A 57,671-nucleotide genomic window follows, 5' to 3' on the forward strand; every position below is an offset into this window, starting at 1 on the left:
AAGTCTTCGATCTCGGCAGCGCTGGAAGCGGGGCCCACCAGCATGCCGTAGCCGCCGGAGCCCTGGGTTTCCTTGACCACCAGTTCCGGCAGGTGGGCCAGCACGTGGGACAGTTCATCGGGCTTTCGGCACTGGAAGGTCGGCACGTTTTGCAGGATCGGCTCTTCATCCAGGTAGAACCGGATCATTTCCGGCACATAGGGGTAGATCGACTTGTCATCCGCCACGCCGGTGCCGATGGCATTCGCCAGCACCACATTGCCCGCGCAATAGGCCGCAACCAGGCCGGGCACGCCGAGCATCGAGTCGGGGTTGAAGGCTTGCGGGTCGAGGAAGGCGTCGTCGATACGACGGTAGATCACATCAACGGCCTTCGGGCCATCGGTGGTGCGCATGAATACCTTGAGGTCGTGCACGAATAGGTCGGCGCCCTCCACCAGTTCCACGCCCATTTCCCGGGCCAGGAACGCATGTTCAAAAAACGCGCTGTTAAAGCGGCCTGGCGTCAGCACCACCACGTTGGGGTTGTCCAGGCGGCTGGCGCTTTTCAGGGTCTTGAGCAGCAGGTTGGGGTAGTGGTCCACCGGGGCGATGCGTTGCTTGGCGAACACCTCGGGGAACAGGCGCATCATCATCTTGCGGTCTTCGAGCATGTAGCTCACGCCGCTGGGAGTGCGCAGGTTGTCTTCAAGCACGTAGTAGGTGCCGTCGCCATCGCGCACCAGGTCGACCCCGGAGATGTGCGAGTAGATATCGCGGTGCAGGTCGAGGCCAACCATGGCCTTCTGGTAACCCTCGTTGCCGAGGACTTGCTCGGCGGGGATGATCCCGGCCTTGATGATGCGCTGATCGTGATAGATGTCGGCGAGGAACATGTTCAGCGCATTCACTCGCTGGATGCAGCCGCGTTCGATGACGCTCCACTCACTGGCGGGGATGCTGCGGGGGATGATGTCGAAGGGGATCAGGCGTTCGGTGTCTTGCTCGTCGCCATACAGGGTGAAGGTGATCCCGGCACGGTGAAACAGCAGGTCGGCTTCACGGCGGCGCTGGGCCAGCAGTTCTGGCGGCGTATTGGCCAGCCAGCGGGAGAATTCCTGATAGTGCGCACGGCAAACGCCTTGTGCGTCATTCATTTCATCAAAGAAAGATCGAGCCATTCCAGTACCTTGTCAGTGCCCCGGGAAACTGCTGGGCGGTGGCACTGCCGCTTTAAAAAACGCATTTTTTTATGAGCCCGTGGCTGATGGTGCCAGCAGACCTGGTCCTTACTTTCTTTTGGGGTGGGCTCTGGGTCGGGGGGTAACGATTGCTCCTGGATTTGGGCAGATGAATGCATAAAGCAATGCCTGTGCCGAAACCCCTGTAGGAGCGAGCTTGCTCGCGAAAAACCCGAGAACACCACGTTCATTCAGGATGCCAGCGTTATCGTTGACGCCCTTCGCGAGCAAGCTCGCTCCTACAGGGGGCGGGGCGTGCTCCAAATTGGCGCATGAACAAACTTGAACTTCGCGCCGGCCTGATTCTTCTAAAGGGTCTCAGTCCAGCACGGAGCACGGATGTGCCCAGAATCATTTCACCCGACACCCCGGAATCGAGCCTGACGGACCACAGCGAACACAACGCGAAGATTTTCGGTTCGCCCAAGGACCGTCTCGATTTCTACCGGCGCGAGATCCAGTACGAAACCAGCATCCTGGCCAACCGTACCGACGCCTACCTTACGGCGCAGTCGTTCCTGGTGATCGCCTTCGTTTCCGGCATGGGCAACCTCAACCCGGAATGGGGCAAGCTGTTCACCCTGGTGGTGCCGGTGTTCCTCGCGCTGCTGGGCATCCTCAGCTCCCTGAACGCCTGGCCGGGTATTCGGGCGGCCTACGACATCATTGATCACTGGCACTACAAGCAGAGCGAACTGCTGCGCAGCGAGCCGGTGATGGGCATGGCCTATGATGAGTCGCCGCTGTTTTCCGAGATGGAGTCGTCCCACAAGGGCTATCGCAAGTCGCTGTTGTTCTCGATGCGGGCGCCGTGGCTGTTCATGGTGTTCTGGGTGATCCTGGGGGCCTATGCGTTCTATATCCAGGTGGACAATCCCGGCTCATAAGCAATTGGAACTTCACCGACCCGCACAGGACCTTACCTTTACGCAGTCTGCGTTTTCCAACAGAGGTGAGCCATGAGCACAGACAACGACCCGCAAACCAGCAACCGTAACGATCCCGCCATCGACGGTGGCGAACCGGCGCCAGGCACCGCGGCCGACGCGCCGAAAGACCCGAAGCCTGCCAGCGACCCAAAGGCCAAGGAAAACGACTACAGTCCTGACTTCAAGCCCGAGCGCGAGCCCAAGCCTGAAACCGATGCCGATATCGATACCCAAGGCGGTTAGAGGAGACGGTCATGTCAGTTGAAATAGACGAAGACGATGAACTCAATGACCCGGGCAACGAAGACCCGGGTTCATTGATGGATGATGCCGAAGTACCGCTTAACGACCTGGATGATGCCGCCGACGTCGGCAACACCGAAAATCAGGAGTAGACGTCATTGTTGTGCCTGGGCACGTCGTTCATACCACGCCAGCATCGGCTGGGTGCTGAGACCATGAACGACGATGCTCAGGGCAATGACTGACAGCGTCAGGTTCACCGCCACCGCACTGCTGGTGCCCACCAGTCCATGGTTGATGGCATAGAACAGGTAGTAGATGCTGCCGATCCCGCGAATTCCGAACCAGCCTACCAACCCGCGCTGATGGCGATTCAGCAAGGTGCCCCAGGGTATCGACAGCACGCTGAGGGGTCGGATCACGCAAAACAGCAACGCGCCCACCGCCAGCGCCCGCCAGTCCCAATGGCTGACCAGTACTACGCCCAGCAGGGTCACCAGGAACACTTCCATCGAACGCTCCACCAGGCCGCCAAAGGCGAGCATGTCGCCCATCATTACCCCGGCGGCGATCTGCGTGTCTTGGAGTTGCCCGACGTCACCGTGCAACGCATGCTCCGGCTCCACTTCCATGTGGCCAACCACCGGTTGCGCCAAATGTTCAGCCGGAGTTTGTGAGTTGCCGGTGGACTTGAACTCGGCCTGGCGCAGCCCGAGGCCGGCGGCAAACACCGACAGAAAACCATAGCCGCCGATGGCTTCAGCCACCACGTAGGCCAGGGCGATCAGGGCCAGCGTCAGGTAGTCATTGGGAGACAGGGTGCTGTCGGCATTGGTGATCCGCATCTTCAGGGTGATGCGACCGATGCCCCGTCCCATCCAGTACCCCACAAGCAGCCCGGCAGGTACGGCCCAGAGCAGGTTTTTCAGGACCCAGCCGCCCAGCCAGTCACCGTCGAAGCCGCCGTGCTGCATGAAGATCAGCGCAAAGATCACGAACGGGAAGGCCGTGCCGTCGTTCAGTCCTGCCTCGCCTGAAAGGCCGAAACGCAGCGAGTCATAGTCCTGAGCGTTATTCACCTGAACCAAGCCCGCGAGCACCGGGTCGGTCGGTGCCAGAATCGCCCCCACCAACAGCGAAACGCCCCACGACAAATCCAGCAGCCAATGCAGCACCAGGCACGTGCCGAGGATGGTCAAGAGCATCACCGGCCCGGCCATGCCAAACGCAATGCGCCAGGTTCGGTGCTTGAGTGGCAGGCGCAGTTTCAGCCCGCTGACAAACAGCGAAAACAGCACCGCGACTTCCGTCAGGTGTTCCATCCAACGGGCTGAGGCCTTGATGTCCAGGTGCAGCAGGTCCATGCCCAACGGGCCAATGCAGATACCCAGCAGCAGGCAGACAGCCGAGGTGGTGACGGGCATCCAGCGCAGGTAGGAGGAGGTGAGGGCGAGGATGAGCAACACTGCGCCGAGTACGGCCATCCATAAAATAAAAGTCATTGCGGGTGCACCAGGCCGTGGTCTATCCCGGTTTGAGGACCACGGCCAGGCACAGGTTCAATGTGATTCCAGCCACGGCGAGCCGGTGGTTTTCAGGCGGATCATGTCGATCAATTGCCGCAACCCCGGCTGCGACTGGCGCCGGCTGGGGTAGTACATGCACAGCGGCGCGCCGATGCAGACCCAATCGGGCAACACCTGTACCAGGCGGCCGTCTGCCAGTTCCGACAGCACGCGATTCTCCAGGCAGTAGGCGATGCCCACGCCTTGCAGCGCTGCGTCGACGATGGTCTGGGTGTCAGCCGCACTGAAGTGGCCAGGCACGTCGAGGCGCTGCTGGCGAGTGCCGTTGCCCAGCTCCCACTTGTAGGTGGTCTTGTCGCCCAGGTACATGCGCACGCAGGAGTGCGCGAGCAAGTCCTTGGGTACCGAAGGCGTTCCGGCCTGCTTGAGATACGCGGGGGAAGCGACCATGATCCAGCGCAGCTCGCCAGTCAGCGGCACGGCCACCATGTCCTGGGGCACCGTGGCGCCATAGCGGATACCCGCGTCGTAGCCTTCTGCAACGATGTCGAGCATGCGGTCATCAATCATCACGTCCAGGCGCAATTGTGGGTAAGCGCGGGTGAACTCACCCAGGATTGGCGAGACAAGCAACACCGCCGCATCCCGTGGCACGTTCAGGCGTAGCCGGCCAATCGGCGCCTCGCGGTACAGTTCAAGGGTATCGAGGCCGTCCTGAATCGTCGCGAAGCCGGCACTGAGTTTTTCCGCGAGCACCACGCCCGCATCGGTGGGCTCCACCGCACGGCTGGTGCGGTAGAGCAACTTGACCCCCAGGCGGGTTTCCAGGTTGCGCATGGTGTGGCTCAAGGCCGAAGTGGTGACGCCCAGTTCATGAGCGGCATGCCGGAAACTGCGGCGGCGGATGATCGCCATGAACACATTCAGGTCGGCCAATTCGGAACGGTTGAACGCAGCCATATCAAGCACCTTTTGTGGGGTTTGGGTTGCACGCGCCGTTGAGCCCGATTCAACCTCGGATGATCTAGAGTAATCGTTTTTTTACTGATTGTTTCTGGCGGAGGATTTTTTCATGAGTATCGAAACCATCAAGATCCCGGGCATCGACAAGGCCGTCTCGCGGATTGCCCTGGGCACCTGGTCCATGGGCGGCTCGATGTGGGGCGGTGCCGATAATGAGGTCTCGATCAAGACCATTCGCCATGCGCTGGACAGCGGCATCAACTTTATCGACAGCGCGCCGGTCTACGGCCTCGGGCTGTCTGAAGAACTGATCGGCCGCGCCCTGCACGGTGTGCGCCATAACGCCGTGATCGCCACCAAGGCCGGGCTGCAATGGGACGACGGCACCGTGCGCCGCAACGCCACGGCCCAACGCATCCGCAAGGAAATCGAAGACTCGCTGCTGCGCCTGGAAACCGACTACATCGACCTCTACCAGATTCACTGGCCTGACCCGCTGGTGGCCCAGGAAGAGACGGCTAGTGAGCTGGAAAAACTGCGCCGCGAAGGCAAGATCCTCGCGGTGGGCGTGAGCAATTATTCACCCGCGCAAATGGACGATTTCCGTCAGTACACTCACCTGGATACGGTGCAGCCACCCTATAACCTGTTCGAGCGGGCGATCGACAGCGACATCCTGCCGTACGCCAAGCAAAACGCCTTGGTGGTATTGGCCTACGGTTCGCTGTGCCGGGGCCTGCTGACCGGCAGCATGCACGCCGCCACGCGCTTTAACGGTGACGATGTGCGCAAGCTCGACCCGAAATTCAAGGCGCCGCGCTTTGAGCAATACCTGGCAGCGGTGGCGGCACTGGACGTGTACGCCCGCGAATGCCACGGCAAGTCAGTGCTGGCCCTGGCGTTACGCTGGGTGCTGGACCAGGGCCCGACGATTGCGCTGTGGGGCGCCCGGCGCCCGGAGCAACTGAAAGGCATCGAGGACGCATTCGGCTGGCAACTGAGCGCCGACGACTTGCAACATATCGACCGTATTCTCGCCAGCACGATAAAAGATCCGGTAGGGCCGGAATTCATGGCCCCTGGCAAGCGTTAGCCTTTGCGACAGGGATGTCTGCGGTTGCAAAACAACAGATGACATCCCTTTGGCGTTGAGGTTTTTGGCATGAAGCGCGGTACCGTATTCAAGACTGTCGGTGGTGTGTTGTGTGTGGTGGCATTGGCGGGCGCCTGGAAATGGCGGGGCAATCCTGATGTGCTGTGGCAGATCGTCAGCCGCCAATGCGTGCCTGATCAGAACCAGCACCACAACCCCAGCCCGTGCCTCAAGGTCGACCCGGATAAAGGCTTTGCACTGCTCAAGGACCTCAACGGCCCGTATCAGGACTTGCTGATTCCCACCGATAAAGTCACCGGCATCGAAGACATCGCGCTGACCCGAAACCTGCTGCCGCATTACTTTGCCCAGGCCTGGAAAAACCACGATGTTCTCTCCGCCGGCCTGCAAACGCCGATTGCCGACCGCTTTGTGTCGCTGGCGATCAACTCGCGTTATGGCCGCTCGCAAAACCAGCTGCACATCCATATCGCTTGCCTGCGGCCCGACGTGTTCAACGCCCTCAACGAACGTGCCGCGACCCTCAACGAGCAATGGCAAACCCTGCCGGTAAAACTATTGGGACATACCTACAGTGCCCGCACCTTGTCGGCGGCGGACTTCGACCTGCGCGACCCGCTGGCGATCTTGAATGAGTACGCGCAGGCCCAGGACGACGCCATGGCCAGCTACAGCTTGCTGCTGACACCGGGTGCGAATGGCAACTTCGTGCTGTTGACGACGCGGTTGACGCTCAAGGAATGGAACCTGGCGTCTGCCGAAGAGCTGCAAGACCACCAGTGCAACCTGATGGGCAAACCACCACAACGACCTGTTTTAGCTGTTAACGACATCCGGTGAAATTTGCCGTTGAACGAGTGTTCAGTTTCAATTATGTTGGCTGCACCCCCTGCCTGGTAACAGGCGGGCTTGCGCTTTTTCTGATTGAACGAGAGGCACTGGCATGCGGTTTTCACCCTTTGTTGAGCGAATTGCAGGGCAGGGCGCAGCCGCCTGGGACATTCACCACGCCGCCTTCCAGGCCAGCAGCAAAGGCGAAGACATCATTATCCTGAGTGTGGGCGATCCCGATTTCACCACACCCTCGTTCATCACCGACGCCGCCGTCGAGGCGCTGCGCAAGGGCGACACCCACTACACCGAAATCCCCGGCCGCCCGGCACTGCGCGATGCCATCGCCGCCCGCTACAGCCAATCCCTTGATCGCCCGCTGAACGCCGAAAACGTCATCACCGTGGCCGGTGCGCAGAACGCCTTGTTCGTCACTTCGCTGTGCCTGTTACAGGCCGGTGATGAAGTGATCGTCCTCGACCCGATGTACGTCACCTACGAAGCCACGCTCAAGGCCAGCGGCGCGACGCTGGTGCGCGTGCCGTGTTCGGCCGACTCGGGTTTTCGCCTTGATCCGGTGTTACTCGCTGCCGCGATCACGCCCCGAACCCGGGCGATTTTCTTTTCCAACCCCAACAACCCCACCGGCGTGGTGCTTAATCCCCAGGAGCTGCAAGCGATTGCTGACCTGGCGATCGAGCATGAACTGTGGGTCGTGGTGGACGAGGTCTACGAAAGCCTGGTGTTCGATGGCGAATACCACAGCCTGGCGGCGCTGCCGGGCATGGCCGAGCGCTGCATCGTGATTGGCAGTCTGTCGAAATCCCACGCCATGACCGGCTGGCGCATCGGCTGGATCATGGCCGAACCTGCCATGGTCGCCCACGCAGAAACCCTGGTATTGAGCATGCTCTACGGCTTGCCGGGGTTTGTGATGGAAGCCGCGACGGCTGCTGTGCTGGCCCACGATGAAGTCACTCACGGCATGCGTGAAACTTACCGTCGGCGCCGTGACCTGGTGGTGGCGGGTCTCAGCGGTTGCCCGGGCATCCACGTACGCGCTCCGCAAGCCGGCATGTTCGTGTTGGTGGACGTGCGGGACACCGGCCTCAGCTCCCTGGATTTCGCCTGGCGCCTGTTTCGCGAAGCGGGGGTTTCCGTGTTGGATGCCGCAGCTTTCGGTGAGCCGGCCCAGGGCTTTGTGCGGCTGTCGTTCACCTTGGGTGAAACGCGGCTGGCCGAAGCTTGTGAACGTATCAGCCGCTTCGTCGCCAAGCTCGCCGGTGAACCACGCATAGCGCCTGCGGTGAAAATCATCAGCGTGCAGCCGGTTGCGGCGAAGAAGATGATCGAGGTGCTCGACCTGCACAAACGCTTTGGCAATATCGAAGTGCTCAAGGGCATCTCCCTGACGGCCCACGAAGGCGAAGTGATCTCGCTGATCGGCGCCAGCGGCTCGGGCAAAAGTACCTTGCTGCGCTGCATCAACATGCTCGAAGTGCCGGACCAGGGCAGCATTCACGTCGACGGTGAAAGCATCAAGCTCAACTACGGTCGCCCCGGCGCACCACTGGTGGCAGACGCCAAACAGCTGGTGCGGATTCGTTCGACACTCGGCATGGTGTTCCAGAACTTCAACCTGTGGCCCCATCGCACGGTCCTGGAAAACCTCATCGAAGCGCCGATCCAGGTGCTGCGCGAAAGCCGCGCCGAAGCCATCGAGCGCGCCGAAGCCTTGCTCGACCGGGTTGGCCTGGCCGCCAAGCGCAACGAATACCCGGCGTTCCTCTCCGGCGGCCAGCAACAGCGGGTGGCCATCGCCCGCGCCCTGGCCATGCGCCCCAAAGTCATGCTGTTCGACGAACCCACTTCGGCCCTCGACCCGGAACTGGTGGGCGAAGTGCTGCGGGTGATCCGCTCCCTCGCGGAAGAGGGCCGCACCATGATCCTGGTAACCCATGAAATGGCGTTCGCCCGGGATGTGTCATCCAAAGTCGCGTTCTTGCATCAAGGCCTGATCGAGGAAACCGGCTCGCCAGACTCAGTGTTTATCGACCCACGCAGTGAACGTTGCCGGCAGTTCGTCAACGCGCATCAAACTCGCTAACTCCAAAAAAGACGGGGCAAGATCATGAAATCCAAACGATTGGCAAAGTGGTTGAGCAGTGCAGTGTTGATGCTGGCGGCAGGTACGGCGTTGGCGGCGGAGAAACCTATCGTGTTCGCAGTGGCGGCGGAACCCTACCCACCGTTCACGGTGAAGGGCGGCAACGGTGAGTGGACGGGCTTTGAAGTCGACCTGATCCACAAGCTCTGCGGCTTGATGAAGGCTGAGTGTCAGATCAAGGAAGTGGCGTGGGACGGGATTATTCCGTCGTTGCTGGCGAAGAAAATCGACGTGATCTTCTCCTCGATGTCGGTCACCGACGAGCGCGAAAAACAGATCGCTTTCAGCCGCGCCTACTACGACTCGCTGCTGGGCATTGCCGGCCCCAAGGGCACCACCGTCGAGGTCACGCCGGCGGGGTTGAAGGGCAAGATCATCGGCGTGCAGATCTCCACGGTCAGCGCCAACTACCTGAAGAAGTACTACGAGAACATTGCTGACCTGAAGTACTACGACACCCAGGAATCGGCCAACGCCGACCTGATAGCCGGGCGCACCGACCTGATGATGGCCGACGGTGTCGCCATCGCCATGATGGTGAAGACCCCTGAAGCCCAGGGCCTGGCGGAAATCGCCGAAGTGCCTTACGACCCGATCATCGGCCGTGGCGTGGGGGCCGGCCTGCGCAAGGAAGACACCGAACTCAAGGCCCGCCTGGACAAGGCCATTGGAGAGTTGCTGGTGAGCAAGGACTACGCTGACCTGTCCCAGAGCGTGTTTGGGGTATCGGTCAGCCCGTGCAAACGCGCCGACACACCGGCCTATGTGAGCAAAGTCTGCGACAGCCCCTACACAAACTAACCCGGTAGAAAGGGAGTGCCTGTGGCGAGGGAGCTTGCTCCCGCTGGGGTGCGAAGCACCCCCAAAAAATGGGCCTGCTGCGCAGTCCAGCGGGAGCAAGCTCCCTCGCCACAGCAAGCTCCCTAGCCACAGGTTCACTGCGTGTCATCGAAATAGGGAGCCGCGATGTTCGATCTACTCAACTTCAGCGAGCAAGGCTGGGGCAATGCATTGCTCAAGGGGTTATGGATGACCCTGCAGATCTCCGCCGGTTCGTTTGCGGTGGGGCTGCTGATCGGCCTGGTGGTGGCCTGCGCCAAGCTCAGTGCGCCGCGCCCGATTGCGCTGCTGATGCGCGGCTACACCACGGTATTTCGCGCAGTGCCCGAGTTGTTGCTGATCCTGCTGCTGTATTACGCAGGCTCCATGGGCCTCAACGCGCTGATGCTGTGGCTGGGGTTTGCGCAGTTCAACATCAGCGGCCCGCTGGTAGCCGTCCTGGTACTGGGGCTGGTGCAAGGCGCGTACGCCTCGGAGATTTTCCGCGCGGCGATCCTCGCGATTCCCCACGGCCAGATCGAAGCGGCGCGGGCCTTTGGCTTGAGCGGCTTTGGCCTGTTCCGTCGCGTAACCCTGCCGATCATGGCGCCGTATGCCCTGGCCGGCATGTCCAACCTGTGGATCAACCTGATCAAGGACAGCGCGTTGATCAGCGTGGTGGGCACCAACGAACTGCTGTACACCGCCAAACAGGCGGCGGGCTCGACCCGGCATTACCTGTTGTTCTACCTTACGGCCGCCGCCTTGTATTACCTGGTGACATTGGCCTCCAACTACCTGTCCGGGCGCCTGGAACGACGTATTCGTCGCTGGATGCCGGTTGTCGAGTGAGCCGCACATGCCTGAGTGGATAAGTTATTACGCAGGACTGATCGCCAAAGGCTTGCAGACGACCCTGTCGTTGCTGGTGATTTCGGCAGTGCTCGGCTTCGCGTTGGCGGTGCTGGTAGCCCTGGCGCGGCTGTCCCGGCGCAAGTGGCTGGCCCGCTGTGCGCTGGGGTACACCAGTGTGCTGCGGGGCACACCATTGCTGATCCAGATCTACATCTTCTACTACGGACTGGGCAGTCTGTTTGCCCAGTTCCCGATGATTCGCGGGAGTTTCCTCTGGCCGTTCCTGCGGGACGGTTACTGGTACATCGTGTTTGCCCTGGTGTTGTCGGTGGGCGCGTATGTCGGCGAAGTGATTCGTGGCGGCCTGCTGGCGGTACCCAAGGGCGAGATGGAAGCCGCCTCGGCGTTTGGCATGACGCCGCGCCAGGCACTGTTGCGAGTGCGCTTGCCACGGGCCATGCGCCTGCTGTTGCCGACCCTGGCGGGGGAGACGGTGATGTTGCTCAAGTCCACCGCACTGGCTTCAACCATCGCCGTGGTCGACCTGCTCGGCGCCGCCAACGTGGTACGCGCCCAGACCTTGCAGATCTACCAGCCGCTGTTGCTGGTGGCCGGGGTCTACCTGTGCCTGACCTTTTTGATTGAAGCCCTGTACGCGATTGCCGAGCGACGCGGTACACCGTTGCGCAGGTCTGCCGGATGAAAACCGATCGCTCGTTGCAAGGGATTGCCCTGTGCTCGCTGGCCTATGCGTTCCTGGCGTTGCAGGACGCCGCGATCAAATGGCTGGTGGCCGACTATTCAGTGTTCACCATCCTGTTCTGGCGCAGCCTGGTGGTGGTCGCCGCGTGTGTAATTGCCGGGCGCCTGGGCTTGCTCAAGCGCGCCTGGAACTCGGTCAGCCGCAAGCTGCTGATCATCCGCGGCCTGCTGTCGCTGCTGGCGTGGCTGCTGTACTACACCGCCGCCAAGGACCTGACCCTGGCGGAAATGACCACCCTGTATTTCTCTGCGCCGATCATGGTCACGTTGCTGGCGGCGCTGATCCTCAAGGAACGCGCCAGTCGCGGCCAGTGGATTTCGCTGATCATCGGCTTTGTCGGCGTGGTGATCGCCTGTCGCCCCAGCAGCATGGTCAACCCGCTGCCAATCGCCCTGACATTGGCCGCCGCGCTGTGCTGGGCATTTACCTATATCCAGTTGCGCCAGGTGGACGACAACACCTCGGTGCTGGAGCAGATGCTGATCACCAATGTGGTGTTTGTGATCTGCATGGCGGTGACGCTGCCCTGGACCCACACACCGTCGCCGACCCCGGCGTGGCTGGGCATGCTCGGCGCCGGGCTGGTGGGCGGGATTGGCCAGTTCCTGCTGTTTGCGAGTTTCCGCCGGGCCACGGCGACGCTGCTGGCACCGTTTGAATACACCGGGTTGATCTGGGCCTTCCTGTTATCGAGCCTGATCTGGGGCACCTTGATGGACGTGTCGCTGATCTTCGGCGCCGCGCTGATCGCCGTCAGCGGCACCCTGGCCATGCTCAGCGCCCGGCACCCCGTGTCACAAGACGTGGTCGGCGCCGAATGCTCCGTGACGCAGCCCCTGTATCCAGCAACGGCAGATGTGCAGCCCGTTGCCGGGGCTGAAGGTGCCGGGGTTGAGGCACCACTCAAGCCAGAGTCCGTCGAGCATCGCCGATAAACCGATGGCGGCCAGGCGCGTGTCGTGGATCACGAAGCCTTCGCTCTGGGCCAGGTCATCGAGCAATTGACGGATCAGTTCGAGGTAGGCGCGATAGCTTTTTTCATGGGAGTCATTCACGTGCTGGGAGTGGCGGATCAGGCTCCAGAACACCACCCACACGCCCAACAGTTTCGGGTCCATGACCCGTGAGGAAAACGAGCCGGCGAGAAATGCATCCAGCCGCGCTGCTGGGCCCTCGGCCTGGTCGACTTCCTGCCAGAGGGCGGTGGTCAGTTCGCTGGCCAGCTTGTGGTAGGTCTCGGCGATCAATGCATCGATGCTGCCGAAATGGTGATTGAGCAATCCCACCGAAACTCCGGCTTCAGCGGCGATGCGCCGCACGGAAATACCGGCATGCCCGTCCCGGGCGAGGCTGGTGAGGGTGGCGGCAATCAGCAGGTCGCGACGGTCTTCGGTCACAGGCACATCCCAGATGGTTGAACGTGTGTTCAATATATACCTGCAGAACCAACAAGAGGAGGGCAGCGGCATGGCAAAAGACCTTTCGTGGCAAGTCCCCGGCGATTCCGGGAACACCCTGCACATCGGCGCCTGGCGCTTCGAGGGTGACGGCAGCGGGCCTCGGGTGCACCTGCAAGCAGGTGTGCATGCCGATGAAATCGCCGGGATGCTGGTGTTGCATCAACTGCTGCCGCGTTTGCAGGCGTGTCAGGACCGGGGGCAGCTCAAGGGCTCGGTGACGGTGGTGCCTCAGGCTAATCCGTTTGGCATTGGGCAGTTTCGCCAGGGGCGGTTGTTGGGGCGGTTTCATGAGGCCACCGGGCAGAACTTTAATCGGGCGTTTGATCATTCATTGGCTATGGAGCGGCCGGCGAGCAACTTGGCGCAATGGCAGAAAAGTCTGGTGCAGTTGGCGGCTGATGCGGAGTTGGTGCTGGATCTGCACACGGATGATGAGGCGCTGCCTTATTTGTATATCCACCGCAGCTTTTGGCCTGAGGGCCAGGTGTTGGCGGCGGCGTTGCAGGTGGATGTGGTGATTGTCTGGGATGAGGGCGGTGATGGGTCGTTTGAAGAGACGATCATTGATCACGGGAAGCCGCGGTTGGCGGCGACGATTGAGTTGCGTGGGCAGGCGGATGTGAGTGATGCCTTGGCCGGGCGGGATGGTGATGGGATCTGGGCTTGGCTTTGTGCCAGTGGGGTGATTGATGAGGCGCCGGTGATTGCCGACTGGCAGGGGCAGGTGGTGGACATGGGGTGTATGGAGACCATTCTGGCGCCGTGTGCCGGGGTGTTGGTGTTTGAAAAAGGTTTGGGTGAACAGGTTGAAGAGGGTGAGCGGTTTGCGCGGATTATCCGGCGGCCTGGGGATTCGGCTTCTGAAGTGGTGCTGCATGCGGCGCAAACCGGGCGGATGGTGACGGGGCATCGGGAGCGGTTGGTGTCACAGGGTTCGGTGGTGGCCAAGTTTACTGGGTCGCGGTTGTCTGAGGGTTACAGCGGGGGGGTGTTGGATCCTTAGCGGGGGGTGTACATATCCGTTATTTGGGTGATGGCTTCTATTGGTTCCGCTCTTACAGCGGCTCACTTTTGAAGAGCGCAAAAGTAAGCAAAACGCTCTTGCCCCACCACTCGGCACCTCGCTTGGGCTCGGTGTGCCCGCACTCCGGCTTTGGACCGTGGGCCGCCGTCATGGGCCATCCTTGGCCCAGGACGGCTAACCCGGCGTCCTGCCGGGTTACCCACGCTCCAAAGCCTGCGTTCGGCCAGCGTGGTTTAACGGGGCGCCTAAGATCAAGATCAAAAGCAGATCAAGGGCACAGCGGCCTACAGGCCGGCTTGAGTGTGGTGAAGCAACAGCAAAATCTAAAGCGGGCACGGTCAAAAATGTGGGAGCGGGCTTGCTCGCGAAGGTCGTTAACGATGACGTGGGCATTCTGGATGAACGCGGCGTTCTCAGGTTTTTCGCGAGCAAGCTCGCTCCTACAGAGAAGGAAGCCGGCCGTGAGGCCGCTGTGCTTTTGCTTTTGATTTTGATCTGACTGCCCCAATAAGCCCGAGGCCGAACGCAGGCAGTGCGGAGCGGGTAAACCGGCAGGACGCCGGTTTAGCCGCGCCGGGCCATGGATGGCCCGTCGCGGCGGCCCGCTTCGCGGTGCCGGAGTGAGGGAACACCGAGCCTAGGCGAGGTGCCGACAGGCGGGGCAGAGCCCTTTGCTTACTTTGGGGCTTTTCCAAAGTGAGCCGCTGTAAGAGCGGAACCATACGTGGCCGTTACCTAAATAACGGATATGCCCCCAAAAAGCCGCGTACTGGACAGGGGCCGCGCGATCTCACTGCCACACCCTGGTGCATGTTCTTGATTGCACGCAGCTTTTTGTGGCGAGGAAGCTCCCTCCCGTAGGACCGCACAGCAGCCCAAGCAACCTAATCAATAGCAAGCTAGCTAATTGGCGCATTAATTGCCTTGGAATATGGCAATTAGACATCACTCCCGGAGTGCGCCATGAGCAGCCTGTCGAGCAGCACGATGCAATTATCTTCCACTGAAAAAAGCTGGTTGCCCTGGTGGGGCAAGACCGGCAAGTTCGCCATGGGCTGGTCCTGCCATCTCAACCGCGCAGTGTACCCGGTAATGGAGCAAACCTTCGAAGCCATCGCCGAAACCCGCGTCAAACTCCTGCAAACCTGGACCCGCGAACAGTGGGAACACCTGGGCGAACTCGCCAGCGTGCTGACCCGCGACACCGTGCTCACCGACAACAGCCTGCTGCTGGACAAACTGCAACAGGCCGGGGATTTCTCCGAGCTGTTTATCGTCGACCCCAAGGGCGAGCTACTGGCAACCACCTGGAGCCAGGCCGGTCACCGCGCACTCAATCAACAAGCCCTGGCCGCCGGGCTCAAGGCGCCATTTCTCCACGGTCCCTACGCCGACCCGCTGACCCTGCAGATCGGCCCTTCGTCCTCGCGCTTCCATGACGAAGTGACCCTGATGTTCTACCAACCATTAACCCGCGAGGGCAGGGTGCTCGGCTGCCTGTGCGGGCGCGTGCCCAACGACATCCTCGGGGATTTGATCCAGCGTGAGGCCGGGCATATTTTCCCGGAGTCCGGCGATAACTACCTGTTCATGGTGCAATCACGCTTCGACCCGGCACTCCAACCCGGTATCGCGTTGTCGCGCTCTCGCTTCGAGGACGGTGCCTTCACCCACGGCGAAAACCTCAAGAGCGGCGTGCACACTCCCTGGAAAACCGTGCAGATCCAACGCCACACTGAGCTGGAATTACGTTTTATCGACCCGGCCACCCAACAACTGCACCCCGGCGTGCGGGAAACCATCCGCAAGGGTTCGAACCTGTTTGTCACCTATCCCGGCTACTCCGATTACCGTCACATCCCGGTAGTGGGCAAGGGCGTGACCTTTGAACTGCCGGGCTCGCCGGACCGCTGGGGCATGATGTGCGAGGCCGACCTGGAAGAGGTTTACCGACGCCGCTCCCTGAGCCACGGCTTGATGAAGCCGTACCTGGCAACCATGGCCGGCTTGTTTGCCTGCAACTATCTGGTGCGTCACTACAGTGGTTTGCCCGTAGCCTGGACGGATGCATGGGAGGTACTGAGCATGGTCGTGGCGGCCATGCTGTTCAGCCGCCTGGGGCCCAAGCGCCTGGCTGCACGCCTGAATGAAATGACCGAAGTCATCCGCACCATTGCCGAAGGCGAAGGCAACCTGCGCCAACGCCTGGACAGCGGCCGCATGGTCAACGACGAGACTGGCGACATGAGCCGCTGGATCAACAGTTTCATCGACCGCCTGGATTCGGTGGTCGGCCAGGTGGTCAAGGCCAGTCACAGCGTCGGCAACACCAATCAGTTGATGCTCGGCCGCAGCGAGGCGGCCGGGCTGATGTCCCATGAAGTGGCCGACGCCACCCACCGCATGATGATCATCGTCGAAGAGCAGTTGGGGGAAATCCAGCAGGCTTCGGTGAGTGCCGAGCAAATGAAACAGGCCATGGACGAGGTGGTCAGCCGGGCCCGCGAGCAGTTCCTGGCGGTGCAGGTCGGCACCCAGTCGATTCGTGATGTGGTACAGCGCTCCTCGGAAAGCGTGCAGTTGCTCGACAGCCGCATGGCACAGATCAGCAACATCACCGGGCTGATCAGCGACATCACCAACCAGACCAACCTGCTGGCTTTGAATGCCGCGATTGAAGCCGCACGCGCCGGCGAACATGGCCGCGGCTTTGCGGTGGTGGCCGATGAGGTTCGCACGCTGGCGTCACGCACCTCCAAGGCAGCGGAAGACATTCGCCAGATGGTCGAAGGCCTGCAAGGCGAAACCCGCAAGGCCGTGGGCTTCATGGAAAACGGCGTGACCAACGTCGACAGCGGCCTACGCCTGGCCGAGGATGCTTCCTCGGAAAACGTGCACCTGCACCAGGCGGTGGAGAGCATGTTCAGCATCATCCAGCAGCTCAACGCCCGCAGCCTCGACTACGGCAAGACCATCAAGCAGGTCAGTCATTCTTCGGAGCAAATGCGCCTGACGGTGGGGGTGTTGCAGACCAGCGCGGAAACCGTACGGGTCAATGCCAACAAGTTGCAGAAGCTGGTGGGGCTGTTCGAAGTCAGTGGGGCTGCGGCCTGACCAGGCTGCGTTTTTCCAGTAACAGGCGCTCCAGTTCCTTCATCGGCAATGGCCGGCTGAACAGATACCCCTGGATCTGATCGCAGCCGGCTTCCCGCAGAAACTCCAGCTGCGCCTGGGTTTCCACGCCTTCGGCGACCACTCGCAGTTTCAGGCTGTGGGCCAGTTCGATGATGGTGCGGGTGATCGCCGCGTCCTGGGGGTTGCTGGTGACTTCGCGGATAAACGCAATATCGATTTTCAACGTATCAATCGGAAACCGCCGCAGGTAAGCCAGGCTGGAATAGCCCGTGCCGAAGTCGTCGATGGAGATTTTCACGCCCATGGCCCGCAAGCGCTGCAAGCTGGCGATGGTGTGTTGGGTGTTTTCCATCAGCGAGCCTTCGGTCAACTCAACCTCCAGCCAATGCGGCTCCACCCCAGCCCTGGTGAGGGAATGGGAGATATCGGCAATCAAGTCACCCTCGATCAATTGGTGACCCGACACATTGACCGATACTTCGACGGCGCCCACCGCAGTGGATTGCCAGGCGGCCATCTGGCTGCACACGTTATCGATCACCCAACGACCGAGCGTCACGATCAACCCCAGGCTCTCCAGGATCGGGATAAACACCGCCGGAGACACCGCACCGTACTCGGGCCGGTCCCAACGCAACAGGGCTTCAAGCCCACACACCTGACCGCTGTCCAGCTCGACCTTGGGCTGGTAATGCAGCACGAACTCTTCGCGTTCGACGGCCAGGTGCAGGTCTTTTTCCAGCTCCAGGCGCGCCATGTCATGCACATTCAACCGGGCAGTTTCATGCTGGTGATGTTGCAGTTGCTGCTCCAGCATCAGGCTATGGTTTTTCAACCGATCGCCATGGGCCTTGAGCCGCAGCAGGTTGCGCACCCGTAGCCACAACTCGACCCGTTCCACCGGTTTACTGATGAATTCCTCTGCACCGGTTTCCAGGCCACTGAGCCGCGCGCTGGATTCACTCAAGGCCGAAAGCATGATGATCGGAATGTTCGCCGTGGCCTGGTTGCCCTTGAGCTGGTTGGCCACTTCATAGCCGTCCATGCCCGGCATCATGATGTCCAGCAGGATCAAGTCCGGCGGCCGTTGCGCCACCATCTTCAAGGCTTCTTCACCACTGGCGGCACTCACGGTCTGGTAACCCTCGTGACGCAGCAGGGTTTCCAGCAGCTTGCGCACCTGGATTTCATCATCAACGATCAAGAGCGTTGCGGGTTGGCGGGCCATGGAGAGGACTCAAGTCGGAGGAGTAATGTTCTTTTGCAGCAGCGTGTCGATCACCTGGTACAGCTCTTTGTAGCGCAGGGGCTTGATGATGTAGGCGTCGCAGCCGGCCCGCAGGGTTTTGTCGCGGTCTTCCTTCATGGCCATGGCTGTCAGGGCGATCACCGGGATGTGGGCGGTGTGTGGGTCCTGCTTGAGCAATGAAGTGGCCGCCAGGCCGTCCATGCCGGGTAGCTGGATGTCCATCAGGATCAGCGCTGGTTGTTTTTCCCGGGCCAGGGTCAAGCCAGACTCGGCATCGGCCGCCCACAACACACTGTGGCCGGCGTTTACCAGCAGCAAGCGGGCGAGGCGCATGTTGGCCTCGTTGTCTTCGACGATCAGGATTTCGGCCATACAGCCTCCGCATTCGCGGCGCGATGCAGCGGCAGCCACACCACAAAACACGCACCTGTGCCTTCGCGGCTGGCCACGGCGACGCTGCCGCCGTGCAGGTCGGTCAGTTGCTTGACCATTGCCAGGCCCAGGCCCGTGCCTTCGAATTTGCGCGCCAGGCTGCTGTCGATCTGGCTGAAGGCCTTGAACAGCTTGCTCATGTCGTCCCGGGCGATACCGATGCCGGTGTCGCTGACGCTCAATTCCAGGAACTGTTGGTGCTCGCTGGGTTGCAGGGCAAAACCATAGGTGGGCCAGTCGCCGGGAACCTGCCCGACGTGTGCACGGCTCACCTCGCGCACCGACAGGGTCACAGAGCCGCCGTGCTCGCTGAACTTCACCGCATTGGCCAGCAGGTTGTAGATGATCTGCTTGGTCTTGCGCAGGTCGAGTTCCAGAGTGCCGAAGTCGTCCTGGCATTCGAGCTTCAACTGGATGCGTTGCAGCGCGGCCTTTTCCCGCACGATCAGCAGGCTGTTGGCCAACAACCCCGCCAACTCCACGGCTTCCAGCTCCAGGTCCATCATCCCGGCCTCGACCTTGGACAGGTCGAGGATGTCGTTGATCAGCGACAGCAAGTGCTGGCCGCTGGTAAAGATGTCGCCGATGTATTCGCGCTGGATATCACTCATGTCGCCCACCAGGCCATCCTTTAGCGCCTCGGAAAAACCGATCACCGCGTTGAGCGGCGTGCGCAACTCGTGGGACATGGTGGCGAGGAATTCGGACTTCATGTGGCTGGCGTGTTCCAGCTCCAGGTTCTTCTCTTCCAGGGCACGCTCAAAGCCTTTGCGTTCCGCCTCTTCCTGCTTGCGTGCAGTGTTGTCGGTGCCGATCAGCAGGTAGCCGATGATCGCGTCGTTGCGGTTGCGCAGGGCGGTGACCGAGACCATCGCTGACAGGCGACTGTTGTCCTTGCGGATATAGGTCAGCTCGTAGATGTCCTCGATGCCCCGGGAGGCCTTGAACACCAGGGCTTCAAAGCCGGGCGTGATTGGCGTGTCGAGCTCCAGGCTCAAGGCGGCGGCGCGGGTGATCAGCTCGGCGGGGTCGGAAATGTCGGCCGGTGTGACACGGTTCAGCACATCGGCGGCGGCATAGCCGAGCATGCGTTCAGCGCCAACGTTGAAGATCTGGATCACGCCTTTTTCGTCGGTGGCAATGCTGGAGAAGTAGGCGCTGTTGAAGATCGCGTCCTGCAGGGCGCCGGTCTTGAGCAGGGTTTTCTGGCGTTTGAATTCGACGATTTTCTCGGCCCGGGATTGCGGCTCGATGGGGCTGTCGACTGAAGATTTTTCCATCGTGAAGTGTTCCGTGAACTTGAGGCCCGCCGCTGCCCGAAGACAGCGCCGCAGAACATGCTCACAGAAGATCGCGCAGGCGCGATGAGGAGGAGATGAGGTCTTTTTACGATAGCAGGTATTGAGCGGCTAAAAAGTAACTCATGCGAATTGCTTTAAGGCAAAGACCACCCATATGCGTGATTTTTTTGCGTCTGACCATCCGTGCCTCCAGCGCCTGGAAACAGCTTGTAACCCCGCCAGTTGAACATTTTCCCACGTTATCCCCACGCATGGCTGACGAGGTTCGTTGCGCTGTCTGGCAGACGCAACACTCGGCGCTATAGCTATTCACTCTAAGGCGATGCTGAAAATGATCTCTGACATCAACAACCTTCCCACATCCCGAGATGCAGGTGTTCCACGTCAGCATTTCGATTTTTCTAAAGGCGGACCTACCAGGCTGGGGCCGGGCAGTTTGCCCCAGTCTCTCCAACCCGCCTTCAGGGCGCCCGCGCTCAAGAACACGTTCATGGATGGCATGGTAAGAGACCTCAACAGCGGGACGATGCGACCGGAACTCAAGGAGTTGGTCGATGCTGTGCTCTATCCGAAAAATTCCACGGTCCATAAAGTTCAAATCAGGACATTTGCATTAGACGGAATTCAAGCCCGCGACATTATATTTATACAGCGCATACCACCTACAGAAAACGGCCCGAATATCGCTCTGTATACACCGGACACCGCGGGGCGTTCTTTTCAGGACTTTAAGAATACGAATGAAATGAATACTTGGCTAAAAGGTGTTGCCGCCGACCCCGTACGTCTGGATAAATTTGTCGCTCACTTCTCCACAGCAGACGCCGAGACCAAAGTTAAACACATCAAGTCCGTCATGAAGGATTTCAAGGACAACAACATCAATGCAATCGTTGGGCCTTATCGGTATGAGGCGGATAACATTTTCGAAAGATTGGAAAGGTCACCCCACATTCCGCCGGCCCCCGTTAATGGACTCACCGACCTTAAATGGGAGCGTGAAGGCCCGGAAGGGCAACTCGCTTACTCAGGAAAACGGCCTGATGGCAAAACAGTAATTTATGAATACGACGCCTACGGCAACTTCTTGGGGGCCGACCGCAGCGCAAACTACTACTTTGTTAAAGATGGCCTGAACTCACAGCCGGCGCTGCACGCGCTGACGTTCGAACAGTTTAAAAAACAAGTGAGCCACGTATCCCTGGACAACAGTGGGGCCAACGACGTTAGAGGATTTTACGATGAGTTCCTTCATCATCTGGAAAACCCTGCTTATGGTATGAGTGATGCTTTACACGTGTTTGGCGTCCCGCAAAACGCGGCAGACACCGTGGAGCGTTATCTGGACAACCCCATGACAGCGTTACTCATTGACCTGAACAAAAACAATCACCTTGGCAAGATATTCGGCATCGACAAGGCAACCATGGATGCAGACTTAAAACAGGTCGGAGACTTTGCCCAGGGTTTTGTTCCTTATTACGGCCAGGCCAGGATGCTGGCCTCCCTTACGGCCAAGGCGCTGAAGAATCAGCCGTTGTCGAACGAAGAAAAACGCGACCTCGCCGATGCCATGGCGTTGAAGCCAGGCAGTCAGGCGAGAGAACACCTGTTCTCGCGTTCACCCGGTCGCCTGTCCAACTTTGACCAGCCAACCGCAGAGCCCAAGCCGGCTGCCCCGACAGAACCGGAACACACCAAGGCGCTGCCAACGGGCGGCTCTCACCACCCTGGCATGGTCAAAATCGAGTTCCAGGGGAATAACAAGTATTACGTTGCTGAACAACCCGATGCTGGGGACAGTGAGCATTATCTATTGCGTGTAGAAGATCCCAATGACCCTTCCAAGTTAGTGAGCAGCGGCATTATCGGCAAGCCCGATGAAGTGGGCGTGTGGAGAAGACGAGGGGTCAGAGGAGGTGGGGCGGGGAACTCTACCAGCAAACCGTTTGACCCCGGAACTTATGATTACCCCTCCAGAAAAGAGGCTTCACGCTCGGCTGATATTTCCAAAATAGATAAACAACTGAAACAGGATGCTGATAATTTTCATAAGAAAGCCAAATCCAAGACAATGCCCGTCCAGCCCGCAATGCACGTAAATACACCCATTGCCGACGTTATAAAAACAGGATTAAAGGAATCTCCCGGCATGATTTTTGGAGAAGATCATTCGCAGTCCGCTGGCTTGCGGGTCATCATGGATAACGTGCTGGAATTCAAGAACAGCAACGTGAAAACTTTTTACTCAGAAGGTTTTGAACACTCACTTCAACCTGATTTGGACAAGTTCTATGACACCGGCGAGATCTCGCTGGCGCTACACAGAAACTTAAAGTTGATTGATGGTGCCCACCAAGGGCACGGTATCTATACAAACAGGAATCTTCTGCTCACCCTGCGCAAGCATGGCATCCGCATTAAAGCAATTGACGTGCCCTCGACAGACTCCAAATTTACGCGCATCAAAAATATGAACTACTACGCGACCAAAGTGATTGAGCGCGATCAGGCTCTTAATCCTGAAGGAAAATGGATAGCGCGAGTGGGCACCGAACATGTTTTTTCATATGACGCTCAACCGCGTATTCGAGGTATCGCTGAGCTGACAGGTGCAACCGGGGTTTCCGTCGACGAAGCGCCTGCGAACAGAGACACCGCCGTTATTCAGTCTCGAAACAAGACGGAAATATATATTGATTTGAAAAGACCGTAGATAAACGGACTCCTCACGCGCCACCACGTTTCTTGTGACGGCCACCGGCAAGGCCTGGGCTCCTTTTTGCGGCTCCAGGCTTTGCCGAAGAGAACGGTTTTGTGCATCACAAATCGATGATGAAACGTTTCACCTTTCGATAAATAGCGCACGCAAGCGCTTGCGCTTGGAAATTTACCTGATTACAGTCCCCATCAATCCGATCCGCCGATAGCGGCCATCGGCAAACGCTCGAACACAAAAATAATAAAACCAGGAGCTCAGTCATGAGCCTTGAACCCTTGCTTGAAATGCAGGGCATCAGCAAGACCTTCAACGGTCTGCGGGTGCTCAAGAACGTCAGCCTGAAGGTCTACCCCGGTGAAATCCACGCCTTGATGGGTGAGAACGGCGCCGGCAAATCGACCTTGATGAAGATCCTCTCCGGTGCCTACCAGGCCGATGACGGCGGCACCATCCGCATCGATGGTCAGCCCGTCGCCAGCTACAACCCAGCCTCCGCCAAAGCCCTCGGCATTGCCGTGATCTACCAGGAACTCAGCCTGTGCCCGAACCTCACGGTGGCCGAGAACATCTACCTGGGCCGTGAACTGCGCCGTGGCTGGACCATCGACCGCAAGGGCATGGAAGCCGGGGTTGCCGAGGTGCTGGCAAGGCTCGGCGCGGAGTTCCTGCCCACCACCCGCGTCGCCAGCCTGTCCATTGCAGAGCGCCAACTGGTGGAAATCGCCCGGGCGCTGCATGCCCACGCGAAAATCCTGGTGATGGACGAGCCCACCACGCCGCTGTCTTCCCGGGAAACCGACCGTCTGTTTGCGCTGATCAAGCAACTGCGCAGCCAGGGCCTGGCGATTATCTACATCAGCCACCGCATGGCCGAAATCTACGAACTGTCAGACCGGGTCTCGGTGCTGCGGGACGGCGAGTACGTCGGCGAACTGGCGCGGGACGTGCTGTCGGCCGAGGTGCTGGTGAAGATGATGGTGGGCCGCGACCTTTCCGGTTTTTACAAGAAGGAACATGCCGCCTACGACCCCGGCCAGGTGGTGATGCGCGTGCGTGACATGGCCGACGGCAAGCGCGTGCGCCATTGCAGTTTCGACCTGCACGCCGGTGAAGTACTGGGTATTGCCGGGCTGGTAGGCGCAGGCCGTACCGAGCTGGCGCGGCTGATTTTTGCGGCCGATCCGCGTACCTCCGGCACCCTGGAGGTGGTCGGTAAAAGCGTGACCCAACTGCGTAACCCGGCGGATGCGATTCGTGCAGGCGTGGTGTACCTCACCGAAGACCGCAAGGCCCAGGGCCTGTTTCTGGACATGAGCGTGGCCGACAACATCAACGTTTGTGCCTGTGTGCCGGATGCCCATGCCGGTGGGGTGCTCGACCGTGGCCACGCGGCACAACGCTCACGCGATGCGATCAAGTCCCTGTCGATTCGCGTAGCGTCGGGCAAGGTCAATGTCGGGGCGTTGTCCGGCGGCAATCAGCAGAAGGTGCTGTTGGCACGGTTGCTGGAGGTCAAGCCTCATGTGCTGATCCTCGATGAACCGACTCGTGGCGTGGACATCGGCTCCAAATCCGAGATCTACCGCATCATCAACCAACTGGCCAAAGCTGGCGTGGGCATCGTGGTGATCTCCAGCGAGCTGCCGGAAATCATCGGTACCTGCGACCGCGTGCTGATCATGCGCGAAGGGCAACTGGTGGCCGAAGTCGGCGGGGCATCAGGGCTGGATATTTCCCAGGAGGCGATCATCGACCTCGCCACCGGCAGCGAGCAGGTGGCTGCCCATGGCTAATTCAACGACAAGCGGGAGCAACACCATGACTGTGGCAACGATCGGCAAGGCTGAGCGTATTCGCGAACTGATGCGCACGGTGGGCATGCTGCCGGTGCTGGTGCTGCTGTTGGTGGGCTTTGCCCTGGCCAGCGAAAACTTCATGACGGTGCAGAACCTGTCGATCATCACCCAGCAGGCGTCGGTCAACGTGGTGCTGGCGGCGGGGATGACCTTTGTGATTCTCACGGCGGGCATCGACTTGTCGGTGGGGGCGATTCTCGCGGCGTCTGCCGTGGTCGCACTGCAAGCCTCGATGTCGCCGCAATTCGGCATGTTCGGGATTGCTGCCGGGGTTGGCTTCGGCCTCTTACTGGGCCTGGTCAACGGTGGCCTGATCGCCTTCATGCGCCTGCCGCCGTTTATCGTCACCCTGGGTGCGCTGACGGCCATGCGCGGTTTGGCTCGCCTGTTGGCCGACGACAAGACCGTGTTCAACCCTGACCTGCCATTTGCGTTTATCGGCAACGACTCAGTGCTGGGCGTGCCGTGGCTGGTGATCATCGCCGTGGCCGTCATCGCATTGTCGTGGTTCATCCTGCGGCGCACGGTGATGGGGGTGCAAATCTACTCCGTGGGCGGCAACCCGGAAGCGGCTCGGCTGTCGGGGATCAAGGTGTGGAAAGTCCTGCTGTTCGTCTATGCCATGTCTGGTGCGTTGGCCGGGCTGGGCGCGGTGATGAGCGCGTCACGCCTGTTCGCTGCCAATGGCCTGCAACTGGGGCAATCCTATGAACTGGATGCAATCGCGGCGGTGATTCTCGGCGGCACCAGTTTTACCGGCGGCGTCGGCACAATCGGCGGCACGCTGATTGGTGCGCTGATCATCGCGGTATTGACCAACGGCCTGGTGCTGCTGGGCGTGTCGGATATCTGGCAGTACATCATCAAGGGCATCGTGATCATTGGCGCAGTGGCGCTGGATCGTTATCGCCAGTCCGGTGCGCGGACCTGATTTCACTCAAACAACAATCACAAGAGAGTCATCATGAACTTCAAACGCATTTTTCCTGTTGTCGCCTCCCTGGGCGTTGCCGTGTTGATGTCCCAAGCCGTGGAAGCCCGTGAACTGAAGGCCATCGGCATCAGCATGGGCTCCCTGGGCAACCCGTATTTCGTGACGCTTGCCGACGGTGCCACAGCCCGGGCCAAGGAGCTGAACCCGGCGGTCAAGGTCACCTCGGTGTCGGCCGACTATGACCTGAGCAAGCAGTTCTCGCAGATCGATAACTTCATCTCGTCCAAGGTCGACCTGATCCTGATTAACGCCGTCGACCCGTCGGCCATGGCCTCCGCGATCAAGAAAGCCCGTGACGCCGGGATCGTGGTAGTAGCCGTGGACGTCGACGCCAAGGGCGTGAATGCCACGGTGCAGACCGATAACGTCGAAGCCGGCAAACTGGCCTGCCAGTTCATCGTCGACAAGCTTTCGGGCAAGGGCAACGTGATCATCCAGAATGGCCCGCAGGTCACGGCGGTGACCGATCGCGTCAAAGGCTGCAAAGCCGCGCTGGCCGGCGCGCCGGATATCAAGGTGCTGTCTGACGATCAGGACGGCAAAGGCTCCCGCGAAGGCGGCTTGAACGTGATGCAGGGCTACCTCACGCGCTTCCAGAAAATCGACGGCCTGTTCGCGATCAACGACCCGCAAGCCATCGGCAGCGACCTGGCCGCCAAGCAGCTGAAACGCAGCGGCATCATCATCACCTCCGTGGACGGCGCGCCGGATATCGAGAATGCCCTGAAGACCGAGACCCTGATCCAGGCTTCCGCCAGCCAGGACCCATGGGCCATGGCCCAGACGGCCGTCAACGTCGGCAATGACATTCTCAATGACAAACAACCTGCCGAAGCGGTTACCCTGCTGGCGCCAAAACTGATCACCCGCGACAACGTCGGTTCCTACAGCGGTTGGTCCAGCAAACATTAAAAGAGCGCAGGAGTGAGCACCGTGGCAACCATGGAGGATGTGGCAAGAATTGCAGGGGTGTCGACGTCGACGGTTTCCCACGTCTTGAACGGCACTCGCAAGGTCAGCCCGGACACGGTGCAAGCGGTGCAGAGCGCGATCCGGCAGTTGGGCTACATCCCCAATACGCTGGCGCGCTCCCTGGCCCGGTCCACCACCAATACCATTGGCGTGGCGATCTCAGCGCTGTCCAACCATTACTTCAGTGAAACGGTGCACGCGATTGAAACCGAGTGCGCCAAACACGGTTACATGATGCTGTTTGTCGACACCCATGACGATCCCGAGCAGGAGTTACGGGTGGTCACGACGCTGCACCATCGGCGGGTGGACGGCATTCTGCTGGCGCCGTCTACCGGTTCGCAGGCCCTGGAATACTTGCAGGCCAATGAAGTGCCGGCGGTACTGGTGGACCGGATGATGAGCGATCGCTTTGATCAGGTCGGGGTGGAAAATACCCTGTCTACCCAGGCCTTGGTGGCGCACTTGATCGAGCATGGCCACCGGCGTATCGGCTTTATTTCCGGGCGCGCGGGGTTGGGTACTTCCGATGAACGCGTCGCCGGTTACCAAGCTGCATTGCAAGCAGCAGGATTGCCGTTCGATCCGCAGTTGCTGGTCAATGGCGGCTCCAGCAGCGAGCCGGCGCGGCAAGCGACCGCGCAGTTATTGGCCCTGGCAACACCGCCCACGGCGATCATGGCGGGTAACAACCTGATGACCCTGGGTGCGATGCATGCTTTGCGCGATGCGCATATCGATGTGCCCGGGCAGATGGCTTTGGTGGGCTTCGATGATTTTGAGTGGGCGGACTTCTTCGTGCCGCGACTGACCCTGATCGCGCAGCCGGTCCAGGAGCTGGGCGCTCGTGCAGTCAACCTGCTGCTTGAGCGCATGGCGTCGCCCAAGCGTAAAACACACAGCGTGCGGCTTGCGCCCACCCTGAAAATTCGTAATTCATGCGGCTGTCCCTGATATGAACAACCCGGTTTCCCTTGGCATTGATCTTGGCACCTCGGAACTCAAGGCGATCTTGATGGACGAGCAAGGCAACGTGCTTGCCCATGCCGGTGCGCGCTTGACGATATCGCGTTTGCACAGTGGCTGGTCGGAGCAGGATCCTGAGGATTGGTGGCAGGCGTGTCTCAGCGCGCTGGACCGGTTGCGCTCGGGTCAGCCGGAGGTTTATGGCCGGGTGAGTTGCATCGGTTTGTCTGGGCAGATGCACGGGGCCGTGCTGTTGGGAGAGGACGATCGGGTGCTGTATCCGGCGATTCTCTGGGACGACTCGCGTGCCATGGCCCAGGCCGAAGCGCTGGGCAGCGAGTTTGCCGAGGTCACTGGCAGTTTGCCGATGGCTGGGCTTACAGCGCCGAAGCTGTTGTGGTTGCAGGAGCATGAGCCGGCGGTGTTTGGGGCGATTGATTGTGTGTTGTCGCCCAAGGATTACCTGCGCTTGCGGCTCAGTGGCGAGCGGGTGAGTGATGTGTCTGATGGTGCCGGGACGTTGTGGCTGGATGTGGCTAATCGGGAGTGGTTTGAGCCGATGCTGCGGGCGACGGGGTTGCGGTTGGCGCAGATGCCACGGCTGGTGGAAGGCGGGGCAGTTGGTGCTCGTTTGAATGCTGTTGCGGTGGTGCGCCTCGGCTTGGCTGAGGGCCTGGTGATTGCCGGCGGTGGCGGGGACAACCCGGTGGCGGCGGTGGGCATTGGGGCGGTGAATGCGGGTGATGCGTTTATCACGTTGGGTACGAGTGCGGCCATCGTGGCGATTACTGATCACTCGGCGGGGAATCCGTCGAGTGCGGTGCATAGTTTTTGTCATGCGTTGCCTGGGCGTTGGTACACCATGGGGGCGATGTTGGCCGGGGCCAGTTGTTTGCGGTGGGTGACGCGGTTAACGGGGTCGGTTGATGAGCAGGCGTTGCTGGATCGGGTGCAGGCCGAGTTGCCTACGGGGCAGGTTGTGCCGGTTTCCAATCCGTTGTTTTTGCCGTATTTGGCGGGGGAGCGTACGCCCCATAACGATCCGTTGTTGCGGGGTGGGTTTATGAACCTTGGGCATGACTGCACGCCGGCTATGTTGGGTTATGCGGTGATGGAAGGGGTTGGGTTCGGGTTGTTGGATGCGCTGAATGCGGTGCAATCGGCCGGGGCCTCGGTGGGGGCTTGTGCGTTGGTGGGTGGTGGGGCGCGCAGTGAGTATTGGGCGCAGTTGTTGGCCAATATTCTTGGGCGGGAGATCTATACGTTGCACGGCAGTGAGTTGGGGGCGTGTATTGGTGCGGCGAAGTTGGGGTTTTTGGCGAGTGGGCAGGGTGGGGAGTTGTTGCAGGTGGGGATGCCGGTGAAGCAACGGTTTTTTCCGGATGGTGCTCAGGCAGGTGTGTTGCAGGCGCGTTATCGCAAGTTCCAGGGGCTGTTGGGGGCGGCTAAGGCTTTGCACGATTAGGGGAGTTTTGGGTGTATATCCGTTATTTGGGTAACGGCTGATATGGGTTCCGCTCTTACAGCGGCTCACTTTTGAACAGCGCAAAAGTAAGCAAAACGCTCTTGCCCCACCACTCGGCTCCTCGCTTAAGCTCGGAGTTCCCTCACTCCGGCTTTGGAGCGTGGGCCGCCGCGATGGGCCATCCTTGGCCCAGCGCGGCTAACCCGGCGTCCTGCCGGGTTACCCACGCTCCAAAGCCTGCGTTCGGCCAGCGTGGTTTAACGGGGCGCCTAAGATCAAGATCAACAGCAGATCAAGGGCACAGCGGCCTACCGGCCGGCTTGAGTGTGTTGAAGCAACAGCAACAGCAAAATCAGAAGCTAAAGCGGGCACGGTCCAAATGTGGGAGCGGGCTTGCTCGCGAAGGTCGTTAACGATGACGCGGGCATCCTGATTCAACGCGGCGTTCTCAGGTTTTTCGCGAGCAAGCTCGCTCCTACAGGAAAGCAGCCCTGCTTTCGCTCTTAACACTCAAGCCGGCCGGTAGGCCGCTGTGCTCTTGCTTTTGATCTTGATCTGACTGCCCCATTCAGCCCGAGGCCGAACGCAGGTATTGCGGAGCGGGTAAACCGGCAGGACGCCGGTTTAGCCGCGCCGGGCCATGGATGGCCCGTCGCGGCGGCCCGCGGAGCAATGCCGGAGTGAGGGAACACCGAGCCTAGGCGAGGTGCCGACAGGCGGGGCAGAGCGTTTTGGTTACTTTTGCGCTTTTCAAAAGTGACCCGCTGTAAGAGCGGAACCCTAAGTGGCCGTTACCTAAATAACGGATATGTACCCAATCACTGAGCTGGCTTGCAGGCCATGGCATCAAGCTTTTGCAGCCAGTTCGCGCAGCACCTTGAGCAACGTGGTCTCACCCTTGACCACGTCCGCTTGCTCAAAACAGATCCAACCTTCGTTAAACCCATCAATCATGCGCATGCGCGGCATTGGATTCTGCGCGCCTTGCTCACGAAACATCGGCTCCCACGTATCACGAGGCACCACCTGTGCTGTCACACCACGACCAAGCACTTCGGTCAACGTGCGGGCGATGTCGTTCGGGCTGACCCACTGGCCTTCCAGCTCAACCACGCGACGCCCGCTCCAATGTTGCTGCAGCAGTTGCGCAGCGAGGCGGCCGACGTCGGCGGTGGCGATCATCGGCACGGTTTTGTCCAGCGGTTGCAGGAAGCTGTGGATCACCCCGTGTTCGCGGGCCGTGGCTACGTCGTAGGCGGCGTTTTCCATAAACCAGCCCGGGCGCAGGAAGGTCACCGGCACGTTCAAAGCGCTCAGCGCCTGTTCCATCAAGGTGCGTTGCGACAGCAGGTTCAGGTGTTCGGCCTGGGCGCCAATGGTCGACAGGCACACCACTTTTTGCGGTGCCGCCGCCTCGATGGCTTGGGCAACGGCGGCAATCACCTTGCGCGCCTTGGGGAAGCCGGGCTCCGGGTCGAAATCCGAAGGCGGCAGGATGAACACGCCGGTAGCACCCTTGAACGCTGCGGTGAGGGCGGTGGCGTCGTCCATATTGGCGATAGCGACCTCGCATCCGAGGGCGGCCCATTCGGCGCCTTTGCTGGCATCGCGAATGACTGCCCGCACGGGTTGACGATCGTTGAGGAGAAAGCGCGCCAGGGCGCCGCCGACTTTGCCTGTGATTCCGGTGATGACATACATGGTGTTTACGCCTGTTGTTTCAATGGGTGGATCAAGCATAAACACCGCTCTGCGTTGACAGAATAGCGATCCCGTCACTGCATCAGTGACTCAAAATCATGAATCACCCAGCGGTGGCAACCGGCGTTTTACCGGGGTTTTCTTGACGATGGCGGTGTTGGTTTCGGCGTACGCGTTGAGCTTATCCAGCAGTGTGTCGAGTTGGTCCATGGTGCGCACATGCAGGCGTGCGATGAAGCAGTCATCGCCGGTCACCTTGTCGCATTCGGTGAACTCGGGGATCGCCTGGATCTGGCGCTCCACCTCCTGCAGTTTCCCAGGCAGCGGGCGGATGCGCAAGATGGCCTGCAGCAGATAGCCAAAATGCTTGGGGTCAATGTCCACGGTGTAGTTCTTCAAGACGCCGCGCTCTTCCAGGCGCCGTAGCCGTTCGCCGACGCTGGGGGAGGAGAGGCCGGTGATGCCCGCCAAGGCCTTGAGGGACAGGCGCGAATCATCCATCAGCGCGGCGATCAGTTGCTGGTCAATGCTGTCAATCATGCTCGCTCCGAAAGTAATGTCTGGGGTTTGCCTAATAAGAATAGGCAAAACTCAAGGTTCGCCTTATTTAGAATCTGGAGTCACTACAAGCCAGATTGCCATAATTGAGCCTCACTTGAGGAGCTCAATCATGGACAAATCCATACGTCGCGGTTCATGGGAAATGGTCGCCGCCATGCTCATCTCCGGCACCATCGGCTGGTTCGTGCTGGTGTCGGGTGTGTCGGTGGTCGAAGTGGTGTTTTGGCGCTGTGTGATCGGCGCGCTGACGCTGCTGGTGGTGTGCGGGTTGCTGGGTTATCTGCGCCTGGGCTTGCTGAGCTACACCAAGCTCGGGCTGGCGATGCTCAGCGGCGTGGCGATTGTGGGCAATTGGTTGCTGCTGTTTGAGTCTTACGCCAGGGCTTCAATCTCTATCAGCACGGCGGTGTATAACGTCCAGCCGTTTATGCTGGTGATGCTGGCCGCGGTGTTCCTGGGGGAGAAAATTACCGTGCAAAAGCTTGCCTGGTTGAGCGTGGCTTTTGTCGGGATGTTGGCGATTGTCACTGCCCATGGCAGTCAGCAAAACACCGGGGATGACTATTTGGTGGGCGTGGCATTGGCCCTGGGCGCGGCGTTTCTGTATGCGATTGCGGCGCTGATCATCAAGCGTTTGAAAGAGGTTCCGCCGCATTTGATGGCGTTGATCCAGGTGACCACGGGCGCCTTGCTGCTGGCACCGTTGATGCAGTGGCACAGCCTGTCTGCATCAATGGATGCTTGGGCGGCATTGCTGACCTTGGGCGTGGTGCATACCGGCTTGATGTACGTGTTGCTGTATGGCGCGATCCAGAAGTTGCCGACGGCAATCACCGGGGCGTTGTCGTTTATCTACCCGATTGCGGCAATCTTTGTCGACTGGATTGCCTTTGGGCATCGCCTGGGCTGGATGCAATGGCTGGGCGTGGCGGCTATTTTGCTCGCGGCGGCGGGGTTGCAGCGGGGTTGGTGGTGGCGCTCGAAAACAGTGGTGAGCGTCACGCCGTAGCATGACGCTCACCGGCGACTCAATGTGCGCCGCGCGGGATGGTCTTGAGCAAGTCGTCCGGGCTGATATAGCCCACCACACTGCCCGGTTGCGGCAGGCCGAGGATATGGCCCTTGATCTTTCCGATCACGTGCATCTCGCAAGGCTTGCAGTCGAACTTCAGCGTCAGCACTTCGTCGCCGTGGATCAGTTGCATCGGCGCGACTTTGGTCTTCACCCCCGTCACACCCTTGGCCTGTTTAGGGCACAGGTTGAACGAGAAACGCAGGCAGTGCTTGGTGATCATCACCGGCACTTCGCCGGTTTCTTCGTGGGCTTCGTACGCCGCGTCGATCAGTTGCACGCCATGGCGGTGATAGAAGTCGCGGGCCTTCTGGTTGTAGACGTTGGCCAGGAACGACAGGTGCGATTCCGGGTACACCGGCGGCGGCGTGGTTTCCGCCTTGCGGCCGCCCCGAGGATGAGCCTGGATACGCGCCTCGGTCAGCGCCTCGATCACTTCACGGCGCAAGGCCTTGAGCTGCGAGTTCGGGATGAAGAACGCCTGCGGTGCATCCAGCTTGATCGCGGTGGCGTGGTACTGGGTGGTGCCCAGTTGACCCAGCAGGTCGCGTAGCGTTTCCAGGGCCTGTTCCGGCTTGTTGGCCACACCAAACGGGCCGGGCAGGGCAACGCTGGCGCTGATGCCTTCTTCGCTGGTGACGGTCAGTTCCAGGCGGTCTTCCTGCAAGCGGGCCACCCACGACACGCCGATACGGCGCTCGGCGGAAGTCTTGAGCAGCGCCTGCTGCCAGTTATGGTCCAGGTTGCGGTTCAACGGATGATTCGGCCGCAGTTGATGCAGGCCGGCCGGCATCTCGTTGGGCTCGACGCGGTAGCGGTAGCGCTTCTCGCCGTCTTCTTCGAACTCACCTTTAGCTTCTGCGATGTTGGCGCGGAAACCCACCACTTCACGCTTGATCAGCACATTGAGGCCGTCGCCATTGGACAGCGGCTCATGGGTGACCACTTGCAAGTCACGCTTGCCGGCTTTTTCCACCACACCCACCGGCAGGCCGGTAAAGGTCGGAGTGTCGAAGGCGCCGATGTCGACCTTGCGGTCGGTGACGAAGTAGTCGGTGCTGCCACGGTGGAAGGTCTTTTCCGGGTCCGGCAGGAAGAAATGCGCGGTGCGGCCGCTGGACGCGCGGGCCAGGTCCGGACGGTCTTCAAGAATCTCGTCGAGGCGCTGACGGTAATAGGCGGTGATGTTCTTCACATAGCCCATGTCCTTGTAGCGGCCTTCGATCTTGAACGAACGCACGCCGGCATCCACCAGGGCGCGCAGGTTCGCGCTCTGGTTGTTGTCTTTCATCGACAGCAGGTGCTTTTCAAAGGCAACCACACGGCCCTGGTCATCTTTCAAGGTGTAGGGCAGGCGGCAGGCCTGGGAGCAATCGCCGCGGTTGGCACTGCGGCCATTCTGGGCGTGGGAGATGTTGCACTGGCCGGAGAAGGCCACGCACAACGCGCCGTGGATGAAGAACTCGATGGCGGCATCGGTCTCATCGGCAATCGCCCGGATTTCTTGCAGGTTCAGCTCACGGGCCAACACCAGTTGCGAGAACCCGGCCTGGTCGAGGAACTTGGCCCGGCCCAGGGTGCGGATGTCGGTCTGGGTGCTGGCGTGCAGCTCGATGGGCGGAATATCCAGCTCCATCACCCCCAGGTCCTGGACGATCAGCGCGTCGACACCGGCATCGTAAAGCTCGTGGATCAGCTTGCGCGCCGGCTCCAGCTCATTGTCGTGCAGGATCGTGTTGATGGTGGTGAACACCCGCGCGTGGTAGCGCCGGGCGAACTCCACCAACTGCGCGATATCGCTCACGTCATTGCAGGCGTTATGGCGTGCGCCGAAACTCGGGCCGCCTATGTACACGGCATCGGCGCCATGCAAGATGGCCTCGCGGGCGATGGCGACATCGCGGGCAGGGCTGAGCAATTCCAGGTGATGCTTGGGCAAGGACATAGTTTTTTTAGTCAGGCTTGTCACGGAGGCGGGCATTGTAGCTGCGAAATGCGCTATCGACATCTATCATGCCGCTCGTGTGGGAGCCGGGCTTGCCCGCAATGCAGACACCGCGGTGTATCAGTGACACCGAGGCGATCCCATCGCAGCCTCGCTGGGGCTCGACAGCTCCCACATTTGATCACAGTGGGGTGATATAGAGCGTTTGGCTCAGGCCTTGGCGGCCATCGCCGTGACTTCAACCCGCATGCCTTCCACGGCCAGGGCTGCCACGCCCACCGCTGCACGGACTGGCCAAGGCTTGGCGAAGTAGCGTTTGTAGACTTCGTTGAACGCGGCGCGGTCGGCCATGTCGGTGAGGTAGATGGTCAAGTGCATGACCCGGTCAATCGAACTGCCGGCGCGCTCCAGGGCAACCTTGAGGGCTTGCAGGGTGCATTCGCTTTGCAGGGTGATGTCGCCCAGTTCAAGGCTGCCGTCGGCGCGGGTGGGGATTTGCGTAGAGACGAGGATGCCGTTGAAGCCGATGACGTCGGAGGAGATGGAATCCGGGTCGAGGTCGGGGGTGAAGGCGAGGTCGTGGTTGGCCATGGGGTTCTCTTGTTTGAGAGGATTGAAATGGCTGCCAGTCTATCGATTACGGGTGCGTTGAAAAAAGTTATTCTTGCCGGCTATCTCAAGACTATTGCAAGGACGTAACCCTTCAAATGCTTAAATATGCATCTGTAACCACGAGAGCCGACGCGGCCCGCCCTAAGAAAAGCATTGCCTGGTTAGTGTTCGGTTTGGTCGTTGCCGCGGGCGGCCTTATCGCTGCGCCTACACTTCAGCGTGACCCGGCTGGCTCTACAACGATGGTCACCGCCAGCTTGATAATGCTTGTGATGGTCGTTGAATGTTCGTTGAGCCGATTCATCAAAGGCTTGGTATTGATCGGCTTCGGGGTCTTTTTGCAGGCTACATACCTACCGACGTTTTTCCCTCCTATCGAGTTCCCGAACTTTTTGCAAGAAGCTGAAAATCAAAAAATAGTTTTGTTCAATTTGATGATTACCCTCGCTTGCGGAGGTGCCGGTGGCAGCTTGATTGCGGCGCACGCTGAAGTAAGCTCCAACGACCGTGCAATGTCTGCGCAATCGAATACGCAACAAACGAGCATCGACTACACAAGCCAACTGGATGAACTCGTCAAAAACGCTGAAGCGATGAATACCAAAATCAATGGGTTGATATGTATGTGCGGTGCTCTGTTTGTAATCATCGCGCTACTGCTGCTTTTTCGATCAAGCTGAGCAGACCCGTCGCCGGCCTTTGCGCGACGCGGAATTTTTAACCGGCTCGCGGTAAAGAACCAGTGAAGGGATGATTAAACTCGATTAATTAAAATTCACTACGCATGCACGCACGCTGCTGTAGTTTTAATCCTGTCTTAGCCGCTCTGCTTCGACAAAATCCTTTGGTTTGCCGCCGCAGTCTCTGCGGCGGATTTTTTATGGGCGATGATGTAGATATATTTAACTAATTTATAAAGTGGCACTTTAATAGTTGGTTTGATCAAACTATCAGTACGCGGAGGCGTGCTTGTACCTGCCCCATTTCGCATAACTGCTGTGCAGCATAAGGGATTAATCCACCGCCGCTGAATGCCTATAGTTCTTTCACCGCCGCAACCTCCCACGGGCCGTTGCGAAATCCAGCCGTAGATTGAGGTGATCATAATGAACAGCGAATTTAAGCCTGATGTGACCGATACCCAGCCACTGCACCTGCTCGACGCCGAGTACTTCGAATACAGCAAAGCCGCCAACCCCATCAGCGCCAACCTGATTACCCGCATTCCCTACCACAGCTTCCCGGCCTCGCTGTATGACAGCGGTCCGTCCCGGGTGGTCCCGCTGGACCTCAGCGAGGCACTGGGCTGCGAAGGCCCGGCGACGGGGCCGGGGCTGTGTGCGAACTTCATTCGGTTGAACGCCGGCGACACGCTGGAGCTGCAACCCAATGCCACCTCACAGGTGTTTTATGTGATTGCGGGGCAGGGCAGTGTGGTCCAGGGCGAGCATCACATCGAATGGTCCAAAGGCTGCTTCATTGCGCTACCGGGCCTGCTGCAGGCGCGTTTCAGTGCATCTGAGGATGCGCGCCTGTACTACGTGCACGATGAACCGATGTTGCGCTACTTGGGCGTGACCCGCAGTGCCGATCGCTTCGTGCCGACGCTGTATCCCGCAGAACTGGCCAATGCAAAGCTGCGTGAAGCCGCCGATGATCCCCGCGCCCAGGATCGCAGCCGTATCAGCATCCTGCTGGGCAATCGCAATTTCCCGCAGACCCGAACCGTGACCCATGTGCTGTGGGCGATGTACGGCATCCTGCCGGCCGGGTCGATTCAAAAGCCTCATCGGCACCAGTCGATTGCGCTGGATTTCATCATCGATTGCCCCAAGGGTTGCTACTCGCTGGTGGGCACCGAGCTGGAGGCCGATGGCCAGATCCGCAATCCGGTGCGGGTCGACTGGTCGCCGGGGTTGGCCTTCGTCACACCTCCAGGCTACTGGCATGCCCACTTCAACGAGTCCGACATGGAAGCCTTCCTGATTCCGATCCAGGATGCGGGGCTGCAAACCTATCTGCGGTCGCTGGATATCCGCTTCAGTTGAGACGTTTCCAGTGCGGTGTTTCGCCTAGCTGCTCGACGATAAAGTCGATGAAGCACCTCACCTTGGAGGACACGATGCGCTTGGGTGGATAAACGAACCACACCGCCGGTTCGCGGCCGGCGATCCGGATATTCCACTCAGGCAACCACACCACCAGCTCGCCGGCTTCAATGCTCTTGGCCACCAGCCAGTCGGGCAGCAAGGCAAACCCCAGGCCTTGTTGTGCGGCGATCAGCTGTGCGTCGAGGTCGTTGATGCGGATAGCGTCTTTATGCACCAACGGCGACACTTCATGCCCGTTGGCAAAAGCAACATCCGCCGCGACATCCCGCCCCAGAATCACCGGCAGCGCTGCGAGTTCCGAAGGGACGGACGGCGCCGGATGCTCCCGGCACAACCCCGGGCTGGCCACCAGCCGATAGCGCTCATCGCAAATCTTGCGTGCCTTCAAGGTGGAATCGGCCAGGGTTCCAATGCGGATCGCCAGGTCCGCGCCGGCATGAATCAGGTTGACGTGAGTGTCATCCAGCATCAGTTCCAGCTTGATCTGCGGGTAGCGGACCAGGAAGGCATTCAACGTGGGGAGGATATGGTGACGGGCAAAGGCGGGCGGCAGGTTGAGCTTGAGCACGCCCCGTGGCTGCTCGTTCAATGCGGAGGTGGCGGCCTTGGCTTGTTCCAGTTCATCCAGCACCCGGCGTGCGTGCATCAGGAACGTCTGGCCACCTTCAGTCAGGTGCAGCGTGCGCGTAGAGCGGTTGAACAAGGCGATGCCAAGGTCCTGTTCCAGGTCCTTCACGTAGCGTGAAACCGTGGAGGCCTTGATGCCAAGCCGGTCGGCGGCGCGGGAGAAGTTATTGCCCTCGGCGGCTTCGACAAAGGCGGTTAACGCAGCGAAGTAATCCAAGGGCGGCCTCGATCTTGACGGTGGGTTGCCGTGCGCTACAGCGGCGTCAGTACATTCATCACGGTATCCAGCGCCACTCGGGTATCGTCCAGTTGCACCAGGGAAGCATGCCGCGCGCCAAGGGCGTCACGGTTCTTGATCGCCGTGAGGATCGCCTTGTGCCGGGGCAGGCTGAGGCCCTGGATGTCGGGGCGACGGTTGGTGATGTTGATGGACTCGCGAAGTGGCAGCGACAGCATGTTGCACATGTAGGCCAGCAAGTCGTTGCGGGTCGCATCGGCAATTGCGCGGTGGAAGTCCAGGTCGGCCTGCAACAGCGCGTCGTGGGTCTGGGCGGTTTCCATGCCCTGGTAGGCCTTTTCGATGACGGCAATATCGGCATCGGTAGCGGTAGAAGCCGCCATGGCGGCGATTTCCGGCTCCAGGATGCGGCGTACACCGGCCAGGGTATTGAAAAACTCGCTGTGGGGCGTCGACTGCATCAGCCAGGACAGTACGTCCGGGTCCAGCAGGTGCCATTGCACCCGCGGGCGCACCACGGCGCCGACCTTGGGCTTGGAAATGACCAGGCCCTTGGCGCTCAGTACCCGCGTCGCCTCACGCAACACCGACCGGCTGACCTTGTATTCCTCGCACAAGGTCGCCTCCATGGGCAGTCGTTCTTCCGGCTTGAAGCGTCCGGAAACGATGTGCATGCCCAAGTCCTGAACGATTTGGGCGTGCATGCTCTTGCGCGGCTTGGTCGGCTGCTGATCCATAACAGGGAGGCTACTCTGGCGAAATACGCGGCATCATAGCATTGCTCCTGTCCCAATTAGTGGGAATGACGCGGCACTTCAGCGCCGCGGCAGCCCACCAGGAAGTCGAAGTCGCAGCCCTGGTCTGCCTGCAGCACGTGGTCGATGTACAACTGACGGTAGCCCCCGACAATCAGCTGTTGAGGCGGCGCAAGGTCGGCCATGCGGGCCGCCAGTTCGGCGTCCGGAATGTCCAGGTGCAGGCGGCCATTGGCGCAATCGAGTTCGATCCAGTCGCCTTCCTTGACCGTGGCCAATGGGCCGCCGGCGGCCGCTTCCGGTGCCACGTGCAGCACCACGGTGCCGTAGGCCGTGCCGCTCATGCGCGCATCGGAAATCCGCACCATGTCGGTCACACCCTGGGCCAGCAGTTTGGCCGGCAAGCCCATGTTGCCGACTTCCGCCATGCCCGGGTAACCCTTGGGCCCGCAGTTTTTCATCACCAGGATCGAGTTGGCATCCACGTCCAGCTCCGGGTCGTTGATGCGTTCCTTGTACATGTCGAAGTTCTCGAACACCACGGCACGCCCGCGGTGCTGCATCAGCTCGGGGCTGGCAGCCGATGGCTTGAGTACCGCACCCAGTGGCGCGAGGTTGCCCCGCAGCACACAAATGCCGCCGTCGGCGCGAATCGGGTTGTCGAGGGTACGGATCACTTCGTCCTGGCCGTAGATCGGCGCTTCCCGGGTGTTTTCGCCCAGGGACTTGCCGTTGACGGTCAAGGCGTTCGGATGCGGGATCAGGTTGGCTTCACCGAGGCGGCGCAGCACCGCCGGCAGGCCGCCGGCGTAGTAGAACTCTTCCATCAGGAAGCGCCCGGACGGTTGCAGGTCGACGATGGTCGGCATGCCGCGGCCCATGCGGGTCCAGTCGTCCAGGTCGAGCTCGACACCGATACGCCCGGCGATGGCTTTCAGGTGAATCACCGCGTTGGTCGAGCCGCCAATGGCCGCGTTGACGCGGATCGCGTTTTCGAAGGCCTCCTTGGTCAGGATCTTCGACAGCTTCAAGTCTTCACGCACCATCTCTACTGCGCGCATGCCCGACATGTGCGCCAGTACATAACGGCGCGCATCCACCGCCGGAATCGCTGCGTTGTGGGGCAGGGAAGTGCCCAGGGCTTCGGCCATGCAAGCCATGGTCGAAGCGGTGCCCATGGTGTTGCACGTACCTGCCGAGCGCGACATGCCGCCTTCGGCCGCGAGGAAATCGTCGAGGGTTATGGTGCCCGCCTTGACCTGTTCGCTGAGCTGCCACACCACGGTGCCCGAGCCAATGTCCTGACCCTTGTGCTTGCCGTTGAGCATAGGCCCGCCGGTGACGACGATCGCTGGCACGTCGCAACTGGCAGCGCCCATCAGCAGCGCCGGGGTGGTCTTGTCACAACCGGTCAGCAGCACCACGCCATCGATGGGGTTGCCGCGAATGGCTTCCTCCACGTCCATGCTGGCCAGGTTGCGGGTGAGCATGGCGGTGGGGCGCAGGTTCGATTCGCCGTTGGAGAACACCGGAAACTCCACCGGAAACCCGCCCGCTTCAATCACCCCACGTTTCACGTGCTCGGCAATCTGGCGGAAATGCGCGTTGCAGGGGGTCAGTTCCGACCAGGTGTTGCAGATCCCGATGATCGGTTTGCCATGGAACTGATGATCGGCAATCCCCTGATTTTTCATCCAGCTGCGGTACATGAAGCCGTTTTTATCGGCGGTACCAAACCAGCTGGCGGAGCGCAGGACGGGCTTTTTCTCGGACATGGTCGACTCTCTTATTGTAAGACTATATTGATCTAATCCCGGCTTAACATAGGCGCAAATTCGATGATTTGGAAGTATTGTTGATTAAATAGTAATACTATATAGTCCGATTCAACGAGGCTTGGCCCTGGCGAATTTCCGCGAGAGGCGACCCGCAACGCTCTATAAAAATAACAATCGGAGACTGCTCACATGAGCCAGGAACAGCGGCTGATACGTCGCATCACGCTGAAACTGATTCCCTTCCTGATCTTGCTGTACCTGATTGCCTACGTGGACCGCTCGGCCGTGGGCTTCGCCAAATTGCACATGGGCGCAGATGTCGGCATCGGTGATGCCGCGTATGGACTGGGGGCAGGGCTGTTCTTTATTGGTTACTTCCTTCTGGAAATCCCCAGCAACCTGATGCTCGACCGTTTCGGCGCGCGGCGCTGGTTCGCGCGGATCATGGTCACCTGGGGCGCCATCACCATCGGCATGGCATTCGTCCAGGGCCCCCACAGTTTCTATGTGATGCGCTTTCTGCTGGGCGCCGCCGAAGCCGGGTTCTTCCCGGGAGTCCTCTACTACATCACCCAATGGTTCCCGGTGCGCCACCGCGGCAAGATCCTCGGGCTGTTCATCCTGTCCCAGCCCATCGCCATGATGATCACCGGCCCCGTGGCGGGCGGCTTGCTCGGCATGAACGGAATCCTCGGCCTGCACGGCTGGCAATGGCTGTTCATTGTCATCGGCACCCCGGCGATCCTGCTGACCTGGCCGGTGCTGCGTTACCTGCCGGACGGGCCGCAACAGGTCAAATGGATGGACCAGGCCGAGAAGGACTGGCTCACCGGTGAACTGGCCAAAGACCTGCAAGCCTACGGCCAGACCCGGCACGGCAACCCGCTGCATGCTTTGAAGGACAAACGTGTATTGCTGCTGGCGCTGTTCTACCTGCCGGTGACCTTGAGCATTTATGGCCTGGGCCTGTGGCTGCCGACCTTGATCAAACAGTTCGGCGGCAGCGACCTGACCACCGGTTTCGTGTCGGCGGTGCCCTACATCTTCGGGATCATCGGCTTGCTGATTGTGCCCCGCAGTTCCGACCGCTTGAATGATCGCTACGGCCACCTCGCGGTGCTTTACGTGCTGGGGGCCATCGGCCTGTTCTTCAGCGCCTGGCTGACGGTGCCGCTGTGGCAACTGGCCGCGCTGTGCCTGGTGGCGTTCGCGCTGTTTTCTTGCACGGCGGTGTTCTGGACCTTGCCGGGACGGTTCTTTGCCGGCGCGAGTGCGGCGGCGGGTATCGCCTTGATCAACTCGGTGGGCAACCTCGGCGGCTACATCGGGCCGTTCGTGATTGGCGCACTCAAGGAGTACACCGGCAACCTCGCGTCGGGCCTGTACTTCCTGGCCTGCGTGATGCTGTTCGGGGTAGTGCTGACGGGTGTGGTCTACCGGCTGCTGGAGCGCAAACATGTGCTGCCGCCCGACCAGTTCGCCGCCAGCGCCCGTGGCGCCACGCGTACTTAATTGGCAATCAGGAGAAGACTCATGGGTTTAGTGCAGTTTGAATTGAGCAACGGCGAACGCCGGGTAGGCGTGGTCGAGGGTGGGCAGGTGCGCGAAGTGCAATCGGCACGCACGGTGCGCGACCTGGCACTCGCCGCCATCGAGGCCGGTGTCACCTTGCAACAGCAAATAGAGCATCTGGGCCTCGCCGCCAGCCACGACTACGCCGAACTGCTGGCCGGGCAAAGGATCCTGCCCCCGCTGGATCACCCCGACCCGGCGCACACGCTGGTCAGCGGTACCGGCCTGACCCACCTGGGCAGCGCGTCGGCGCGGGACAAGATGCACCAGCAAGCCGGTGACGAGAGCACGATGACCGACACCATGCGCATCTTCAAATGGGGCGTGGAGGGCGGCAAACCCGCCTCTGGCCAAGCCGGTGTGCAGCCCGAGTGGTTCTACAAGGGCGACGGCAGCATCGTGGTGCGCCCGGGTCAGCCGTTCCCGTGGCCGGCGTTCGCCGAAGACGCCGGCGAAGAGCCGGAAATCGCCGGGCTGTATGTAATTGGACACGACGGCAAGCCGTATCGGCTGGGCTACGCGGTGGGCAATGAGTTTTCCGATCACGTGATGGAGCGCAAGAATTACCTGTACCTGGCCCACTCCAAACTGCGCAGTTGCAGCTACGGCCCCGAGTTGCGTCTGGGCGAACTGCCCAAGCACCTGGCGGGCACCAGCCGCATCCTGCGCAACGGCGAGGTGCTGTGGCAGAACGAATTCCTCAGTGGCGAAGCCAACATGTGCCACAGCCTCGAAAACCTTGAATATCACCATTTCAAATACAGCCAGTTCCTGCGGCCCGGGGATGTGCATATCCATTTCTTCGGCACCGCAACCCTGTCGTTTGCCGACGGCATTCGTACCCAGCCAGGCGATGTGTTCGAAATCAGCCAGGCCGAATTCGGCGCGCCCTTGATCAACGGCATTACCAAGGTCGAAGGGGTCGTTGCACCCGGCGGCGTAGGCACTCTTTAAAGGAGACAGGCATGACCCGGATTTACGGCCACAACTACATCGGCGGCCAGCGCAGCGCCACCGGCAGCGTCACGCTGCAAAGCGTCGACGCCACTACCGGCGAAGCGTTGCCCTATGATTTCTACCAGGCGACGGCGCAGGAAGTCGATGCGGCAGCCAACGCCGCGGCGGCGGCTTACCCGGCCTATCGCAGCCTTAGCGCGCAGCATCGCGCGTCGTTCCTGGAGGCGATAGCCGATGAACTGGACGTCCTTGGCGATGACTTCGTCGCCTTGGTCTGCCGCGAAACGGCGTTGCCCGCCGGGCGTATCCAGGGCGAGCGCGGCCGTACCAGCGGCCAGATGCGGTTGTTCGCCAAGGTGCTGCGGCGCGGTGATTTCTACGGTGCGCGGATCGATCAGGCGCTGCCGGATCGCCAGCCTTTGCCGCGCCCGGATTTGCGCCAGTACCGCATCGGTCTCGGGCCGGTCGCGGTGTTTGGGGCGAGTAATTTCCCCTTGGCCTTTTCCACTGCCGGTGGCGACACCGCCGCCGCGCTGGCGGCCGGCTGCCCGGTGGTGTTCAAGGCCCACAGCGGCCACATGGCCACTGCCGAGCGGGTCGCCGATGCGATCATGCGGGCGGCGCAGAGCACCGGGATGCCCGACGGCGTGTTCAATATGATCTTCGGTGGCGGTGTGGGTGAAGCACTGGTCAAGCACCCGGCAATCCGGGCCGTGGGTTTCACCGGCTCGCTCAAGGGTGGCCGGGCCCTGTGTGATATGGCGGCGGCACGTCCGCAACCGATCCCGGTGTTCGCCGAGATGTCCAGCATCAACCCGGTCATCCTGTTGCCCCAGGCGCTGCAAGCCCGGGCAGACAGCATCGCCCGCGACCTGGTCGCCTCGGTGGTGCAAGGGTGTGGCCAGTTCTGCACGAACCCGGGCCTGGTGATCGGGATTGCATCGCCACCGTTCAGCGCATTCATCCAACAGGTCGCCCAACTGATCGGCGACCAGCCGGCGCAAACCATGCTCAATGCCGGCACCTTGAGCAGCTACGGCAAAGGCCTGCATACGCTGCTGGCCCATTCTGGCATCGAGCACCTGGCGGGCCAGGCGCAGACCGGCAATCAGGCGCAGCCACAACTGTTCAAAGCGGATGCCAGCCTGCTGATCAACGGCGATGAAGTGCTGCAAGAAGAAGTGTTCGGCCCCACCACAGTGTTCGTGGAAGTCGCCGACCAGGCGCAACTGAGTGCCGCGTTGCACGGCCTGCACGGCCAACTGACGGCGACGATCATTGGCGAGCCGGCGGATTTCACCCAGTTCGGCGAGTTGACGCCGCTGCTGGAACAAAAGGTCGGGCGCATCCTGCTCAACGGCTATCCCACAGGCGTCGAGGTGTGTGACGCGATGGTCCACGGCGGGCCTTATCCGGCGACTTCCGATGCTCGCGGCACCTCGGTGGGCACCCTGGCGATCGAGCGCTTCCTGCGACCTGTGTGCTTTCAGAATTACCCTGATAGCCTGCTCCCCGACGCGCTGAAGAATGCCAACCCGTTGCGCATTCAGCGTCTGGTAGATGGGCAGCCGTCGCGCGACGCGCTGTAACCCGTACCACCTGAAAACAACAAGAAAGCAGGAGGTTTCATGTCGTGGAATGCCGTCACACCGCACCGCGCTCGGCTGGGCGAAGGCCCGTTCTGGGACGAGCAGGGCCAGGCGCTGTATTGGGTGGATATCATCGGCCAGCAGGCGTTACGCCTGAAAGACGGGCAACTGCACACCTGGCAACTGCCTGAGCCCGTCTCGGCATTTATCCCGTGTGCCAGCGGTGATGCGCTGGTAACCCTGAGCAGTGGCGTGTATCGCCTCGACCTCGATTCGGCGCCGAGCGATCCCCGCCTGACCTTGCTCTGCGTCGCCGACCCGCAACCGGGCAACCGTGCCAACGAAGCCCGTTGCGATGCCCAGGGCCGGCTGTGGCTGGGCACCATGCAGAACAACATCGGCGAGAACGGTGAAGATTTGCCGGTGCTGCGGCGTTCCGGCGGCCTGTTCCGGGTCGATGCCGACGGGCAGGTCACGCCGTTGCTGCAAGGCCTGGGCATCCCCAACACCTTGCTCTGGAACGACGCCGCCACCCACGTGCATTTCGGCGACAGCCTGGACGGCACGTTGTATCGGCACGCGATCACCGACGATGGTCAGCTTGAACCCGCGCACGTCTGGTTCGGGCCTCACGCTCGTGGTGGCCCGGACGGCTCGGCCATGGACGCCGAAGGCTATATCTGGAATGCCCGCTGGGACGGCGGTTGCCTGCTGCGGCTGACGCCGGGCGGCGAAGTCGACCGGGTGATCGAGTTGCCGGTCAGCCGTCCCACCAGTTGCGTGTTCGCAGGCCCCGACCTCAAGACCTTGTACATCACCAGTGCCGCCAGCCCGCTGAATCACCCGCTGGACGGCGCGGTGCTGGCGATCGAGGTCGATGTGCCGGGGAAAACCTGTCACCGCTTTGCGGGATAACCCACTGGCTTTACCGCTGTTTAACGCATTCAAAAACAACAACAAGGAGTCACCCTATGAATCGTCGTCGTGGTATCCGTTCCCTGTGCTGCGCCGCTGTGGCGGTGTCGGCCGTCAGCCTGAGCAGCCTGTTACTGGCAGCAGAGCCAGTAAAAATCGGCTTTCTGGTCAAGCAGGCCGAAGAGCCCTGGTTCCAGACCGAATGGGCCTTCGCCGAAAAAGCCGGCAAGGACAAGGGCTTTGAAGTGATCAAGATCGCCGTGCCCGACGGCGAGAAAACCCTCTCGGCTATCGACAGCCTGGCGGCCAACGGCGCCAAGGGCTTTGTGATTTGCCCGCCGGACGTGTCACTGGGCCCGGCCATCATGGCCAAGGCCAAAGCCAATGGCTTGAAAGTGATCGCCGTGGATGACCGCTTTGTGGATGCCAAGGGCAACTTCATGGAGGACGTGCCTTACCTGGGCATGGCCGCCTTCGAAGTGGGCGAGAAGCAGGGCAGTGCCATGGCCACTGAAGCGAAAAAGCGCGGTTGGGACTGGAAAGACACCTACGCGGTGATCAACACCTACAACGAACTCGACACCGGCAAAAAACGCACCGACGGCTCGGTCAAATCCCTGAAGGCTGCGGGTATTCCGGACGACCACATTCTGTTCGCCGCCCTCAAGACCCTCGACGTACCCGGCAGCATGGACGCCACCAACTCGGCACTGGTGAAACTGCCCAGCGGCGCGAAAAACCTGATCATCGGCGGCATGAACGACAACACCGTGCTCGGCGGCGTGCGCGCCACCGAAAGCGCCGGCTTTGCCGCCGCTAACGTCATCGGTATCGGCATCAACGGCACCGACGCCATCGGCGAGCTGAAGAAAGCCAACAGCGGCTTCTTCGGCTCCATGCTGCCCAGCCCGCACATCGAGGGTTACAACACTGCGAGCATGATGTTCGAGTGGGTCACCACCGGCAAGGAACCACCGAAGTACACAGCGATGGACGAGGTGACGCTGATCACCCGCGAGAACTTCAAGCAGGAGCTGGAAAAGATCGGTCTGTGGAACTGAAGACCGCTGACGTTCCCCGGCGGCCCTGCTGACAGGGCTGCCTGACCTGTGTGACGAGGTGGTTATGCACGCGCAACAGAAACACCCCCACAGCACCGGTGCCAGCCTGTGCTTCAACGATATCGGCAAGACGTTTCCCGGGGTCAAGGCGCTGGATGGCATCAGCTTCAGCGCCCACCCGGGGCAGGTTCACGCCTTGATGGGCGAGAACGGCGCCGGTAAATCCACGCTGCTGAAAATCCTCGGTGGCGCCTATGTGCCAAGCAGCGGCAGCGTGCAGATCGGCGCGCACACCATGGCTTTCAAATGCGCGGCCGACAGCATCGCCAGCGGCGTCGCGGTGATCCACCAGGAGTTGCACCTGGTGCCGGAAATGAGCGTGGCCGAAAACCTGTTCCTCGGGCACCTGCCGGCCAGCTTTGGTTTGATCAATCGCAGCGCGTTGCGCCAGCAGGCATTGGCGTGCCTCAAGGGCCTGGCGGATGAAATCGACCCCCAGGAGAAAGTCGGCCGCCTGTCCCTGGGCCAGCGCCAGTTGGTGGAAATCGCCAAGGCGCTGTCCCGTGGCGCCCATGTGATTGCGTTCGACGAACCCACCAGCAGCCTGTCAGCACGGGAGATCGACCGCCTGATGGCAATCATCGGTCGCCTGCGGGACGAGGGAAAAGTGGTGCTGTACGTGTCCCATCGCATGGAAGAGGTGTTCCGCATCTGCAACGCGGTGACGGTATTCAAGGACGGCCGCTATGTGCGCACGTTCGAGGACATGAGCAGCTTGACCCACGATCAACTGGTGACCTGCATGGTCGGTCGCGACATTCAGGACATCTACGATTACCGGCCCCGCGAGCGGGGTGCGGTGGCGCTCAAGGTCAACGGCTTGCTGGGCCCCGGCTTGCGTGAACCGGTGAGTTTCGAGGCCCACCAGGGCGAGATTCTCGGCCTGTTCGGGTTGGTGGGCGCCGGGCGTACCGAGTTGCTGCGGATCCTGGGAGGCCTTGAGCGCAACAGTGCCGGCAGCCTCGATTTGTGCGGCGATGCGCTGCGCCTGCGTTCACCCCGTGACGCCATCGACGCCGGTATTTTGCTGTGCCCCGAGGACCGCAAGAAGGAGGGCATCGTGCCGCTGTCCAGCGTCGCCGAGAACATCAACATCAGCGCGCGCAGTGCCCATTCGCGCTTTGGCTGGTTGTTGCGCAGTGGTTGGGAGAAAGACAACGCTGCCACGCAGATCAAGGCGCTGAAGGTCAAGACGCCCACGGCGGCGCAGAAGATCATGTACCTGTCCGGCGGCAATCAGCAAAAGGCGATTCTCGGGCGGTGGCTGTCGATGCCGATGAAAGTCCTGCTGCTGGACGAGCCCACCCGGGGCATCGATATCGGCGCCAAGGCCGAGATTTACCAGATCATCCATGACCTGGCGGCTCGCGGCATTGCGGTGATTGTGGTGTCCAGCGACCTGATGGAGGTGATGGGCATTTCCGATCGCATCCTGGTGCTGTGTGAAGGCGCGATGCGCGGCGAGATGAGCCGCGAACACGCCAATGAATCCAACCTGCTGCAAATGGCCCTGCCGCGCCAACGCGCCGCGAGCCAGGGGAACTGACGAGGTGACTATGACAAGCCAAAACACTGCTGTGCCCACGGCGCGCAAACCGCTGGACCTGCGCAGCCTGCTCGACAACTGGGCGATGCTGATGGCGGCGGTGGGGATCTTCGTGCTCTGCACCTTGCTGATCGACAACTTCCTGTCGCCGCTCAATATGCGCGGCCTGGGGCTGGCGATCTCCACCACCGGGATTGCCGCTTGCACCATGCTGTATTGCCTGGCGTCAGGGCATTTCGACCTGTCGGTGGGCTCGGTGATTGCCTGCGCCGGGGTCGTGGCGGCGATCGTGATGCGCGACACCGACAGCGTGTTGCTCGGCATCGGTGCCGCACTGCTGATGGGCCTGGTGGTGGGGTTGATCAACGGGATTGTGATCGCCAAGCTGCGGGTGAATGCGCTGATTACCACGCTGGCGACCATGCAGATCGTGCGTGGCCTGGCCTATATCTTTGCCAATGGCAAAGCGGTGGGCGTCTCCCAGGATGGGTTCTTCGTCTTCGGCAACGGCCAGTTGTTTGGCGTGCCGGTGCCGATCCTGATCACCATCGTGTGCTTCCTGTTTTTCGGCTGGCTGCTCAACTACACCACCTACGGGCGCAACACCATGGCCATCGGTGGCAACCCGGAAGCCGCGTTGCTGGCGGGGGTGAACGTTGATCGCACCAAGATCATCATCTTCGCCGTGCACGGGGTGATCGGCGCCTTGGCCGGCGTGATCCTTGCCTCACGCATGACTTCCGGGCAGCCGATGATTGGCCAGGGTTTCGAGTTGACGGTGATTTCTGCCTGCGTGTTGGGCGGGGTGTCGTTAAGCGGCGGGATTGGCATGATTCGCCACGTGATTGCCGGGGTGCTGATTCTGGCGATCATCGAGAACGCGATGAACCTGAAGAACATCGACACCTTCTACCAGTATGTGATCCGCGGTTCGATCCTGCTGCTGGCGGTGGTGATCGACCGCATGAAACAACGCTGATCCCTGCGCAAGCTTTGATCGTTCCCACGCAGCGTGGGAACGATCAAGCGGGTTCAGTCGGCGGAGAATTTCAGCACGGTGTTTTGGCTGTAGGTCTGCCCGGGATCGAGGCGGGTTGACGGGAAGTTCGGCTGGTTAGGGCCGTCGGGATAATGCTGGGTTTCGAGGGTGAACGCGCTCCAGTGGGCATAAGGTTTGCCGCCCTTGCCCTTGATCGAGCCGTCGAGGAAGTTGCTGGTATAGAACTGTACGCCGGGCTCACTGGTATAGAGCTGCAAGCGCCGCCCGGACTGCGGGTCACGAACGTCAGCGGCCAGTTTGCCGATGTCACCCTTGGCATCCAGCACCCAGTTGAAGTCAAAGCCGCCTTGTTTCGGTTCGGCGAATTTCAGTTGGGGGTGATCGTCCTTGATGTGCTGGCCAATGGCGGTGGGTTTGAGGAAGTCCATCGGTGTACCGGCCACCGGGGCCAGTTCGCCGGTGGGAATCAAGGTGCTGTTGACCGGGGTGTAATGGCTGGCGTGCAAGGTGGCCAGCTGTTTGAGCACGTCACCGTTACCCGCGCCGGCGAGGTTGAAGTAACTGTGGTTGGTGAGGTTCAGCACGGTGGGTTTGTCAGTGGTGGCCTTGTAGTCGATGTGCAGCTCGTTTTTGTCGTTGAGGCTATAAGTGACATCGACTTTCAGGTTGCCGGGAAAGCCCATCTCGCCGTCCTTCGACAGGTAGCTCAGGGTCACGCCCACCGAGTCCTTTTGCTTGACTGGCTGGGCTTTCCACACCTGTTTGTCGAAACCCTGCGCACCGCCATGCAGGGAGTTCGGGCCGTCGTTGAGGGGCACTTGATAGCGTTTGCCGTCCAGCTCGAAAGCGCCCTTGGCCAGGCGATTGCCAAAACGCCCGATGGTCGCGCCAAAGAACGCGGTGCCGGCCTGATAGCCCTGGACGTTGTCGAAGCCCAGCACCACATCGGCGAACTGGCCGTGTTTGTCCGGTACCTTAAGCGACTGCAACACAGCGCCGTAGGTGATCACCGTGGCTTGTACGCCATGGCTGTTGCGCAACACGTACTGCTCGACGGCGGTGCCGTCATTGGTTTTGCCGAAGGGTTTGTGTTCGCTGGACAGGCCAGCCGCCTGAGCGCCGAGGCTGGCTATCGCCAACGAGAGGCCGAGGCCGGTAAGCAGGAATCGGGATTGCCGCATGACTGAGCTACCTTTTATTGTTGTTGATTAAATAGTTCGACTATTTATTGTATTTCGATCAGATGCAGTGCTGATATATAGACAAATTCGCAAATTTTGCAATATAAAATAAGACTAAATACAGCGGAGTGACCGTCACATGAACACTGAACAACAGGCTGGCGCACAGGCGATGTACCCGGACCTGCGAGATAAAACCGTGCTGATTTCCGGCGGTGCTTCCGGGATTGGCGAATCCATGGTGCGAGCCTTCGCACGCCAGGGTGCCAAGGTTGCGTTCGTGGACCGGGCGCAAGGGCAGGGCGACCGCTTGGCGGCCATACTGTCGGCCGAGGGGCATGCCGTTGAATTCGCCCATTGCGATATCACCGACGAGATCGCTTACAAGGCCGCCATCAGGCGCCTGGCGCAAACCCTGGGGCCGATCAATGTGCTGGTGAACAATGCCGCCAATGACGTTCGGCACACCCTGGATGAAGTCGACTCAGAGACATTCGACCAACTGATCTCGGTCAACCTGAAGCACGCCTTTTTTGCCGCCCGGGCCGTGGTGCCCATGATGAAAGCCGCAGGGGGCGGGGCGATCATCAACCTGGGTTCCATTGGCTGGATGATGGCTTCCAGCGGATACCCGGTATACGCCGCCAGCAAAGCCGCCGCCCACGGCATGACCCGGGCCCTGGCGCGAGAGCTGGGCCCGAGCCGGATCAGGGTCAACACACTGGTGCCGGGCTGGGTGATGACCGAAAAACAACTGGCGATGTGGGTGGATGATGACGCCCGGGAACTGATCAGCCGCAGCCAGTGTTTGCCGGGAAGTGTGCAGCCGGAAGATATCGCCAATATGGCGCTGTTCCTGGCGTCTGATGTCTCGGCGATGTGCACCGCCCAGAACTTCATTGTGGACGGTGGGTGGGTCTAGGCCGGGAAGGGTAGCCATCTCGGATGCAACGAATCGTCACCCGGGGCCTCATACAGTAACGAACGGTGGTTCACATACAGCCACCGCAACCGACTACTTCATGGGTGCAGGTGATTGATTTATGACGGACGCCGATAAGAAACATGTGGCCTGGCTGGTAGAACAATCAATGCTGCAGGCCGCAAAGCAGCGCGCCAAACTCTACTCGGGGCAAGGCAGATTGTGGCAGCAGCCGTATGCCCATACGCGGCCCCGCGATGCTTCAGCCCTGTCGTCGGTGTGGTTCACCGCATACCCGGCGTCCATCGTCACCCGTGAAAACGGCAGCGTACTCGAAGCCCTGGGCGATGAGACGTTATGGCATGCACTGTCAAAGATCGGCATCCAGGGTATTCACAACGGCCCGTTGAAGCGCTCGGGTGGTCTTTCCGGCACCGAGCACACCCCCACGATTGACGGCAATTTTGACCGCATCAGCTTCGACATCGACCCGCAACTGGGCACCGAGGCCCAACTGCAATCCCTGGCGCGCATGGCCGCCGCGCACAACGCGGTGATCATCGACGACGTGATCCCGTCCCACACCGGCAAAGGCGCGGACTTCCGCCTGGCCGAGATGGCTTACGAAGACTACCCCGGGCTCTACCACATGGTGGAAATCCGCGAGGAAGACTGGCCATTGCTGCCCGAGATTGCCGAGGGGCGTGATGCACAGAACCTCAGCCCGCAGCAGGTCGACGTGCTGAGGGACAAGCACTACATCGTCGGCCAGTTGCAACGGGTGATCTTCTTCGAGCCCGGAGTCAAGGAAACCGACTGGAGCGCGACCGATGTGGTGATCGGCGTGGATGGCAAACCCCGGCGCTGGGTATACCTGCATTACTTCAAGGAAGGCCAACCGTCACTGAACTGGCTGGACCCAACCTTCGCCGCGCAGCAGATGATCATCGGCGACGCCCTGCACGCCATCGACGTGATGGGCGCGAAGATCCTGCGCCTGGACGCCAACGGCTTCCTCGGCGTGGAGCGAAAACTCGAAGGTAACGCCTGGTCTGAAAGCCACCCGCTGTCCATCACCGGCAACCAGATATTAGGCGGGGCGATTCGCAAGGCGGGCGGTTTCAGCTTCCAGGAACTGAACCTGACGGTGGACGACATCGCCGCCATGTCCCACGGCGGCGCCGACCTGTCCTACGACTTCATCACCCGGCCGGCGTACCAGCACGCGTTATTGATGGGCGACACCGAATTCCTGCGCCTGATGCTGCGGGAGATGCACACCCTGGGCATCGACCCCGGCTCGCTGATCCATGCCTTGCAGAACCATGACGAACTGACCCTGGAACTGGTGCACTTCTGGACCCTGCACGCCCATGACAACTACCTGTATCAGGGCCAGACCTTTCCCGGCGGCATCCTGCGCGAGCACATCCGCGAACAGATGTACGAACGCCTCGCCGGCGAACACGCACCCTATAACCTGAAATTCGTGACCAACGGCGTGTCGTGCACCACCGCCAGCATCATCACGGCGGCGTTGGGCATTCGCGACCTTGAAGCGATTACCCCGGCGGATATCCAACAGATCCGCCAGATTCACCTGCTGCTGGTGATGTACAACGCGATGCAACCTGGGGTGTTTGCACTGTCCGGCTGGGACCTGGTAGGCGCACTGCCTTTGCCGGCGGAAGAGGTGGCCCACTTGATGCTCGATGGCGACACACGCTGGATCCATCGCGGCGCCTATGACCTGGTGGACCTGAACCCCGACGCGGAGCAATCCGCCGGGCAGATGCCGCGTCCGAAAACCTTGTACGGCAGCCTGATCACCCAACTGGCCGACCCGGATTCGTTTGCCTCGCAACTGCAAAGAATCCTCGCGGTGCGCCGTGCCTACGACATCGCCGCCAGCCGCCAGATCCTGGTGCCGGATGTGCAGCACCCGGGGCTGCTGATCATGGTGCACGAACTGCCGGCGGGCAAAGGCACCCAGATCACCGCGCTGAACTTCGGCTCCACGCCCATCACGGAAACCCTGCACCTGCCCAATATCGCGCCGGGGCCGGTGGTGGACATCATCAATGAGCGGGTGGAAGGCGACCTGACGCCCGAGGGCGATTTCACCATCACCCTGGATGCGTATGAAGGCTTGGCGCTGCGGGTAGTGAGTAGCTCGCCGATGATCTGATCCACTGTAGGAGCGAGCTTGCTCGCGAAGAACCTGAGGGCGCCGCGTTCATTCTGAATGCCCGTGTCATCGTTAACGTCCTTCGCGAGCAAGCTCGCTCCTACACGGGAACCGGCTGCTGCGCCTCCTGATGGTGCGTAGAACCTATGAACATATACATCGCCGGCACCATGAACAGCGTCAGCACGGTACCAATCGACAACCCGGCAAAGATCACCAGGCCCATATCATGCCGCCCCGCAGCCCCGGCGCCGGAAGCCCACACCAGCGACCCACTGTAGGAGCGAGCTTGCTCGCGAAGAACCTGAGGGCGCCGCGTTCATTCTGAATGCCCGCGTCATCGTTAACGTCCTTCGCGAGCAAGCTCGCTCCTACACGGGAACCGGTTGCTGCGCCTCCTGATGGTGCGTGGAGCCAATGAACATATACATCGCCGGCACCATGAACAGCGTCAGCACGGTACCAATCGACAACCCGGCAAAGATCACCAGGCCCATATCATGCCGGCCCGCAGCCCCGGCGCCGGAAGCCCACACCAGCGACCCACTGTAGGAGCGAGCTTGCTCGCGAAGAACCTGAGGGCGCCGCGTTCATTCTGAATGCCCGCGTCATCGTTAACGTCCTTCGCGAGCAAGCTCGCTCCTACACGGGAACCGGCTGCTCTGCCTCCTGATGGTGCGTAGAACCAATAAACATATACATCGCCGGCACCATGAATAGCGTCAGCACGGTACCGATCGACAACCCGGCAAAAATCACCAGGCCCATATCATGCCGTCCCGCAGCCCCGGCGCCGGAAGCCCACACCAGCGACCCACTGTAGGAGCGAGCTTGCTCGCGAAGAACCTGAGGGCGCCGCGTTCATTCTGAATGCCCGTGTCATCGTTAACGTCCTTCGCGAGCAAGCTCGCTCCTACACGGGAACCGGCTGCTGCGCCTCCTGATGGTGCGTAGAGCCTATAAACATATACATCGCCGGCACCATGAATAGCGTCAGCACGGTGCCGATCGACAACCCGGCAAAGATCACCAGGCCCATGTCATGCCGTCCCGCAGCCCCGGCGCCGGAAGCCCACACCAGCGGCACCACGCCCAGCACCATCGCCGCCGTGGTCATCAGGATCGGCCGCAGGCGCACGCCGGCCGCTTCTTCTATCGCCTCACGCTTGCTGTGACCGGCGCGCTGCAACTCGTTGGCAAACTGCACGATCAGAATCCCGTGCTTGGTGATCAACCCCAGGAGCGTCACCAGCCCCACCTGTGTGTACACGTTGATCGAGGCGAACCCCATGGTGATAAACGCCAGCGCGCCGAAGAGTGCAGGAGGCACCGAGAACAGGATCACCACCGGGTCGCGGAAGCTCTCGAACTGGAACGCCAGGGCCAGGTAGACGATCAGGATCGAGAACATCAGCAAGCCGAAGAACCCGCCGGACTCCTGCATGAACTGACGCGATTCACCGGAGAAGTCCGAGGTGTAGCCCGACGGCGCAATGTTGGTCAGGATGGTGTTCAGTTTCGCCAGCAGTTCGCCCTGGGCCACGCCGCTGACGCCCGACAGGGTCGCCGAGTTAAGTTGCTGGAAGTGGTTGATCGACTCCGGCTGGGTGGTGGTTTCGATATGCGCCACGGTTCGCGCCTGGATCATCGCACCTGCGGGCGTACGGATGTAGTAATCAAGAATCTGGTCCGGGTTGAGGCGGTCAACCTGCAACACCTGGGGAATGACTTTGTACGAACGCCCGGCAGTGGAGAAGTAGTTCACGTAGTTGCCGCCCAAAGCGGCGGACAACGCCGCACCGACGTCGGCCTGGGTCATGCCCAGTGCGGCAATTTTTTCCCGGTCCACCACCAGCTTGGCTTGTGGCTTGTCGAGCTTCAGGTCCATGTCGGAGAAATAGAACAGTTGTTGTTTCTGGGCCTCGGCCACCACGGCCTGGGCGACCTCATTGAGGTTTTCCACCGAGTCGGTGGTGGTGATCACAAATTGCACTGGCAACCCTTGGGCGCCCGGCAGTGACGGCAACGGGAAGGCCGCGATGGTCGCACCTGGCACCTGGTTCCATTTTTGCTGAAGATCCAGAATCAATTGGGCCTGGGAGCGTGTGCGGTCGCCCCAGTTTTTGAGCAGCACGCCGCCCAGGCCCTGGTTGAGAATGGGCAGCCCGGTCAGCTGGAACATCTGCGCGTATTCCGGCTCTTTGTTGGCGACCTGGAAGGCCTGGTCGGCAATCCGTTCCATCTGCTGCGGCGAGGCGGTCGGCGGGCCTTTGATCTGCATGAACACCAGCCCCTGGTCCTCGGTAGGCGACAGTTCGCTTTTGGCAGTCATGCCACTGGCCGCCACCAGCAGGAACAGCATAAAGCCGAACGTCACCAGCACCGGCCATACGTTCAGGCCACCTGAGAGTACGCGGTGGTAACGGCCTCGCAACCAGTCAAAGTACTGATCGAGCTTGCGGGCGAAACGACCTTCTTCCTGCCCGGTCTTGAACAGCCGGGAAGTCATCATCGGCGAGAGCGTCAACGCCACCACGGCCGACACGGTCACGGCACCCGCCAGCGAGAAGCAGAACTCCTTGAACAGTGCGCCGGTAAGGCCGCTGCGCAGCCCGATGGGCACGTACGCGGCAATCAACACCACCGTCATCGCGAGGATCGGCCCACCCAGTTCCCGCGCTGCAACCAGCGAAGCCTCCAGCACACCTTTGCCTTCTTCCTTGATATGCCGGTCGACGTTTTCCACCACGATAATCGCGTCGTCCACCACCAGGCCGATGGCCAACACCAGGGCGAGCAGGGTCAGCAGGTTAATCGAGTACCCCAGCAGGTACATGATGAAAAAGGTCCCTACCAACGACAGCGGGATCGCCACCAACGGCACGATTACCGCACGGAACGAGCCGAGGAACAGGTAGATCACCACCGCCACAATGATCATCGCCTCGACAAGGGTCTTCACCACCTCATAAATCGAGGTATTGATGAACTCCGTGGAGTCATACACGATTTCGCCGCGCACCCCGGTGGGCAACTGGGATTGCAGCTCGGGGAAGGCCTCGCGCACGCTGTCGGCGACCGTCAGGATGTTGGCATTGGGGGCCGTCTTGATACCGATGAACACCGAACGCTTGCCGGAAAACGCCACGCTGCTGTCATAGCTTTCGGCGCCGAGGGTGACGGTGGCCACGTCCTCCAGGTACACCAGCGCATCGCCTTTCTGCTTGACCACCAGCCGCTTGAATTCATCCACTGTGTGCAAGTCGGTCCCGGCCGTCAGGTCGACCGTCACCGTTTGCCCGCGGGTGGAACCGACCGCCGACAGGTAGTTGTTGTTGGCCAGGGCGGTGGACACGTCCTGGGCTGTCACGTTATGCGCCGCCAGTTTGGTCGGGTCCATCCAGGCGCGCAGGGCGAACTGGCGCCCGCCGAGGATTTCGGCAGTTTGCACGCCCTGGATCGAATCCAGCTTGGGCTTGACCACCCGCACCAGGTAATCGGTGATGTTATTGGTGGGCAGGGTGTCGCTGTAGAAACCCAGGTACATGGCGTCTGTGGTCTGCCCGACCGCCACTGTCAGCACCGGCTCCTGGGACTGCGCCGGCAGTTGGTTCTTGACCGAGTTGACCTGGGTATTGATCTCGGTAAGTGCCTTGCTGGCCTCGTAGTTCAGCCGCAGCGTGGCGGTAATCGTCGAGACGCCGGTGATGCTGGTTGACGACAAATAGTCGATGCCCTGGGCCTGGGCGATAGCCGATTCAAGCGGCTGGGTGATAAAGCCGGCCACCGTGGACGCGTCCGCGCCGTAGTAAGCGGTGGTGATGGTGACCACCGTATTTTCGGTGCGTGGCCATTGGTTTACCGGCAATTCGAAGATCGAGCGCAGCCCCAGGATCAGGATGAACAGCGAAACCACAATCGCCCAGACCGGCCGCTGAATAAAGGTATCGGTAAGCTTCATGGGACACCTTTAGTGTTCTTGGGGAGTCGGCGCAGGATCGTTCAGCGGCGCGGCGCTGTTATCGACCTTCACGGGCGAGCCATTCTTGAGCTTCATCTGGCCACTGGTGATCAGCAGATCGCCTTCCTTCACGCCCGACAGAATTGCCACCTGGTCGCCCCGGGTTGGCCCGGTCTTGATGAAGGTTTGTTGCGCCGTGAGGGCTTCCTCACCCTTGTCGTTCTTGGTCGATGTGGCGATGAACACCGTGGTGCCGTAAGGGTTGTAGGTGACGGATGTCTGCGGCACGGTGAGGTAGCGCTGCGTCGCACCG

The 57,671-nt window shown here is 60.7% G+C and carries 46 protein-coding genes and 6 pseudogenes (2 of these 52 running past the window's edge); 30 read left to right on the forward strand and 22 right to left on the reverse strand.

From position 1 onward, the window contains the following. On the reverse strand, positions 1–1,160 hold the 5' portion of the coding sequence (locus tag HBJ59_RS17875) for a circularly permuted type 2 ATP-grasp protein (RefSeq protein WP_076013495.1). Its footprint begins 250 nt before the window's first position; only the first 1,160 of its 1,410 coding nucleotides appear in the window; its start codon is at positions 1,158–1,160; the stop codon falls past the left edge of the window. A gap of 401 nt (positions 1,161–1,561) precedes the next feature. Between HBJ59_RS17875 and HBJ59_RS17880 the strand changes: the two genes are divergently transcribed. The 3 genes from HBJ59_RS17880 to HBJ59_RS17890 all read left to right on the forward strand — a co-directional run bounded on the left by HBJ59_RS17880 (position 1,562) and on the right by HBJ59_RS17890 (position 2,544). Next, positions 1,562–2,107: a hypothetical protein gene (locus tag HBJ59_RS17880; protein ID WP_063030302.1), complete on the forward strand. Its 546-nt coding sequence runs from the start codon at positions 1,562–1,564 to the stop codon at positions 2,105–2,107. A gap of 72 nt (positions 2,108–2,179) precedes the next feature. Beyond that, on the forward strand, positions 2,180–2,392 hold the full coding sequence (locus tag HBJ59_RS17885) for a hypothetical protein (protein WP_076013493.1): 213 nt from the start codon (positions 2,180–2,182) through the stop codon (positions 2,390–2,392). A gap of 11 nt (positions 2,393–2,403) precedes the next feature. Then, the gene (locus HBJ59_RS17890; RefSeq protein ID WP_003217070.1) at positions 2,404–2,544 is read left to right on the forward strand and encodes a hypothetical protein; all 141 of its coding nucleotides are present in this window, start codon (positions 2,404–2,406) and stop codon (positions 2,542–2,544) included. 3 nt (positions 2,545–2,547) lie between these two features. On the opposite strand, the gene HBJ59_RS17895 is transcribed toward HBJ59_RS17890, so the two are convergent. After that, complete coding sequence (locus HBJ59_RS17895; RefSeq protein WP_167664291.1) at positions 2,548–3,894, reverse strand: sodium:proton antiporter; 1,347 nt, start codon at positions 3,892–3,894, stop codon at positions 2,548–2,550. Positions 3,895–3,951: 57 nt separating this feature from the next. Beyond that, the gene (locus HBJ59_RS17900) at positions 3,952–4,878 is read right to left on the reverse strand and encodes a LysR family transcriptional regulator (RefSeq protein ID WP_167664292.1); all 927 of its coding nucleotides are present in this window, start codon (positions 4,876–4,878) and stop codon (positions 3,952–3,954) included. A 112-nt stretch (positions 4,879–4,990) separates the two neighbouring features. Here HBJ59_RS17900 and HBJ59_RS17905 point away from each other — a divergent pair, with 112 nt between their 5' ends. From HBJ59_RS17905 to HBJ59_RS17935, 7 genes are all read left to right on the forward strand, one after another. Further along, the gene (locus tag HBJ59_RS17905) at positions 4,991–5,974 is read left to right on the forward strand and encodes an aldo/keto reductase (protein WP_167664293.1); all 984 of its coding nucleotides are present in this window, start codon (positions 4,991–4,993) and stop codon (positions 5,972–5,974) included. 69 nt (positions 5,975–6,043) lie between these two features. Beyond that, on the forward strand, positions 6,044–6,835 hold the full coding sequence (locus HBJ59_RS17910) for a CDP-diacylglycerol diphosphatase (protein WP_167664294.1): 792 nt from the start codon (positions 6,044–6,046) through the stop codon (positions 6,833–6,835). A gap of 103 nt (positions 6,836–6,938) precedes the next feature. Next, the gene (locus HBJ59_RS31885; RefSeq protein WP_167664295.1) at positions 6,939–8,933 is read left to right on the forward strand and encodes an aminotransferase class I/II-fold pyridoxal phosphate-dependent enzyme; all 1,995 of its coding nucleotides are present in this window, start codon (positions 6,939–6,941) and stop codon (positions 8,931–8,933) included. 24 nt (positions 8,934–8,957) lie between these two features. Then, a complete protein-coding gene (locus HBJ59_RS17920) occupies positions 8,958–9,794 on the forward strand; it encodes a transporter substrate-binding domain-containing protein (RefSeq protein ID WP_076013487.1) in 837 nt (278 codons plus the stop codon). Between the two features lie 165 nt (positions 9,795–9,959). Continuing rightward, positions 9,960–10,664 carry an ABC transporter permease gene (locus HBJ59_RS17925; RefSeq protein ID WP_063030286.1) on the forward strand — a complete coding sequence of 235 codons (705 nt, stop codon included), beginning with the start codon at positions 9,960–9,962 and terminating at the stop codon, positions 10,662–10,664. Positions 10,665–10,671: 7 nt separating this feature from the next. After that, positions 10,672–11,370, forward strand: coding sequence for an ABC transporter permease (locus HBJ59_RS17930; protein ID WP_003217050.1), 699 nt, complete (start codon positions 10,672–10,674; stop codon positions 11,368–11,370). Then, a complete protein-coding gene (locus HBJ59_RS17935; protein WP_167664296.1) occupies positions 11,367–12,365 on the forward strand; it encodes a DMT family transporter in 999 nt (332 codons plus the stop codon). Before HBJ59_RS17930 ends, HBJ59_RS17935 begins: the two co-directional genes overlap by 4 nt. Here the strand turns inward: HBJ59_RS17935 and HBJ59_RS31595 are convergent. Continuing rightward, positions 12,321–12,953 (reverse strand): annotated as a pseudogene (locus HBJ59_RS31595) (TetR family transcriptional regulator C-terminal domain-containing protein); the annotation flags it as partial. The gene HBJ59_RS17935 and the pseudogene HBJ59_RS31595 overlap by 45 nt on opposite strands. Between HBJ59_RS31595 and HBJ59_RS17940 the strand changes: the two are divergent. Both HBJ59_RS17940 and HBJ59_RS32050 read left to right on the forward strand, forming a co-directional pair. Then, a complete protein-coding gene (locus tag HBJ59_RS17940; protein ID WP_167664297.1) occupies positions 12,898–13,893 on the forward strand; it encodes a succinylglutamate desuccinylase/aspartoacylase family protein in 996 nt (331 codons plus the stop codon). The pseudogene HBJ59_RS31595 and the gene HBJ59_RS17940 overlap by 56 nt on opposite strands. A gap of 2,499 nt (positions 13,894–16,392) precedes the next feature. Further along, on the forward strand, positions 16,393–17,028 hold the full coding sequence (locus tag HBJ59_RS32050) for a methyl-accepting chemotaxis protein (protein WP_372241489.1): 636 nt from the start codon (positions 16,393–16,395) through the stop codon (positions 17,026–17,028). Here HBJ59_RS32050 and HBJ59_RS17950 read toward each other — a convergent pair. Genes HBJ59_RS17950 through HBJ59_RS17960 form a run of 3 tightly spaced genes read right to left on the reverse strand, consistent with a single transcriptional unit; the run spans position 17,009 to position 20,010 of the window. Then, positions 17,009–18,277: an EAL domain-containing response regulator gene (locus tag HBJ59_RS17950; RefSeq protein ID WP_167664299.1), complete on the reverse strand. Its 1,269-nt coding sequence runs from the start codon at positions 18,275–18,277 to the stop codon at positions 17,009–17,011. The genes HBJ59_RS32050 and HBJ59_RS17950 overlap by 20 nt on opposite strands. 9 nt (positions 18,278–18,286) lie before the next feature. Then, the gene (locus tag HBJ59_RS17955; RefSeq protein WP_167664300.1) at positions 18,287–18,670 is read right to left on the reverse strand and encodes a response regulator; all 384 of its coding nucleotides are present in this window, start codon (positions 18,668–18,670) and stop codon (positions 18,287–18,289) included. Next, on the reverse strand, positions 18,655–20,010 hold the full coding sequence (locus HBJ59_RS17960) for a HAMP domain-containing sensor histidine kinase (protein ID WP_167664301.1): 1,356 nt from the start codon (positions 20,008–20,010) through the stop codon (positions 18,655–18,657). Before HBJ59_RS17960 ends, HBJ59_RS17955 begins: the two co-directional genes overlap by 16 nt. 352 nt (positions 20,011–20,362) lie before the next feature. Here HBJ59_RS17960 and HBJ59_RS31265 point away from each other — a divergent pair, with 352 nt between their 5' ends. The 6 genes from HBJ59_RS31265 to xylB all read left to right on the forward strand — a co-directional run bounded on the left by HBJ59_RS31265 (position 20,363) and on the right by xylB (position 29,006). Next, the gene (locus HBJ59_RS31265; protein ID WP_178124275.1) at positions 20,363–22,747 is read left to right on the forward strand and encodes a dermonecrotic toxin domain-containing protein; all 2,385 of its coding nucleotides are present in this window, start codon (positions 20,363–20,365) and stop codon (positions 22,745–22,747) included. A gap of 266 nt (positions 22,748–23,013) precedes the next feature. Further along, complete coding sequence (locus HBJ59_RS17970) at positions 23,014–24,546, forward strand: sugar ABC transporter ATP-binding protein (protein ID WP_076013480.1); 1,533 nt, start codon at positions 23,014–23,016, stop codon at positions 24,544–24,546. A 25-nt stretch (positions 24,547–24,571) separates the two neighbouring features. Next, positions 24,572–25,540, forward strand: coding sequence for a hypothetical protein (locus HBJ59_RS17975; RefSeq protein WP_003209708.1), 969 nt, complete (start codon positions 24,572–24,574; stop codon positions 25,538–25,540). A 33-nt stretch (positions 25,541–25,573) separates the two neighbouring features. Beyond that, positions 25,574–26,515, forward strand: coding sequence for an ABC transporter substrate-binding protein (locus HBJ59_RS17980; protein ID WP_167664302.1), 942 nt, complete (start codon positions 25,574–25,576; stop codon positions 26,513–26,515). 21 nt (positions 26,516–26,536) lie between these two features. After that, positions 26,537–27,529 (forward strand): LacI family DNA-binding transcriptional regulator, encoded by a 993-nt coding sequence (locus HBJ59_RS17985; RefSeq protein ID WP_167664459.1) that lies wholly within the window; start codon positions 26,537–26,539, stop codon positions 27,527–27,529. 1 nt (position 27,530) lies between these two features. Then, positions 27,531–29,006 carry a xylulokinase gene (gene xylB, locus HBJ59_RS17990; RefSeq protein WP_167664303.1) on the forward strand — a complete coding sequence of 492 codons (1,476 nt, stop codon included), beginning with the start codon at positions 27,531–27,533 and terminating at the stop codon, positions 29,004–29,006. An 846-nt stretch (positions 29,007–29,852) separates the two neighbouring features. Here the strand turns inward: xylB and HBJ59_RS17995 are convergent. Together HBJ59_RS17995 and HBJ59_RS18000 are read right to left on the reverse strand one after the other, a co-directional pair. Then, the gene (locus tag HBJ59_RS17995) at positions 29,853–30,707 is read right to left on the reverse strand and encodes an NmrA family NAD(P)-binding protein (RefSeq protein WP_167664304.1); all 855 of its coding nucleotides are present in this window, start codon (positions 30,705–30,707) and stop codon (positions 29,853–29,855) included. Positions 30,708–30,803: 96 nt separating this feature from the next. Then, a complete protein-coding gene (locus tag HBJ59_RS18000) occupies positions 30,804–31,247 on the reverse strand; it encodes an Lrp/AsnC family transcriptional regulator (RefSeq protein ID WP_167664305.1) in 444 nt (147 codons plus the stop codon). A gap of 130 nt (positions 31,248–31,377) precedes the next feature. On the opposite strand from HBJ59_RS18000, the gene HBJ59_RS18005 reads away from it, so the two are divergent. Beyond that, a complete protein-coding gene (locus HBJ59_RS18005) occupies positions 31,378–32,277 on the forward strand; it encodes a DMT family transporter (RefSeq protein WP_167664306.1) in 900 nt (299 codons plus the stop codon). Positions 32,278–32,296: 19 nt separating this feature from the next. On the opposite strand, the gene HBJ59_RS18010 is transcribed toward HBJ59_RS18005, so the two are convergent. Together HBJ59_RS18010 and HBJ59_RS18015 are read right to left on the reverse strand one after the other, a co-directional pair. Continuing rightward, a complete protein-coding gene (locus HBJ59_RS18010) occupies positions 32,297–34,285 on the reverse strand; it encodes a U32 family peptidase (RefSeq protein WP_167664307.1) in 1,989 nt (662 codons plus the stop codon). Positions 34,286–34,495: 210 nt separating this feature from the next. After that, complete coding sequence (locus HBJ59_RS18015) at positions 34,496–34,876, reverse strand: RidA family protein (protein ID WP_010170818.1); 381 nt, start codon at positions 34,874–34,876, stop codon at positions 34,496–34,498. A gap of 116 nt (positions 34,877–34,992) precedes the next feature. Between HBJ59_RS18015 and HBJ59_RS18020 the strand changes: the two genes are divergently transcribed. Together HBJ59_RS18020 and HBJ59_RS18025 are read left to right on the forward strand one after the other, a co-directional pair. Continuing rightward, positions 34,993–35,577 (forward strand): hypothetical protein, encoded by a 585-nt coding sequence (locus tag HBJ59_RS18020; protein ID WP_167664308.1) that lies wholly within the window; start codon positions 34,993–34,995, stop codon positions 35,575–35,577. 426 nt (positions 35,578–36,003) lie between these two features. Further along, on the forward strand, positions 36,004–36,945 hold the full coding sequence (locus HBJ59_RS18025; RefSeq protein WP_167664309.1) for a cupin: 942 nt from the start codon (positions 36,004–36,006) through the stop codon (positions 36,943–36,945). Here the strand turns inward: HBJ59_RS18025 and HBJ59_RS18030 are convergent. Genes HBJ59_RS18030 through HBJ59_RS18040 form a run of 3 tightly spaced genes read right to left on the reverse strand, consistent with a single transcriptional unit; the run spans position 36,938 to position 40,403 of the window. Then, complete coding sequence (locus tag HBJ59_RS18030) at positions 36,938–37,852, reverse strand: LysR family transcriptional regulator (protein WP_167664310.1); 915 nt, start codon at positions 37,850–37,852, stop codon at positions 36,938–36,940. The two genes, HBJ59_RS18025 and HBJ59_RS18030, sit on opposite strands and share 8 nt — an antisense overlap. A 35-nt stretch (positions 37,853–37,887) precedes the next feature. Then, positions 37,888–38,610 carry a FadR/GntR family transcriptional regulator gene (locus HBJ59_RS18035; RefSeq protein WP_167664311.1) on the reverse strand — a complete coding sequence of 241 codons (723 nt, stop codon included), beginning with the start codon at positions 38,608–38,610 and terminating at the stop codon, positions 37,888–37,890. 56 nt (positions 38,611–38,666) lie between these two features. After that, entirely contained in the window at positions 38,667–40,403 is a 1,737-nt protein-coding gene (locus HBJ59_RS18040) for an IlvD/Edd family dehydratase (protein WP_017480274.1), read from the reverse strand. 192 nt (positions 40,404–40,595) lie between these two features. Here HBJ59_RS18040 and HBJ59_RS18045 point away from each other — a divergent pair, with 192 nt between their 5' ends. From HBJ59_RS18045 to araH, 7 genes are all read left to right on the forward strand, one after another. After that, on the forward strand, positions 40,596–41,918 hold the full coding sequence (locus HBJ59_RS18045; RefSeq protein WP_167664312.1) for an MFS transporter: 1,323 nt from the start codon (positions 40,596–40,598) through the stop codon (positions 41,916–41,918). Positions 41,919–41,939: 21 nt separating this feature from the next. Further along, a complete protein-coding gene (gene araD1, locus HBJ59_RS18050; protein ID WP_167664313.1) occupies positions 41,940–42,932 on the forward strand; it encodes an AraD1 family protein in 993 nt (330 codons plus the stop codon). An 11-nt stretch (positions 42,933–42,943) separates the two neighbouring features. Then, positions 42,944–44,524: an aldehyde dehydrogenase (NADP(+)) gene (locus HBJ59_RS18055; protein WP_167664314.1), complete on the forward strand. Its 1,581-nt coding sequence runs from the start codon at positions 42,944–42,946 to the stop codon at positions 44,522–44,524. 39 nt (positions 44,525–44,563) lie between these two features. Continuing rightward, positions 44,564–45,439: an SMP-30/gluconolactonase/LRE family protein gene (locus HBJ59_RS18060; RefSeq protein ID WP_076013466.1), complete on the forward strand. Its 876-nt coding sequence runs from the start codon at positions 44,564–44,566 to the stop codon at positions 45,437–45,439. A 56-nt stretch (positions 45,440–45,495) separates the two neighbouring features. Next, positions 45,496–46,500 carry a substrate-binding domain-containing protein gene (locus tag HBJ59_RS18065; RefSeq protein ID WP_076013465.1) on the forward strand — a complete coding sequence of 335 codons (1,005 nt, stop codon included), beginning with the start codon at positions 45,496–45,498 and terminating at the stop codon, positions 46,498–46,500. Between the two features lie 64 nt (positions 46,501–46,564). Further along, positions 46,565–48,106, forward strand: a complete 1,542-nt coding sequence (araG, locus tag HBJ59_RS18070; protein WP_167664315.1) for an L-arabinose ABC transporter ATP-binding protein AraG — start codon at positions 46,565–46,567, stop codon at positions 48,104–48,106. Positions 48,107–48,116: 10 nt separating this feature from the next. Beyond that, complete coding sequence (araH, locus tag HBJ59_RS18075; RefSeq protein WP_076013463.1) at positions 48,117–49,085, forward strand: L-arabinose ABC transporter permease AraH; 969 nt, start codon at positions 48,117–48,119, stop codon at positions 49,083–49,085. A gap of 53 nt (positions 49,086–49,138) precedes the next feature. Here araH and HBJ59_RS18080 read toward each other — a convergent pair whose 3' ends face one another. Further along, complete coding sequence (locus tag HBJ59_RS18080; RefSeq protein WP_167664316.1) at positions 49,139–50,287, reverse strand: aldose epimerase family protein; 1,149 nt, start codon at positions 50,285–50,287, stop codon at positions 49,139–49,141. Between the two features lie 139 nt (positions 50,288–50,426). Between HBJ59_RS18080 and HBJ59_RS18085 the strand changes: the two genes are divergently transcribed. Then, on the forward strand, positions 50,427–51,209 hold the full coding sequence (locus HBJ59_RS18085; protein WP_167664317.1) for an SDR family NAD(P)-dependent oxidoreductase: 783 nt from the start codon (positions 50,427–50,429) through the stop codon (positions 51,207–51,209). A 121-nt stretch (positions 51,210–51,330) separates the two neighbouring features. After that, positions 51,331–53,397 (forward strand): maltose alpha-D-glucosyltransferase, encoded by a 2,067-nt coding sequence (gene treS, locus HBJ59_RS18090; RefSeq protein ID WP_076013460.1) that lies wholly within the window; start codon positions 51,331–51,333, stop codon positions 53,395–53,397. A gap of 100 nt (positions 53,398–53,497) precedes the next feature. On the opposite strand, the pseudogene HBJ59_RS18095 reads toward treS, so the two are convergent. From HBJ59_RS18095 to HBJ59_RS18115, 7 genes and pseudogenes are all read right to left on the reverse strand, one after another. Further along, a pseudogene (locus tag HBJ59_RS18095) lies at positions 53,498–53,665 on the reverse strand (efflux RND transporter permease subunit); the annotation flags it as partial. Between the two features lie 5 nt (positions 53,666–53,670). Next, a pseudogene (locus tag HBJ59_RS32055) lies at positions 53,671–53,760 on the reverse strand (outer membrane lipoprotein carrier protein LolA); the annotation flags it as partial. Positions 53,761–53,768: 8 nt separating this feature from the next. Next, positions 53,769–53,936: pseudogene (locus HBJ59_RS18100) on the reverse strand (efflux RND transporter permease subunit); the annotation flags it as partial. A gap of 5 nt (positions 53,937–53,941) precedes the next feature. Continuing rightward, a pseudogene (locus HBJ59_RS32060) lies at positions 53,942–54,031 on the reverse strand (outer membrane lipoprotein carrier protein LolA); the annotation flags it as partial. An 8-nt stretch (positions 54,032–54,039) separates the two neighbouring features. Continuing rightward, positions 54,040–54,207, reverse strand: a pseudogene (locus HBJ59_RS18105) (efflux RND transporter permease subunit); the annotation flags it as partial. A 103-nt stretch (positions 54,208–54,310) separates the two neighbouring features. Next, complete coding sequence (locus HBJ59_RS18110; protein WP_167664319.1) at positions 54,311–57,358, reverse strand: efflux RND transporter permease subunit; 3,048 nt, start codon at positions 57,356–57,358, stop codon at positions 54,311–54,313. A gap of 9 nt (positions 57,359–57,367) precedes the next feature. Further along, positions 57,368–57,671: the end of an efflux RND transporter periplasmic adaptor subunit gene (locus tag HBJ59_RS18115; RefSeq protein ID WP_083676617.1), read on the reverse strand. Its footprint extends 884 nt past the window's final position; the window shows 304 of its 1,188 coding nt (coding positions 885–1,188); its start codon lies beyond the right edge, outside the window; its stop codon occupies positions 57,368–57,370.

The organism is Pseudomonas sp. AN3A02 (assembly GCF_011765255.1).
Taxonomy (GTDB): Bacteria; Pseudomonadota; Gammaproteobacteria; order Pseudomonadales; family Pseudomonadaceae; genus Aquipseudomonas.

Excerpts from the sequence above, each read along its gene's own strand:
- HBJ59_RS17885 (WP_076013493.1), top strand. The coding sequence starts at position 2,180 with ATGAGCACAGACAACGACCCGCAAACCAGCAACCGTAACGATCCCGCC.
- HBJ59_RS17890 (WP_003217070.1), top strand. The coding sequence starts at position 2,404 with ATGTCAGTTGAAATAGACGAAGACGATGAACTCAATGACCCGGGCAAC.
- HBJ59_RS17895 (WP_167664291.1), bottom strand. The coding sequence starts at position 3,894 with ATGACTTTTATTTTATGGATGGCCGTACTCGGCGCAGTGTTGCTCATC.
- HBJ59_RS17900 (WP_167664292.1), bottom strand. The coding sequence starts at position 4,878 with ATGGCTGCGTTCAACCGTTCCGAATTGGCCGACCTGAATGTGTTCATG.
- HBJ59_RS17905 (WP_167664293.1), top strand. The coding sequence starts at position 4,991 with ATGAGTATCGAAACCATCAAGATCCCGGGCATCGACAAGGCCGTCTCG.
- HBJ59_RS17910 (WP_167664294.1), top strand. The coding sequence starts at position 6,044 with ATGAAGCGCGGTACCGTATTCAAGACTGTCGGTGGTGTGTTGTGTGTG.
- HBJ59_RS31885 (WP_167664295.1), top strand. The coding sequence starts at position 6,939 with ATGCGGTTTTCACCCTTTGTTGAGCGAATTGCAGGGCAGGGCGCAGCC.
- HBJ59_RS17920 (WP_076013487.1), top strand. The coding sequence starts at position 8,958 with ATGAAATCCAAACGATTGGCAAAGTGGTTGAGCAGTGCAGTGTTGATG.
- HBJ59_RS17925 (WP_063030286.1), top strand. The coding sequence starts at position 9,960 with ATGTTCGATCTACTCAACTTCAGCGAGCAAGGCTGGGGCAATGCATTG.
- HBJ59_RS17930 (WP_003217050.1), top strand. The coding sequence starts at position 10,672 with ATGCCTGAGTGGATAAGTTATTACGCAGGACTGATCGCCAAAGGCTTG.
- HBJ59_RS17935 (WP_167664296.1), top strand. The coding sequence starts at position 11,367 with ATGAAAACCGATCGCTCGTTGCAAGGGATTGCCCTGTGCTCGCTGGCC.
- HBJ59_RS17940 (WP_167664297.1), top strand. The coding sequence starts at position 12,898 with ATGGCAAAAGACCTTTCGTGGCAAGTCCCCGGCGATTCCGGGAACACC.
- HBJ59_RS32050 (WP_372241489.1), top strand. The coding sequence starts at position 16,393 with ATGGACGAGGTGGTCAGCCGGGCCCGCGAGCAGTTCCTGGCGGTGCAG.
- HBJ59_RS17950 (WP_167664299.1), bottom strand. The coding sequence starts at position 18,277 with ATGGCCCGCCAACCCGCAACGCTCTTGATCGTTGATGATGAAATCCAG.
- HBJ59_RS17955 (WP_167664300.1), bottom strand. The coding sequence starts at position 18,670 with ATGGCCGAAATCCTGATCGTCGAAGACAACGAGGCCAACATGCGCCTC.
- HBJ59_RS17960 (WP_167664301.1), bottom strand. The coding sequence starts at position 20,010 with ATGGAAAAATCTTCAGTCGACAGCCCCATCGAGCCGCAATCCCGGGCC.
- HBJ59_RS31265 (WP_178124275.1), top strand. The coding sequence starts at position 20,363 with ATGATCTCTGACATCAACAACCTTCCCACATCCCGAGATGCAGGTGTT.
- HBJ59_RS17970 (WP_076013480.1), top strand. The coding sequence starts at position 23,014 with ATGAGCCTTGAACCCTTGCTTGAAATGCAGGGCATCAGCAAGACCTTC.
- HBJ59_RS17975 (WP_003209708.1), top strand. The coding sequence starts at position 24,572 with ATGACTGTGGCAACGATCGGCAAGGCTGAGCGTATTCGCGAACTGATG.
- HBJ59_RS17980 (WP_167664302.1), top strand. The coding sequence starts at position 25,574 with ATGAACTTCAAACGCATTTTTCCTGTTGTCGCCTCCCTGGGCGTTGCC.
- xylB (WP_167664303.1), top strand. The coding sequence starts at position 27,531 with ATGAACAACCCGGTTTCCCTTGGCATTGATCTTGGCACCTCGGAACTC.
- HBJ59_RS17995 (WP_167664304.1), bottom strand. The coding sequence starts at position 30,707 with ATGTATGTCATCACCGGAATCACAGGCAAAGTCGGCGGCGCCCTGGCG.
- HBJ59_RS18000 (WP_167664305.1), bottom strand. The coding sequence starts at position 31,247 with ATGATTGACAGCATTGACCAGCAACTGATCGCCGCGCTGATGGATGAT.
- HBJ59_RS18005 (WP_167664306.1), top strand. The coding sequence starts at position 31,378 with ATGGACAAATCCATACGTCGCGGTTCATGGGAAATGGTCGCCGCCATG.
- HBJ59_RS18010 (WP_167664307.1), bottom strand. The coding sequence starts at position 34,285 with ATGTCCTTGCCCAAGCATCACCTGGAATTGCTCAGCCCTGCCCGCGAT.
- HBJ59_RS18015 (WP_010170818.1), bottom strand. The coding sequence starts at position 34,876 with ATGGCCAACCACGACCTCGCCTTCACCCCCGACCTCGACCCGGATTCC.
- HBJ59_RS18020 (WP_167664308.1), top strand. The coding sequence starts at position 34,993 with ATGCTTAAATATGCATCTGTAACCACGAGAGCCGACGCGGCCCGCCCT.
- HBJ59_RS18025 (WP_167664309.1), top strand. The coding sequence starts at position 36,004 with ATGAACAGCGAATTTAAGCCTGATGTGACCGATACCCAGCCACTGCAC.
- HBJ59_RS18035 (WP_167664311.1), bottom strand. The coding sequence starts at position 38,610 with ATGGATCAGCAGCCGACCAAGCCGCGCAAGAGCATGCACGCCCAAATC.
- HBJ59_RS18040 (WP_017480274.1), bottom strand. The coding sequence starts at position 40,403 with ATGTCCGAGAAAAAGCCCGTCCTGCGCTCCGCCAGCTGGTTTGGTACC.
- HBJ59_RS18045 (WP_167664312.1), top strand. The coding sequence starts at position 40,596 with ATGAGCCAGGAACAGCGGCTGATACGTCGCATCACGCTGAAACTGATT.
- araD1 (WP_167664313.1), top strand. The coding sequence starts at position 41,940 with ATGGGTTTAGTGCAGTTTGAATTGAGCAACGGCGAACGCCGGGTAGGC.
- HBJ59_RS18055 (WP_167664314.1), top strand. The coding sequence starts at position 42,944 with ATGACCCGGATTTACGGCCACAACTACATCGGCGGCCAGCGCAGCGCC.
- HBJ59_RS18060 (WP_076013466.1), top strand. The coding sequence starts at position 44,564 with ATGTCGTGGAATGCCGTCACACCGCACCGCGCTCGGCTGGGCGAAGGC.
- HBJ59_RS18065 (WP_076013465.1), top strand. The coding sequence starts at position 45,496 with ATGAATCGTCGTCGTGGTATCCGTTCCCTGTGCTGCGCCGCTGTGGCG.
- araG (WP_167664315.1), top strand. The coding sequence starts at position 46,565 with ATGCACGCGCAACAGAAACACCCCCACAGCACCGGTGCCAGCCTGTGC.
- araH (WP_076013463.1), top strand. The coding sequence starts at position 48,117 with ATGACAAGCCAAAACACTGCTGTGCCCACGGCGCGCAAACCGCTGGAC.
- HBJ59_RS18080 (WP_167664316.1), bottom strand. The coding sequence starts at position 50,287 with ATGCGGCAATCCCGATTCCTGCTTACCGGCCTCGGCCTCTCGTTGGCG.
- HBJ59_RS18085 (WP_167664317.1), top strand. The coding sequence starts at position 50,427 with ATGAACACTGAACAACAGGCTGGCGCACAGGCGATGTACCCGGACCTG.
- treS (WP_076013460.1), top strand. The coding sequence starts at position 51,331 with ATGACGGACGCCGATAAGAAACATGTGGCCTGGCTGGTAGAACAATCA.
- HBJ59_RS18110 (WP_167664319.1), bottom strand. The coding sequence starts at position 57,358 with ATGAAGCTTACCGATACCTTTATTCAGCGGCCGGTCTGGGCGATTGTG.